Genomic DNA, 57,671 nt, shown 5'->3' with positions numbered 1-57,671 from the left:
GAGGGCGATGGCGACGGCGCAGGCCGCGATCACCCAGAACGGCGGCATGGTCGCCGACTCGTCGACAGCGCCGTACGAGATCAGGGCGAGAAAGATGATGCCCATGGTCTTCTGGGCGTCGTTCGTGCCGTGCGCCAGTGAGATCAGGGAGGCCGAGCCGATCTGTCCGTACCGGAAGGCGGCGATGGTGCGGTCCTTGGGCAGGCCGCGGATCAGCCGGTAGACCAGCCAACTGGCGATGCAGGCCACCAGACCTGCGATCAGTGGTGACAACACCGCGGGCACGATGACGGTCGAGACGACGCCGTGCCAGATCACGCCGTGGCCACCGACGGCGGCGATCATCGCGCCGACGATGCCGCCGATGAGGGCGTGCGACGAGCTGGACGGGATACCCATCAGCCAGGTGAGCAGGTTCCACAGGATGCTGCCGACGAGCCCGGCGAACACCAATTCCAGGGTGACCAGGTCCGCGTCGACAAGCCCCTTGGCGATCGTCGCGGCCACTGCGGTGGACAGAAATGCGCCGACCAGATTCAGCAGCGCCGACAGCGCCACGGCAGTGCGTGGTTTGAGTGCTCCGCTGGCGATCGACGTCGCCATCGCATTGCCGGTGTCGTGAAAACCGTTGGTGAAATCGAACATCAACGCGGTGAAGACGACAATGCACAGCAGGAGAAACTGTAACGACACGGTAAACAATTCTTGAACACAATCGCTACGGAAACCTAATTAACTGGCTGAGGTCTCCGTCACTTATCGGGTCTCTGGATAGGAGTACGAGAAGTGGTCGTGTGTGGTAGCCGCGCCAGTGTCAGCGCTTCGGGATATCGACGCCGAGCTCCTTGAGTGCGTCCATGATGTGCAGGTGGGCCTCGTCCATGGTGGCCTCGAACTTGCCCAGCCGCGCTTCGCTGTTCTCTGGGGTCAACACCACGCACTGATCGGCCATGCTCCGATAGCCGTCCAGGCCCTCCCGCAGCGAGGAGTTGACCTGGACGTCGGGCCCGGGCAGGACCTTGTTCCGGACCGAGTCGACATAGTTGCGCAGGTCGTTGCATGCACTGTGCAGGGCGCCGAAATCGGTCTGGTGATTGGCGGTCACCATCGCGTTGGCGATCGGACCCATCTGCGTGCCGAGACCGGCGACTGCGTCGGTGACGGCCTGCCGCCATTCTTCCGTCACCGGGGCCATGGTGGGCTTGCCCGCGACGGCACACCCCGCGAGCGCGGACGTGGTGGCCAGGACGGCAGCGAGGTACCTCATGTGCAGCGAGCTTATGGTGTGCGCCGCATGAGTGCGGTCCCTATGCGGGCCGTAAGAGGCCGTAAGAGTTTGCGCATAGATCGGCGCACCCACGTGTAAGCGCCGTCACACCGGTAACCTGATTAACGACTGACTAGGCAGATCGGGGGATCGGTATGGATCTCGTGCTCGGCCTCGCGATGACTTCGAGAGCCGTTCGGTGGGTGCTCGTCGAAGGCACCACGGGCGAGGGGCGTCCGGTCGATCGCGGCGCAATCTCGTTCGAGGATGCCGCCGGCTATGACCCCGACGGCCTGTTGCGGGGCTTGGTGGACGACTCCGAACTCGACGGCGGTCACCGCATCCATGCCATCGGCGTGACGTGGACGAATGATGCCGCGCCGCTGGCCGGTCGCATCATGCAGTCGCTGGACAACCGCGGCTACGGCAATGTCTTCGCGGTCTCGGAGATCGAGGCGGCAGGCATGCTGGCCAGTGGCATCGCCGAGATCACCGAGCATGACGACATCGCGGTGTGCATCGTCGAACCCGACGCGGCCGTCGTGGCGATCGTGACCCCTGACGACGTCAGCGCCGATCGCATCGAGCGGTCCGACACCTTCGTCACCGACATCACCGGGTTGCTGGCGCTCACCGGCAGACCGATCAGTGCCATGTTCATCCTGGGCTCCGACGCCCACGGCCCGGTGGTGGCCGAGCTGGCCGAGTCGCTGCCGGCTCAGGTGATCACCGCGGCCGAATCCGACCTGGCCTTCGCGCGCGGGGCCGGGCTCGCCGCGGCGCTCGCGGTGAATACCGTTGCGACACCGGCCAAGAAGGTGCACTGGACCAAGGTCGGTGCGTTGTCGTCCGTCGTCGGCGGAGCCCTGGTGACGCTGGTCGTGGCGAGCTCGGCCGCCATCGGGCTGCATCTGCACCCCGGAGCGGTGTCGGAAACCGCGCAGGTCGCGAGCATCAAGGAATCGGCGCCCGAGGCGGGGCCTGCCCCGAAACCGGTGCAGAAGCCGGTCGACAAGCCCGCCGCCAAACCTGCCCCCGCGGCTCCTCCGCCGTCTCCCGCCGCTCCGCCACCGGCTCGCGCGGTCGAGGCGGCCAATCCGCCGGCGCACCAGCCGCCCGCCCAGGTCCCGCCGGCCCCCGCGGCACCGGCCCCCGAACCTGCGCCCGCCTACGTTCCGCCCGCGCCGGCGCCGGCGTACACACCGCCGCCCGCGCCGGTCTATGCACCGCCGCCGTACGTTCCTCCGCCGGTGACCTACCCGCAGCCGCGGTTGCGGGACCGCATCATCGAGCGCATCCCGATCATCAACCGGTTCCACTGAATTTGGCGGTCAGCCCGGCCCGGGCCAGCCGGGCCTGCTCGGCCCGCACCACTTCGTCCTGATGTGGTGGGGCCTGGTCGGGATGTTGCGCCAGGCGACGGATCGGCTCGTCGACGGTGCCCCTGGCCAGCAGCCGGTACACCCGCACGGTGTGCAGTTCGCTGAGCCGCTGGGTGCGTCCGACCACCTGCCGCTCCGTGCGCGGCTGCCACTGGGGCTCGGCGATGATGAACACCACCGGGTCGTCCAGCCGGCGCAGATCCAGGGCGCCTGCACCGATGTGGGCCAGCAGGGTGGCCGGGCCACGGTCGGTCGCGAAGGCGTCGACGACGGCCTGCTGGTCGGGTACCGATGCGTCCACCGGGCCGAAGATGTTGCCCGGCAACGCCTTCCGGATCACGTCGAGTACTGCCGGAAAGTGTGAGAACACCACCACCCTGGCCCCGTTGATGTGGGCCTCGTTGGTGAGTTCGATGAGGCGGTCCAGCTTGGCGGCCGGTGTCGGTGCGCCCGACGGCCAAGCCCCCTGCCGGATCGCGCTGAAGTTTCCGCTGGAGACGGACTGTCGATAGCGCTCACGGTCGGCGCGGCTGAGCCGCACCCACTCCTCGGCGGCGATCCGCACCGGCAGTTCGTCGACCACGTCGCGGTAGTCCCGTCGCAGGTACACGCGGTCCACCGCGCGGCGGAAGGCGATCGATCCGCGGTCGCCCGCGTTGGGTGCCACCTTGCCTGCGACGTCGGGTTGCAGGAAGTCTGCGAGATGACGAAAACCGCCGATCCGCTGGTGCATCGGTACGCCGGAAAGGAACAGCACCCGGTTGTCGGAGGTCAGCACGTTGCGGACGGCCCGGGACCGGTCGGATTTCGGGTCCCGCAGCAGGTGTGCCTCGTCGACGATGACCAGCGTGGGGCGTTCGGGCAGTTTGATGCGCTGCAGGGTGTCGTAGGAGACGATGGCCACGCCGCCGGAGGCCTTCCAATTCTCAAGGCGCGCTTCGCGTTCACTGCCGCGGATCTCGACCGACCGCAGCGCGGTGTGTTTGGCTGTCTCTGCGGCCCAATGGATTCCGGTGTTGGGCTGGCACACCACCAGGGTGTGGCGCAGTTGCGCTGCGGCTGCCAGGTGCGCCGCGACTGCGAGGGCCTGCAGGGTTTTGCCCAGCCCCAGGTCGTCGCACAGCAGCACTCGCTCCCGGGCCAGCGCGTAGCGGGCACCGAATTCCTGATACCCGCGAAGCTCGGTGCGCAGCAGGGTGCGGTTCAGCGCGGTCTGCTCGACCAGCGCGGCCACCTCGGCTCCGACAAATCCCTGGGCCGCATCCACATCGGTTGTCCCGGAGGCGAATTCGCTCAGAAGTTGGTCAATGGGGCGGGGGTCGGCGCGGTAGTGTGCCCACACGTCGCCGTCGTGGTGGTGGGCGTCGTCGATGCGGTCGAGCAGCCCGCGTACCGATTCGCGCAGCTGGTCCGAGGCGGTGTGGCTGCGCAGCCGTGGCATCAGCCGGCGCAACTGCTTGACCGGTACTTCGGCCTCGGTCAGCGTCAGCAGCGAGGACAGCAGTTCGGTGTCCTCGCCGGACCGCAGCCGGGGCCGGGTGGTGGTGCGGATGTGGTCGGACATGGCCTGGGCGGCGGCCTGCACCGCTTGCGCGGCCTCGATGTCGACGCCGGGCACCTGGGTCAACAGCCGGGCCGGCACCGAGTGGACATCGGCGACCGTGCGGTAGTCGGAGTTCGCCAGCCCGCCGAGGCGGGCGCCGCGTGCCAGATAGGGGCGCAGGTGCTGCAGCGGCGCCGACCGCAGGGTCTGCGTCACCACCTCGTCGGTGCGGGCGCGGATACGGTCGGCGATCTCGGCACGGAGTTTGCCGACACCGGCAAGCGCGGAGTCGGCATGGCGGATCAGCTCAGTGGGATCGGCGCCGTCCATGACACATCATCATGGCACCTGATCGGGATTGCCGGATGCACGGATTGTCCGGAATTCATTCTCAGAACTTTGCTCGCGGTCGCGTTCGCCACTGCGTGGGACGTCGCCGGGAGGGCTGGGTGCGAGAATTTCCGGCGAGTGTCGAGTTGCCCGCCTGTCAGCGACTATTCAGCGACAAATGCCACATCAGCCACATGGTTATCGCCAAACCCGTTGTCGCTGTGCTTCATTGAAACTTCAGTACCAGTGGGCTCACTTACCTCATGCGTCCAGTGCCCGCCTACTAGCGACACTGTCGCTCATAGGCGGGCACTCCCAATTCCGTGACCCACGAGGCTCATGTGCATCGGAGTGACGCAAGTTCATTTCGCGCTTGTGGCATCTGGTGCTCACGGTACGAATGTGCCGATTGTCGCTGAGTTGTCGCTCACAGCCGGGCAACTCGGCACCCGCCCGCCGGCCGGGACACGCCGGCCGGGACACGCCGAAACGCGCCTCAGATCATGTCGTTCTTCGTGAGCCAGCGCATCACCGGCCAGCCGATGAACACCGGCAACCAGCAGGTCAGCACCCGGTAGAGCAGTACCGCGGGCACCCCGATTCCGGCCGGCACGCCGAACGCGGCCAGACCACCGATCAGGGCCGCCTCGACCGCGCCCACACCGCCCGGGGTGGGCGCCGCCGAGGCCAGGGTGCCGCCGACCATGGTGACGACGGTGACGGTGACGAAGGAGGTGGTTCCGCCGAATGCCTCGACGCTGGCCCACAGGGCCAGGGCCGCACCGAGGGTGGTGCCCGCGGCGCCCAGCACGATCAGCGCCAGCCGTTGCGGTTCGCGGGCCAGTTTGATCAGGTCGTCGCCGACCTCCTGAAGCTTGGGGCGCAGCGAGGAGGACAGCCAGCGCCGCAGCTTGGGCACGGCCAGAAACGCCCCGATCAGTCCGAGCGCGAGCCCGGCGATCAGGTACAGGATCGTGGAGCTCGGCACGAAGTGCGACAGGTCCGCGGAGGCCCCGGCCATGGTGCTGAACAGGATCAGCAGGATCACGTGCACGATCACCTGCACCGACTGCTGCAGGGCCACCGCTGCGGTGGCGCGCGCTGTGCTCAGCCCGCCCTTCTGCAGGAACCGGGTGCTCAGGGCCAGGCCGCCGACGCCGGCGGGTGTGGTGGTGGCGGCAAAGGTGTTGGCCACCTGCATGATCGAGAGGTTGCGGAAACTCACCAGCCCGTCGGCGCACGCCCACAGCGCGGCCGCCGCACCCACGTACGTCAGCGCCGAGACGGTCAGCCCGAGCAGCGCCCACGACCAGTCCACGGTGCGCAGCTCGGAGAAGAACGTCGGCACCGTGCTGATGAACGGGTAGGCCACATAGACCAGCGCCACCAGCAGCACCAGCTGGATCACCTGGGTGCGGGTGAACCGGGTGATGGTCTCGGCCTGGATCTGGTCGGCGCCGGTCTGGCGTTTGACCTCGTCGCGGGCGGCGGTCATCACTTCTTTGGCGTCGGGAATCTCCGCGCGCACCCGGGCCGGCACCGCGGCCTTGGTCAGCCGTCGTGACGCGGTGAGCACGGTGTCACGGCCGAACGCGTCGATGGCCGCGGTGACCGCCGACTTCGGGTCGTACAGCGCCGTGGTGGTGACGAGCAGTTGCGCGATATCGGACTGCAATTGCGCGTCGGTGGCGCCGTACTCAGCGCTGCCGAACCCACCGAACAGCACCGCGCCGTCGTCGACGGTGATCTCCTTGCTGCGCAGGTCACCGTGGGAGATCTGGTGGTCGTGCAGGGTGCGCAGCGCGTTCCACACGCGCCCGACGGTGGTTTCGTCGGTGCTCTGGTCCAGTGGGATGCCGCGTTTGCGGTTGTGCGCGTACAGCGTCCAGCCGCGGTCGAGGGCCGCTACCGACATGGTCGACGTACTCGCCAGACCGAGGTCGCCGATCGCGATCGCCATCAGGGCCCGGTGCTCGACGGCACGGCGCATCGAGGTCTGCAGGGGTGCGGTCTCGTTGGAGCGCAGCCGCAGTTTGCGCCATACCTGCCGCACCGCGCCGCCGCTCTGCTGGTTGGGGCCGTAGAGCTCGACGACAGCGCTGGAGTCGGGATCGGGTGACTGCGCGGTGAGCGTCAGCGGGCCGGCACCGGCCGGGCGGACCACGGTGAACGCCGACACGACGAACCCGCGCCGGGCGAGGGCGCGCACGGCGCCGTCGAGCGGGACTTCCAGGGCGGGGGTGCCGACCAGCCACACCACCAGGGCGCCGACGAACCAGCCCGCGGTCAGACCCAGCAGTGAGCGCGCCGGCACAACGGCGCTGACCACCAGGTGGATCGGCACGAACGCCAGCAGCAGCGTCCACCACCAGCGGCGCAGCCGGCGTGACAGCCACGGCCCGGAAACGGTGAGCACCGCGGCGAGCATGCCGATCCAGCGCGGGTCGTCGAGGAACTGCGAGAGCTGGGAGCTGAGCCGGTCCGAGAGATCGAAATGCCACTTCGGGGCGGCGATGCCGTTGGCGGTGATCGACAACGACAGCATGGTGATCAGCGCGGCAGCGGCGTAGGCGCCCAACAGTTTCCATTGCCGCCCGAGCACCAGGCTGACCAGGATCACGAACGGCAGCGCGAGGATCGCGATGCCGTACGCCAGGTACACCAGATTGGACTGGGTGGGCGTCAGCACACCGACGATCTCGGAGATCGAGCGCTCCAGCGCGACCCATTCGTAGCGGGTGATCAGCGAGCTGGTGATGACGGTGGCCAGGAAGATCGCGGCCAGGATCAGACGCAGGATGTCGTTGGTGCGCCGGGTCGGCGGTTGCAGGAGGCTGCCGGTGACGGTGATGTCCCGTCCGTCAACGCGCATGTTCCCCCTTCCTGGCCCGTTACCAAGACTCGCTATCCAAGCCCGCGACCAAGGTAGCGGGATCGGACCCCGATATCGGCATTTGGTGGCGATCTGGACCGTTACGAATTCACATCGGTCTCACGCGTCACCGCGAGCGACAATTTTTGCTCACCCGATGTGATCTAGACCGAACACATGCGGCAGACGTGATGTAACTTCGATCGACATGCCGACGCCGAATTGGCCGCTCCGGAGGAGTTGAACGGTGGATTCGACCCCATTCGGGCACTATCAGCTGCAGAAGCTGATCGGTCGGGGCGGGATGGGCGAGGTTTACCAGGCCTACGATTCCGACACCGACCGCATCGTCGCGCTCAAGGTGCTGCCTGCGCACATGGCCCAGGACGCGGCGTTCCAGGAGCGGTTCAGGCAGGAGTCGCACGCCGCGGCCGGAGTGAACGACCCGCACGTGGTGCCGATTCACGGGTACGGCGAGATCGACGGCCGGCTCTACCTGGACATGCGGTTGATCGAGGGCCGCAACCTCGGCGCGATGCTCGCCAACTCCGGGAAGCCGATGGATCCGGCGCGCGCGGTGAGCCTGGTCGAGCAGGTGGGCACGGCGCTGGACGCCGCCCATCGGGTGGGGCTGGTGCATCGCGACGTCAAACCGTCGAACATCCTGATCGCCGACAACGACTTCGTCTATCTCATCGATTTCGGGTTGGCGCGCTGCGCCGACGACGTGGGGATCACCACCGCGGGCAGCACGGTCGGCACGTTGGCGTACATGGCTCCTGAGCGGTTCGAGGGCGGGAAGGCCGATCCGCGTTCAGACATCTATGCGTTGGCATGCGTGCTCTACGAATGCCTCACCGGCGTGCGGCCCTACCCCGGGGACAGCCTGGAGCAGCAGATCGCCGGGCACATGGTGTCACCGGCGCCGAAAGCGTCCGACAAGGATCCGCGGCTCGCGGCCTTCGATGAGGTGATCGCCAAGGGCATGGCCAAGAAACCGGCCAAGCGGTATCAGTCGGGCGCGGCCCTGGCGGTTGCCGCGCGGGCGGCGCTCGCGGTGCCGGTCCGAGCCACCGGGCGGTCGGGCCGCCATTCGGCGCAACGCGTTTCGACCCGGCCGCGGGTGTCCAAGAAGGTGGCCGCGATCGTCGGGGCCACGGTTCTGGTGGCGGCACTGGGCGCGGTGGGGGTGTGGCAGCTGCGCGACGACGGTTCGGATCGGGTTGCCAACGCGGTCGGTTCGGCCGGGTCCGGTCCGGTGGAGGCGCCGACGGGTGCGGTGGACGCGATCGCCAAGACCGTGCCGTCCGACATCCGCGACTCCGGGCGACTGGTGATCGGGGTGAACGTGCCCTACGCGCCCAACGAGTTCAAGAATTCCAGCGGTCAGATCGTCGGGTTCGACATCGATCTGATGAAGGCTGTCACCCGGACCATGGGCCTGGTACCGGACTTCCGCGAGACCGGGTTCGAGGGGATCCTGCCCTCGGTGCAGGACGGCAACTTCCACGTCGGGATGTCCTCGATCACCGACACCGCCGAGCGTGAGCAGCACGCGGACTTCGTCACCTATTTCCAGGCGGGCACGCTGTGGGCCCGGCGGGCGGGAACGTCGGCCGATCCCGGATCTCCCTGCGGGCTGCGAGTGGGCGTGGCGTACAGCACGATTCAGGACACCACGGGAATCCCGGCCAAGTCCGACGCCTGCGTGGCGGCCGGGCTACCGCCCGTCGAGAAGGTGGTGCGCACCCATCAGGACGAGGTGACGGCCGCACTGATCGCCGGTGAGGTCGACGCCATGGCCGCCGATTCACCGGTCGCGGGATTCGCGATCAAGCTCAGCGGCCCGGTGTTGGAGCCGGCCGGTGAGGTGTTCGACTCCGCACCTTACGGCTGGCCGGTGGCCAAGGGCTCCGGTCTGGCCGAGTCGTTGCGGCTCGCTCTCGAGCACGTGATGGACACCGGGGAGTACCGCACGATCGCCACCATGTGGGGTGTGGAGAAGGGCATGATCACCCAGCCGGTGATCAATGGCGCTTTCCACTAACGGTTTTCGCGTCTCAGACCGAGTTGCGCCCGGCGATGGCCTTTGCCAGCCGCACCACCTGGCCGTCGGTCAGGTTGGTTCCGGTGATCCGCACATCGACGACGAGGTTGTCGACGGCGACGATCGCGCGGCGGCTGCCCTGTTGCGGGCTGGTCGGTGACTGCTCGTTGGTGACATCGATGTCGTCGACGACGCTCGGGTTGCCGAGTGCGAACGTGCTCGGTTGGCGATTGCTGTCGTACCTGATCGTGAGGTTGTCTCCGGCGCACTGTCGCCAGGTGTCCACCGTGCGAGTGACGAGAGTTCTTGCTGCCGTGGGGGTATCGAAAGCCGTGACGGCCTGGTCGACCTCGAGGTCGTCGCCCTCGTCGGCGAACAGGGACTCGCGGAACTGGCGGAATCCGCTGTCCCGGTAGACCTCGTCCATGGCATTGCCGATGACGGCCAGGCAGACCGGACGCGAGGCGTGTTCATCGGCGTCGAGCCTGGCGGGCTGGCGCAGTGCGGTCTTGGCGCGCAAACCTGTGGTGACCAGGATCGTGTTGAGTTCGGATTCGCTGGCCAGCATGCTGCCGAGGACGTCGATCTGCGGGCCGGCGTCATCGTCGGTTTGCTCGGTGCCGCACCCGCTCAGTGCAGTGCCCGCCAGCGCGATAGCCGCGATGGCGGGGATGGCCGCCCGTTGCCCGTACATGAAACCCCCTTGACCGTGTTTGCTGATCGTAATCGGTCTGAGGGGTCCAGCGCAGTGCTCGCGCAGGCCCGGGCATCTCTGATCACACCGGTCACAGCAGCACCGCGGGAGTGGGGGTTTCGCTGCCATCGGTGGCGCGCATTCGGTGTCCTACCTGGTGCTGTGGCGAGGATCCACCGCAGCACCTAGTCTGAAGGCACTCTCACCCAGGTGGCCCGGACTATGCCGCCGTACACAGACGGACCGGGAACACTGACTATCAGAGATATTGCTGCTTACGCGAAGTTGAGCCGCGCCGACGTCGACGCGATCGGAGCCGAGCTCGACACCATCCGCCGCGATGTCGAGGAATCACTCGGTGCGCGGGACGCTGCCTATATTCGACGCGTCATCGTGTTTCAGCGGGGGCTCGAGGTGGCGGCCCGGCTGCTGATCGCCGGTACCCGGTCGAAGCCCGGCCTGCTGGCCGGAACGGTTGCCCTGGCCTACGCGAAATCCGTTGAGAACATGGAAATCGCGCACAACGTGTCGCACGGCCAGTGGGACTGGATGAACGACCCTGAGATCCACTCCGCCACCTGGGAGTGGGACATGGTGGGACCGTCCGCGCAGTGGCGCTATTCGCACAACTACCACCATCACGTGTTCAGCAACGTGCTGGGCGTAGATGACGATCTCGGCTTCGGCATCCTCCGGATGAGCCGCGACCAGCAATGGGAACCTCAACATCTGGTGCAGCCTCTGCGAAATGTGCTGTTGGCCATGATCTTCGAGTGGGGGATCGCCCTACACGACTTCTACTCCGCCCGGGACCGAGCGGACACCGAAGACGGGAAGAAGGCCGTACGACAACTGTTGCGCGCCAAGATCGGCCGCCAGCTCACCAAGGACTTCGTCGTCTTGCCTGCGCTGAGCGGGCGGCGCTGGAAGCGAACCCTTGGCGCGAATCTGGGTGCCAATGTGCTGCGTAACGTGTGGGCGTACCTGGTGATCTTCTGCGGGCATTTCCCCGACGGGGCGGAGCGGTTCGGCCCGGAAACGCTGCGAGACGAGAGCCGCGGCGAGTGGTATCTACGACAGATGCTGGGGGCGGCAAACTTCAAAGCCGGTCGGGTGCTGGCATTTTCGAGTGGACACCTGTGCTATCAGATCGAGCACCACCTGTTCCCGGACCTGCCCAGCAACCGCTTGGCGGAGGTCGGTGTGCGAGTGCGCGGTGTGTGCGAGAAATACGATCTGCCCTACACCAGCGGTCCTCTCGCCCGCCAGTACCTGCAGACTCTGCGGACGATATTCAAACTGGCACTGCCCGACGCGGGCTGGCGTTCGCTGTTCGGAGCGGCGCCACCCACCTGACCGGGATCCTTAAAGGGAACACTGCTTCCAAGGTCCCCGTGCCGCAGCTGTGGTCGAACGGGGAGAAGCGGTCGATCAGCGGGTGGCGCGCCCTGACCTTCAGTACACGCCGATATGTCGGTTGTGTCAACGTTTCCGAGATGTTGCGGGTAATCAGTTGCAGCACAATGGTTTACACTGGCCGATCGTTGTCGGCTGTCACACCAGGTCCGTTCCGTCCGGCGACGGCGTCGCGATACCGCAGGCCGACGCGAACTGCACCGGGCTGAGGCCGTCGGCGGAATTCATGTCGCATCGGCCGAACGGTGGCGCGCCCTGCGGCAGGCCGGGACTGAAGCCGCGACCGTCGGTGTACTGATGGGCGACCTTGCCGGGATAGTCGGGGTTGCTGCCGTAGGCCGCGACGACGAGCCGGATCCCGTTGGGTTTGGTGCGCCACATGCCGTTCAGGTCGCCGACATTGCCGTAGCCGATGATGCGGGCGCGGCTACCGGCGTATTCGGCCAGGTTCCAGTACAGCCGGTTGATCCAGTCCGAACCGTCACCGCGGGGATTGCCGCCCTGCTCGACATCGAGCATGAGCGTAATGCGTGGGTGCAGGCCGCCGTTGGCGTCGATCATCGAGCACACGGTGTTGGCATTGGCCTGCCAATTGGGCCGGCAGTAGGTGTAGACGATGCCGAACACCAGCCGTCCGGAATCCAAGGCGCCGCGCATCCAGGCGTAATTGGTCGCGAAATTGCGGTCGCGGTAGGTGCCGTCGCTGACCCGGATCGAGAGCACCGGGTAGGGGTAGGTGTCGTCGACCGGGCGTTGCCATTCGGAGACATCGGCGAACAGGGTGTCGGTGATGACGGCGGCGCTGCGCACGATCCACCGGGAACGCAGGGTTTGTGGCCCTTGTGTCCTTCGGTTCACAGCGTGGCTCACCATGCTCACCCCTGAGACCAGGGTAAGCGGTCAGAGTGCGTTGCGGCCCGCGATGATCTTGGCCAGCTGGACCGTCTGACGGTCGGTGATGTCGTAGCCGCTGATCCGCAGGTCGATGACGTAGGTGTCGGCAGCCAGGATCGCGCGGTGGGTGACGCGATCGGTGACGTCCAGCGGTTCGTCGTGGGTGATGTCGACACCGTCGAGCACGGCCGGGACGGCCATGCGTCGGGCGTCCTTCGTCTTGCCGCCGTCATAGCTGAAGGTCAGGGTGTCGTCGCCGCAGCGCCGCCAGATGTCGAGGGTGCGCGCCACCATGGCCTCGGCCGCCTTCGGGTTGTCGAACCTGGCGATCGCCTGGTCGACCTCGACGTCGTCCTGGTCGTCGGCGAGCTGGGTCTCGCGGAATTCCCGGTAGCCGCTGTCGGCGTACACCCACTTCATCCCGTTGCCGATGACGACGATGCACTCCGGGCGGGAGAGCGGCTCATAGTTGGCGTTGGTCATCGGGCTGCGCAGCGCGGTTTTGGGCCTGACCTCGGCGTTCATCACGGTGTTGATCTCGGATTCGCTGGCCATCATGCTGCCAAGGACGTCGACGTGCGGGCCGTCGGAGCCGGGGAGGGTGGGGGTGCAGGCGGCGAGCAGGACCGCGCTCAGCGCGACGCCGGCCGCCTTGAGGTCGATGCCCATCGAGTCCCCCTTGGATCGGTTTGCTGATCCTAAACGGCGAGGTGGGGTGTGCCCGACGGCAATTTGGTGGCCAATGGGTGAAGTTCCCTCGCCGGCCTCTCCTTGCCGCCGGTTTCTACCCCACGGCTGCTCGTGTACGCGATCGACGACCCGTGGGTGGAAAACGACGAACTGCCCGGTCGGGCATTGGTGCCCGTTCCTACGCCTGGGTCGTGATGGTCGAGCTGCGGCGACCCAGGCGTGGAAAGCGGCGCAGCCGCAGCCCAGCGCCCGCCATAGACGGCGTCGTTCCTCCGATCGGGGGACACGGGATTCGTCCGGTGGATGGGCCGGTCGGTCGATACAGCCGCGGGCCGCGCCGTCGCATTCTTATTTCAACGCCGGAACACACCGGAGAAAACACCAAAAGCCTTATCCGACAAAGGAGTCGACATGACCACCATCACCCGCCGCATCGCCGCCGGACTCACCCTCGCTGCCGCCCCCGCGTTGATCGCCCTTGGCGCCGCCACCGCTCACGCCGACGCTTCCGTCGCCAACACCGGGCCGTCGGTCAGCGCGCACCAGGCCTTCCCGAACCAGCACAACATGCCGCAGCCCGGGTCCGCGACCCATCACCACCACCAGCGCAACCACGCCAAGTAGGCCAGGGGGAGGCGGGGCCCGGACGCAGCCAGCGTCCGGGCCTCCGACTGTGTGAGCTTCCGCCCCGCCGGGCCACGACGGCTCGTAGGGTGGAGGAATGGGGTTACCTCCGGGGCCTCGGTTGCCCCCTTCGGTGCAGGCCGCGTTGATGCTGCATTTCTGGCCACGATTCGTCTCGGCCTGCCGACGCCGCTACGGCGACGTGTTCACGCTGCGGGTCGCGGCGATGGGCACCATGGTGTATCTGGCGGATCCCGCCGACATCAAGGTGGTGTTCGCCGGAGATCCGACGATCTTCCATGCCGGAGAAGCGAACTCGGTGCTGAGTGCGCTCCTCGGCGAGAGCTCGGTGCTGGTGATCGACGAGGACGAACACCATCAGCGGCGGCGGCAGATGCTTCCGCCGTTCCACCGCGACGCGGTAGCCCGCCAGACCGAGATCATGACCGAGATCGCCGCCGCGAACATCGCGGGCTGGCCCGTGGGAACGACGTTCCCGGTCGCCCCGAAGATGGCCGAGATCACCCTTGAGGTCATTCTGCGGACCGTGATCGGCGCTTCGGATCCGGCCCGGCTCGCCGCGTTGCGATCGGTGATGCCGCGGCTGCTCAGCGTCGGGCCGTGGGAGACGTTGGCCCTGGCCGTTCCGGGGTTGCAGCGACGGCGCCCGTGGCGGGCCCTGCAGCGCAACATCGAGGAGGCCGACCGGCTGCTGTACGCCGAGATCGCTGATCGGCGGGCCGACCCGGAGCTCGCGACCCGCACCGATGTGCTGGCCATGCTGGTGCGGTCCGCGGACGAGGGCGGGCACACCATGACCGACCGGGAACTGCGCGATCAGCTGATGACCCTCCTCGCCGCCGGGCATGAGACGACCGCGACGGCACTGTCGTGGGCGCTGGAACGGCTGACCCGTCACCCCGCGGCGCTCGACAAGGCGGTGCGGGCCGCGCGCAACGGCGATGACGACTACCTCGACGCGGTGGCCAAGGAAACCCTGCGGATCCGGCCGGTGGTGTTCGACGTGGGCCGGGTGCTCAAGCAGCCGGTCGAGCTGGCCGGCCACCGGTTGCCTGCCGGGGTGATGGTGGCGCCGGGCATCGGCCTGGTGCACGCACGTGACGACGTGTATCCCGGCGCCGACCGGTTCGACCCGGACCGCATGCTCGGTGTGCCCCTCGGCCCGACCACCTGGTTCCCGTTCGGCGGCGGCAACCGTCGCTGCCTGGGCGCGACGTTCGCGATGGTCGAGCTGCGCGTGGTGCTGCGTGAAATCCTGCGTCGGGTAGACTTTTTCACGACGACGACTCCCGACGAACGTCAGCGCGTCAAGCACGTGACGTTGGTCCCGCGTCGCGGCGCGCGGATCTGTGTGCGGGCGGTCCGGGAGGTGGCCGAGGTCGCGCGTGAGCCGGAGGAGTCGGCCCGCCGCTAGTCGATCCGGTAGTCGGGCAGGTCGAGGTCGTCGCGCACACTGCCGGTGAACAGGCCCGCCACCGGGCGGCTCAGGTTCATCGCCCGCAGCGCCACGTTGCGGAACCACAAACCGAACTTCGTTCTGGTGGCGAAGAAGCCGAGCATCCGTTCGGCGCCGGCCTGCTTGCCCTCGATGAACGGCCGCAGGAGTGACTCGTAGCTCGCGAAGGCCCGGTAGTGGTTCCCGTCGGCGCGGGCGAGTTCCCCGGCCAGGGCGTACGCCTCGGTGATCGCCAGACCGGTGCCCTCACCGCCGAGCAGCGAGATGCAGCCCGCCGCGTCACCGATCAACAGCACCCGGCCATCGGACCAGCGATCCATCCGGATTTGGGAGACCACGTCGAAGAACAGGTCGTCGACGCCGTCCACCGCGGCCAGGATTTCGCGGCACTCCCAGCCGGCATCGTCGAACTGGTTGTGCAACTGCTCTTTTGGCGTCATGCCGTGGTCGTCATGGTTATCGCGGAACACGAACAGGAACATGGTGCGGCCGCCACGCAAGGTGAACTGCCCGACCTGGCGCCCGGGAACGCTGTAGGTGAGATAGGTATCGGAAGTCCCGCCGGAATAGCCGTCGACCATGCACGCGGCGACCTTGCAGCCCAGGTAGTGCTCGAACCGCTCCTCGGGGCCGAAGACCAGGCCGCGCACGTTGGAGTGCAGGCCGTCGGCGCCGATGACGAGGTCGAACTCGTCGGCCGGACCGTTCTCGAACGTCACCCGCACCCCGTCGGGGTGTTGGTCGATGCCGGTGATGCTGTTGCCGAACACGGTCGGCACGCTGTCCTCGATCGTGCGGTAGATCGCGGCGGCCAGGTCACCGCGCGGCAGGCTGGTGAAGTCGTTGCCGATCATGCGCCGGAACACGTCGACGCGGAGTTCGGCCCGGATGGTACCGGCGGGTCGCAGCGAGCGCACCGAATTCACGTCGTAGCCTGCCTCGCGGATAGCCGGCTCGATGCCCATCTGCCGGGCGGTCCGGTAGCCGATGCCCCAGAAGTCGATCATGTAGCCGCCGGTGCGAAACGCCGGTGCCCGCTCGATCAGCGTCGGGCTACGGCCAGAACGGTGTAGCCAGTGCGCGAGCGCTGTCCCGGCGACTCCGGCCCCACTGATGGCGATACGCATGGTGATTCGATGCTACGTGGCGTGTTGAGGTGCCGGTTGTGACGCTTTGTGCGTCGGTTTCCACGTCGGGGCTGCTCTTCGGCCCGGCGCGCCGCCCTGCGGTAGAAATCGACGCCACAAGCGCGCGTGCCGCGATCCGAGGCTGATTGTCAGGCAGCCGTGCCAAGCTGGGGTCATGGCTGCGAAGCGTTCCCCGCACCGGGCCGACCTCGTGCTCTCCGGCGGCGGCGTCAAGGGCATCGGCCTGGTGGGTGCTGTGGTCGCGCTCAAGGATGCGGGATATGCGATCGAGCGGATCTCCGGCACCTCGGCCGGCTCGCTGGTCGGCGCGGTGGTGGCCGCCGCGGTGCATCGCAATGAGTTGAGCAGCGATCAGCTGCGCGAGTTGGCACTCAGCGTGCCGTACCGCAAGTTCCGTGACAGTGGGCCGATCGAGAGCATCCCCGTGCTGGGCACGGCGTGGGGCCTGCTGCGCGAAACCGGTATCTATCGCGGCGACTTCGCGTATGACTGGATTCGCAGCGAGCTGAAGAACCTGGGTGTCAAGACCTTTGGCGATCTGGCCATCAAGGACGACAATCTGTTGCCCGAGCGGCGCTACCGGCTGACGGTCACGGTCACCGACGTGACCACCGGGCAACTCGTGCGTCTGCCATGGGATTACCGGCGGGTCTACGGCCTGGACCCTGACGAGCAACTGGTGGCCGACGCGGTGCGGGCCTCGATGGCGATCCCGTTCCTGTTCCACCCGGTGACGCTGAAAACCGCTGACGGGCAAGCCTGCACGCTGGTAGACGGTGGCGTGTTGTCGAACTTCCCGATCGACACCTTCGACCGTCCCGACGGCGCCGAGCCGCGTTGGCCGACGTTCGGGGTGACGGTGGTGCCGTATCTGCCCGCGCCCTCGGCCGAGCAGCTCATCCCCGGGTTGAGTCTGTTGAATTTCGGCCGTCCGAGCTTGCTGGAAAGCCTGCTCACCACGATGCTGGTCGGCCACGATCAGGCCTACCTCAGCCAGCCGTGGGTGAAGGTGCGTGCGATACAGGTGGATTCGACCGAGGTCGGAGTGCTGGACTTCGACATCTCCCGCGGCGAGGCTCAGGCTTTGTACGAGAAGGGCTACGCGGCGACGACGGAGTTCCTGTCCGGCTGGGACTGGCCCGGCTATCTGGACCGCTTCCGCCGGGCCCATCGGGTGGAACCGCGCCGGTGAGTATCAGATACTCCGCCCCGGGCCGGATCAATCTGATCGGCGAGCACACCGACTACAACGCGGGGTTCGCACTGCCGATCGCCTTGCCACAGCGCACCTTTGTCGAGTTCGAACCGGATTCGTCAGGTGTGCTGTCGGTGTCGAGTGCATTGGGCGACGCGGGTTTCGGTGTGGACACCGAGCCGGGAGAGGTGACGGGCTGGGCGGCGTATGTCGGCGGGGTGATGTGGGCGCTGCGCGCGGCGGGGGTTTTCGCGCCCGGCGGGGCCATGACGATAACCAGCGACGTCGAGATCGGTTCGGGGCTGTCGTCGTCGGCCGCGCTGGAATGCGCGGTGCTGGGTGCGCTGCTCACCGCGGCAGGCGTCGAGCTCGATCGCGTCGAGCAGGCCCGGATCGCTCAGCGCGCCGAGAACGAGTATGTCGGCGCGCCAACGGGTTTGCTCGATCAGTTGGCATCTCTGTTCGGTGCCCCGGGGACGGCGATGCTGATCGACTTCCGCGAAGTCACGGTGCAGCCGGTGCGCTTCGATGCCGAGGCAGCCGGAGTCGCACTGCTCCTGATCGACTCACGGGCCCGGCACGCGCACGCCGGCGGCGAGTACGCGGCCCGGCGGGCATCGTGTGAGCAGGCCGCCGGCGATATCGGGGTGGCCACGCTCCGGGAGGCCGAACCGTCTGCGCTCGGGAAGGTCATAGATCCCGTCGATGCCCGACGGGCGCGCCATGTGCTGACCGAGAACCGGCGCGTGCTCGATTGTGTTGCGGCGATGGACTCTTCGGATTTCGTCGCGGCTGGTGAGCTGTGGACCGCCTCGCACGCCTCGATGCGTGACGACTTCGAGATCACCACACCGCACCTCGATTTGATCGCCGCGACCGCAGTGCACGCCGGTGCCCTTGGGGCACGGATGACCGGTGGCGGGTTCGGGGGCTGCGTCATCGCACTGGTGCCCTTCGACCGCGAGCAGGCGGTCAGCGAGGCGGTGTCCCGAGCGGTGCGGGACGCCGGGCATCCGGTGCCTGCCATCACCAGGACGCATGCCGGTGGTGGCGCGGGGCAGTAGGCCTGCTGGACTGCACCGGGTTCCGGTCCTACCTAGTCTGTCCGGATGCTCACCGAACTCGTCGCACTTGATGGCGGCACCTACCGCATGGGATCGCAGAACTTCTATCCCGAGGAATCGCCGGTGCACGAGGCGTCAGTTGCGCCGTTCAGCATCGAGCGGCATCCGGTCACCAACGCTCAGTTCGCCGAGTTCGTCTCCGCCACCGGGTATGTCACCGTCGCCGAGCAGCGACTGGATCCTGCGGCGTTTCCAGGAGTGCCCGCCGAGGAGCTCGTCCCGGGGGCGCTGGTTTTCCGCCCGACGGACGGACCGGTGAACCTGCGCGATTGGCGTCAGTGGTGGACGTGGGTTCCGGGGGCCTGCTGGAAGCATCCGCGAGGGCCGGAATCCTCCATCGAGGACCGGCCCGATCATCCCGTGGTCCAGGTCGCCTATCCCGACGCCGCGGCATACGCGACCTGGGCCGGGCGGCGACTGCCCACCGAAAAAGAATGGGAGTACGCGGCAGGCGCCGGCGCGACGACCGTCTACGCCTGGGGCGACGATGTCCGGCCGGGCGGACAGCTGATGGCCAACACGTGGCAGGGCCGGTTTCCGTACCGCAACGACGGTGCGCTGGGCTGGGTCGGGACCTCACCGGTTGGCACGTTCCCGCCGAACGCTCATGGCCTGGTCGACATGATCGGCAACGTGTGGGAGTGGACCGCCACCCGCTTCACCGCCCGTCATCGAGAGAGTGCCGAGTCGTCCGGATGCTGTCCGGCACCTGCCGGTGATCCGTCGGTGATGCAGACACTCAAAGGCGGGTCTCACCTGTGCGCGCCCGAGTACTGCCACCGCTACCGGCCGGCGGCCCGGTCCTCGCAATCGCAGGACAGCGCCACCACTCACATCGGTTTCCGCTGTGTCGCCACCTAGTCCGTGGTGGCGGAAGCCGCGCGTAAACGCCGCCCCATACCCGCTGGCCTAGGGCTTTACGAAGTAACAGGTGGCGTAACACGCGCCGTATCGCCACCCGGTGTCCACGGTGGCACAGTGAGGTCATGACCCGCCGTCCGCACATCCCGCCGAAGGACTTTCCCCGTCCGGCGACCAGGGAGTACGCCGGCACCCGGGCCGACGCGGCGCGCTGGGCGCGCGATGTCCTGCGCGGCCAGATCCTCGACGGTGTGTACGGCGGACTGGCGGCGGCACGCCCGATGTTGCCGCCGGAGAACGAGCTCGCCGCCGAGTTCGGGGTCAGCCGCAACGCCATCCGCGAAGCGCTCGAGCTGCTCCGCGGCGAGGGGCTGATCACCCGGGTTCAGGGCGCCGGAACCTTCGTCACCGGCGCCAAGCTGAGTCAACGCATCGATCGTCTCGAGGGTCTGGCCGAGTCGCTGGCCGGCCACCAACTGCCCGTCGAGAACACGGTGCTCTCCGTGCGCGAGTCGGTCGCTTCGCCCTTCGTCGCCGCCAAGCTCCAATTGCCCGAGAACGCGCCGATTCTCTTCATCGAACGGCTGCGGTCTGTCGGCGGGGTGCCGCTGTCGCTCGACACCACGTCGTTGCGGATCGGGGCGATACCCGTGGACGCCAACCTCGATCGCCAAGATGTGTTCGCGTTGATCGAGCGCGAACTCGGCATGCGGCTGGGCTGGGCCGAGATGACCGTGGAGTCGGTCTCGGCCGATGCGAATACCGCTGAACTGCTGCAAATCCGTTCCGGTGCACCGCTGTTGCTGCTGCATCGGTTGACTCATCTGGAGGACGGCACCCCGTTCGACTTCGAGACCGTGCGCTATCGCGGGGATCGGTGCTCGTTGATGACGATCGCCGCGCGGTCGCCTGACCATCCGTCGCCGCCGCCAACGTAGCCGGCGCTTCTTCACCTCACCCTCACCGGATTTCACCCTATCGACAGAGAGGTAGCTCAACCATGCCCAAAAAACCCAACATCGTGTATTTCCACGTCGACAACCTAGGAATGGGTGAGCTCGGCTGCTACGGCGGCGGCATTCTTCGCGGCGCTGACACCGCTCGGATGGACGCCTTCGCGGCCGAGTCGTTGAAGCTGTCGCACTTCGTCGTCGAACCGCAGTGCACGCCCACCCGCTCCGCGCTGATGACCGGGCGCTACCCGATCCGATCCGGCAACCACACCATCGCCCTCGGCGGAAACGGCGGCGGCATCGTGGCCTGGGAGCGCACCATGGGCGACATTCTGTCCGAAGCTGGCTACGCCACAGCATGTTTCGGCAAGTGGCACATCGGCGCCGAGGACGGCCGCTGGCCCACGGATCACGGGTTCGACGAATGGTACGGCCCGGCCCGCACGTACGACGAATGCCTGTGGCCCGACGATCCCTGGTACAACGGCGACCGCGACGGCTACTCCTACATGTATGACGGCACCAAGGCCGACGGTGTCCAGGCCACCGACCAGCAGCTGACCGTCAAGCTCAAAGGTGAGGTCGACGGCGAATACGACCGCCGGGCCAAGGCGTTCATGAAGCGCAGCGTCGAGGCGGACAAGCCGTTCTACCTGTACCACAACCACTCACTGATGCACTTCCCGATGGAGGTCCGCGAGCAGTTCAAGGGCAAGAGCACCAATGGGGCGTGGGGTGATTCGCTGCTCATGCTCGATCATGACTTCGGCAGCATCCTCGACTACCTGACCGAACTGGGTATCGAGGACAACACCATCGTCATCATGGCGGGGGACAACGGTGCCGAGGACCATCTGGCCGGACGTGGCACCGCAGGATTCTTCGACGGGTCCTACTTCAGTTCCGCTGAGGGCGGCATCCGCACCCCGTGCCTGATCCGCTATCCGGGACACGTGGCGGTGCGCGAGAGCAACGAGATGGTGCACGTCACCGACATGTTCCCGACCTTGCTGCGGTGGGCGGGCTGCGAGATTCCCGAGGACCGGATCATCGACGGTATCGACCAGCGCGAATTCTTCGGCGGGGCAGAGGAATCCAGTCGCGAGGGCTGCATGGTGTGGCTCAACGAGGAACTGCACGCGGTGAAGTGGTCTCAGTTCAAGATCAACTTCAAACGGCAGCAGCACTTCCACGACCCGGAGATCCCGCTGGGCTTCGCGCGCATCACCAACCTGCTGGAGGACCCGAAGGAACGCGAGGCCGTCAATCAGACCTGGGTGCGGTGGTGGGTGATGCAGCATGCCTACCGCTTCATTCAGGAGTTCGACGCCAGCGTCGAGACCGAACAGCTGATTCCGGCCGGCGCGCCAATCGATTTCGTCCCAGCTCGCAACCAGTAGTCCCGAAGGGAACCCACCGTGTCCACCACCTATGACGCCGCGTCGATCACGATCCTCGAAGGGCTCGACGTCGTCCGCAAACGGCCCGGTATGTACATCGGGTCGACCAGTGAACGCGGCCTGCACCACATGGTGTGGGAGGTGGTCGACAACGGGGTGGACGAGGCGATGGCCGGTCATGCCACCCGGGTCGATGTCGTACTTCTCGCCGATGGGGGAGTGGAGGTGAGCGACGACGGCCGCGGCATCCCGGTCGCCATGCACGAGACGGGAGTTCCCACGGTCGACGTCGTGATGACCCAGCTGCACGCGGGCGGAAAATTCGACGGCGAGTCCTACCAGGTTTCGGGTGGTCTGCACGGCGTCGGCGTATCGGTGGTCAACGCCTTGTCCACCCGGCTGGAGGTGTCTATCCACCGGGACGGCTACGAGTGGTTTCAGCACTACGACCACTCGGTACCCGCCACCCTGAGCCAGGGCACCCCGTCGGAGCGCACCGGTACCACGGTCCGGTTCTGGTCGGACCCAGAGGTTTTCGAGACCACCGATTACAACGCAGAGACCATCGCGCGGCGCCTGCAAGAAATGGCGTTCCTCAACAAGGGCCTGATTCTGACCCTCTCAGATCTGCGTAACCCGGACACCGAGACCCGCACCTACCATCACCCCGGCGGTCTGACCGACTTTGTCGGCCACCTCAACCGCGTGAAGGAGCCCATTCAGCCGTCCATCATCGCGTTCGGCGGTGCCGGCGCCGGCCATGAGGTCGAGATCGCGATGCAGTGGAACGTCGGGTATTCCGAGTCGGTGCATACCTTCGCCAACACGATCAACACCCACGAGGGCGGCACCCACGAAGAGGGGTTCCGCTCGGCGCTGACCACGGTGGTGAACAAGTACGCCAAGGACAAGAAGCTCCTGAAGGACAAGGATCCGAACCTCACCGGCGACGATATCCGCGAGGGATTGGCGGCGGTCATCTCGGTGAAGGTCGCCGAGCCGCAGTTCGAGGGTCAGACCAAGACCAAGCTCGGCAATGCCGCGGTGCGGTCGTTCGTGCAGAAGGTCTGCAACGAGGAGCTGACCCACTGGTTCGAGGCGAACCCGGCCGAGGCCAAGGTGATCATCACGAAGATCGCATCGTCGGCGCAGGCGCGGGTCGCCGCCCGGCGGGCGCGGGAATTGGTGCGGCGCAAGAGCGCGACCGAGATTGGCGGCTTGCCGGGCAAGCTGGCCGATTGCCGCTCGACCGACCCGCGCAAGTCCGAACTGTATGTGGTGGAGGGCGATTCGGCCGGCGGCTCGGCCAAGAGCGGCCGCGACTCGATGTTCCAGGCGATCCTGCCGTTGCGCGGCAAGATCATCAACGTCGAAAAGGCCCGCATCGACCGCGTTCTGAAGAACACCGAAGTCCAGGCCATCATCACCGCCCTGGGCACCGGTATCCACGACGAGTTCGACATCTCCAAGCTGCGGTATCACAAGATCGTGCTGATGGCCGACGCCGACGTCGACGGCCAGCACATCTCCACCCTGCTGCTGACCCTGCTGTTCCGCTTCATGAAACCGCTGATCGGCAACGGCCACGTGTACCTCGCGCAGCCGCCGCTCTACAAGCTCAAATGGCAGCGTCAGGACCCCGAGTTCGCCTACTCCGACCGCGAGCGCGACGCGCTGCTGGAGGCCGGCAGGGCCGTGGGCAAGCGCATCAACGTCGACGACGGTATCCAGCGTTACAAGGGTCTCGGCGAGATGGATGCCAAGGAACTGTGGGAAACCACCATGGACCCGACGGTGCGTGTGCTGCGGCAGGTGACGCTTGACGACGCGGCCGCCGCCGACGAGTTGTTCTCGATACTCATGGGCGACGACGTGGAAGCGCGGCGGAGCTTCATCACCCGCAATGCCAAGGACATTCGTTTCCTCGACGTTTGATCGGCCGGGTTCCTATATCCCGTTCGGAACACTGTGACGAGCGTGCAGCTTTTCCAGCCAGAACTGCGAAATCGTCGGCAAATCCTGCACGCTCGTCACAGTGTCCCCGCACCTGTGCATAACCCGCGACAGAGCCCGAGAATTGTCGGTTCGCCCGCCGATGCTGGCCTCATGAACACGCAGTTCTCTGGAGCGCTTCCCGGCCGACGGCCCGGCCCGTTTCTGGACAGAGAGGCGATCAGGGCCGGGCTGCTCACCAAGCACGAACTCGAGACCAAGTACCGAGCCGTCTACCGCAACGTCTACCTGGACAACGAGGTGACCTTGACCCCGCTGCTGCGCGCCCAGGCGGCTTGGCTGTTCGCCGGTCCGGATGCGGTGGTCAGCGGACTGTCTGCGGCGGCGGTCTACGGCACCGAATGGCTGGACGCAGATGCACCGGCGGAGATCGTGCGGGCCAATCGTCATGCACCGGCCGGGCTACGGGCGTACTCGTATGCCCTTGAGCCGGACGAGGTTTGCGAGTGGGAGGGGATGCGGGTAACCACCGTCGCGCGGACGGCGTTCGACCTGGGCCGGTTGTTGCCGCATGACCAGGCGGTACCGATCTTGGACGCGCTGCTGAACAAGACGGGGCTTGACCCCGAGGACGTGTGGTCGCTGTACGAGGTGAATCGAGGAATGCGGGGCGTCGAGCAGCTGCGGATGGCGCTGGTGGAGGCCGACGGCGGCGCTGAAACACCGCTCGAGACGCGAACTCGACTGGTGTTGCGCTACATCGGCATACCGGGATTTGAAACCCAGATTCCGTTCTTCGACACCTGGGGCATGGTGTGCAACCGCGTGGCGATGGGTTGGCGCCGTTGGAAGGTCGCCATCGAGTGCGACGAAGAACGGGACGGTGCGGACTATCGACGGTGGATGCATGCGCAGACGGCGGAACTCGAGTCGTTCGGTTGGTCGGTGGTGTGGGTGACCCAGTCGATGGTGTCCGACCGACCGGGTCTTGTGTCGCGGGTGCGGCAGAAGCTGTTGCGTGCGCAGCGTCAGGCGGGCACCGCCAGGTAGGTCACCACAAGGGCACCTTCGATGATGACGGCTGCGCCGACGACAGGCACATATCGGCGACCCGACGCGGCGCAATGCCGCGGGCGCGCCAGTAGCTGCCGACGACGGTGTGCCCCGAGGGTGTAGACCGCGGCGGCCAATGTGGCCGCGGCACCGACGACGGCCAAGCGCACGGGGTTACCGAGGAGGTGGCCGTCACGCACCAGCACCAGCACGCCGGCTGCGGCGATCGCCAGCGCGGTGCGAGTCCAGGCCAGCGCGGTCCGCTCGGCCTGCAGCCCGCGGTCCTGCTCCAGCGCCTGGCGCGTCATCGAACCGTCGCCACGAGAGCAAGACTCACCGTGACCAGACCCATCATCGCCAGGCCGGCGGTCAGATAGGTCGGCGCCGCGGCGCGGGGCAGCGGCTGGTCATGGCGCATCGCGCGATCGACCTGGGCCCACCGGCGCAGACCCGCGACGGCCGTCAGGATCGCCATGGCGCCGACTGCCACCCCCAGTATGTGCCGAAGACCAGGAACTGTCAGTTCGGGCATGAACTGCACCACCGCGACGGCTGCCGCGAGCAGTCCGAGAGAGGTGCGCTGCCACGCCAGAAACGTGCGCTCGTTGGCGAGTGTGAACCGGTAGTCGGGTTCGATCGGAACATCCACGGCTGCAAGCCTTTCCGAAACCCACACCCGTTACCAGGGCGGTACTGGTGGCGTAACCTCGGCGTTCATTGCGTGCAGATGGCGTAACTGCTGCGCAACCTCACATGACAGTGAGGTAACAGAAGCCGTCGACTCTTGTCGGTATGGACGACGTGCAACATCATCCTCGGGGCCGGTGGCGGGCCCGGTCGGCTGCTCTGCTGGCCGCAGTCACGGTGAGCGGCGCCCAGCTGCTCACCGGCTGCGGTCTGCTCACCGAGCCGACCGTCGTCGTCAACGTCGGCTACCAATCCAAGACCATCAACACCGTCAACGCCGGCACCTTGCTGCGCGACCGCGGTGACTTCGAGAACGCACTCAAGGAACTGGGCGCGGCCACCGGCACCAAGTACCGGGTGGTGTGGCAGGACTTCGCGTCCGGCGCCCCGCTGACCGCGCAGATGATCGCCACCCACGTCGACATCGGCTCGATGGGTGACTACCCGTTGCTCACCAACGGCTCCAAGACCCGCAAGTACGACGACGCGGTCACCGAGATGGTCGCGACCACCGGCTACAACCTGCGTGGCTCATTGAACCAGGTTGTAGTGCCGTCGGATTCGCCTGCCGAAAAGCTCGGCGACCTGACCGGCAAGAAAGTGTCGACGAGTCTCGGGTCGGCTGGAGACGGCATGTTCTCGTCGGCGGTACGCAACAGCGGCATGGACAAGGCCGCGGTGCACATCGTCAACCAGGATCCGTCGGTGGGTGCTTCGGCCATCGACGGAGGACAGGTCGACGGCCTGGCGCAGTTCGTGCCGTGGCCGCAGCTGGTGATCTACCGCAACCAGGGCCGGCTGCTGTACGACGGCGGCGACAACAATGTGCCGACCTTCCATGGCGTGGTGGTGCGCAAGCAGTTCGCTGAGGGCAATCCCGAGGTGATGGCGGCGTTCCTGCGGGCGATGAAATCGACCACCGACGACATCGTCGCTCATCCGCTCGCGGCGGCGAAGCGGGTCGGCGAGTTGACCGGCATCGAACCCGAGGTGATCTACCTCTACAACGGTCCCAACGGGTTGGTCAGCTTCGACATGACCCTCAAGGAGCAGTTCCTCACCGCGTTCGCGTCGGTGAAGGAGTATCTGGTCGGGCGTGGCTCGGTGACAAAGGATTTCGACGTTGCCGGCTTCGTCAACGACAGCTATCTGCGGCAGTTGTTCGGAGACCAGTACCCGCAGCGCCAGGCCAGCGTGGCCAACCCGATGATGCTCACCGGATTCGACGACGTGTGCAGGCTGCCGGTGAACGACCCGGCCCAGGCGTCCGAGGTGTGGGCGTCAGGATCGGAGACCACCGAGGTTGCCGCGACCCCGACATGCCTGCTGCGCCGGGTCGGCGCGACTCCTGAGGTGCGGGCCGCCTATGTGCCCGACACCCTGACCGGGCTGCGGATCTTCGCCGATCACGCCGTCTGGCTGGACGATCCGACGGCACCACCCACTCAGCGCTACAAGCCGTTCGCCACCGGCGCCGCTGCCGACACCTACCGGACCAGCCATCCGCAGGCCGTGCCCGTCGCCTATCCGGCTGCCGTGGGGCAGTCCCGCACCGCCGGCTAAACCCCTCCCAGAAAGGAAACCGCATGACCGAGCTCATGACCCGGCCCACGATCACCGCACCGCGGTTGTGGTCCCCGGCCAACCGGGGCGAGAAGTCGCCGCGGCGCAGCCTGGCAGATCTGCTGCCGGTCTCCGTCGCCCGACGGGTTCCCGCACTGCTGCTGCCGTTGATCCCGATCACCGCGTTCCTGGTGGCCTGGCACCTGTTGACCACCAACAATGTGGTGGCCTGGCTGCGGTTCAACCGAATGCCTGCGCCGGAGGCGGTGCTGCAGGCGTTGGTGGCGCGGATCGGCTCGGGCAGCTACTACGACGACCTGCTCGCCAGCCTGCAGCGCATCCTGCTCGGCTTCGGGTTGGCGGCGGTGGTCGGCATCGGGTTGGGTGTGCTGGTCGGGCGTTCTGAGATCGCGCGGATGGCGTTGCGGCCCTTCATCGAATTGATCCGCCCGATCCCGGCGATCGCCTTGGTGCCGCTGACCATCCTGCTGTTCCCGTCCAGCGAGCAGGGGATCGTGTTCATCACGTTCTTCGCGGCGTTCTTCCCCGTCGTGGTCAGCACCATCCATGCCATGGACTCGATGCCGAAGGTGTGGGAGGAGGCCGCCCAGACCATGGGTGCGGGTCGAATGTCGTTGCTGTTCCACGTGATCATCCCGGGCGCGCTGCCGGGCATCTTCGCCGGGCTCTCGGTGGCGATGGGCGTGGCGTGGATCTGTGTGGTGAGTGCCGAGATGATCTCGGGGCAATTCGGCATCGGGTACTACACCTGGCAGGCCTACGGTCTGCTCGACTACGCCGGCGTCGTGGTCGGCATGATCTCCATCGGCGCGCTGGGGTTGGGCACCGCCTGGTCTGTCGAGCGGGTCGGACGGCGGGTCAACCGCTGGCTGCCGAGGGCCGCCCGATGAGCGCCGGCGCCGTCAATCTCCAGCAGCTGCAACTCGGCTTCAACGGAGTTGTCGCGGCCAACATCACCCTCACGATCGAGCCCGGCGAGGTGGTGGTGTTCCTCGGGCCGTCCGGTTGCGGCAAGTCGACCATCCTGCGGGCCTTGGCCGGGCTGCTGAAACCGATGGGCGGCACCGCGACTGTCGATGGTGCACCCGTCACCGGCAATGTCGCCCAGTGCGCCATGGTGTTTCAGGAGGACGCGCTGTTCCCGTGGCGGTCCGCACTGAAGAACGTGCAGTTCCCGTTGAAACTCCGTGGGGTGCGCGGGAAGGAGCTCAAGGAGAAGGCCGCCACCCGGCTGGAACAGGTCGGGCTCGGTGACTACCTGGATCACCTGCCCAGTCAGCTTTCGGGTGGCATGCGTCAGCGGGTGCAATTGGCCCGCACGTTGGCCTGTGAGCCGCGAGTGATGTTGATGGACGAGCCGTTCGGTGCTCTGGATGCGCAGACGCGGCTTGAGATGCAGCAGCTGCTGACGTCGGTGTGGGAGACCCAGAAGATGACGCTGCTGTTCGTCACCCACGATGTCGACGAGGCCCTGCTGCTGGCCGACCGGATCGTGCTGTTGAGCCATCGGCCCGCGACCGTCGCCGACGTCATCACGATCGAGAAGCCCCGCACGCCCGAGGCGCAGTTCGAGGAGTCCTACCAGCGGCGCCGTCGCGCCATCCTGGACTTCCTGGGCCACCGCCCGGCGGCATAACTTATCTGGCTTTCCGCCAAGGAGATTCGATGAGCATCACCATCCCTGGATTTCGCGCGCCTTCAGACAGCGTCGATCGGCCGTTACTGTGGTCACCGGCCGTGCTGCGCACCGAGGTGCTGGCCGGGCTGGTCGTCGCGCTGGCCTTGATCCCCGAGGCCATCGCGTTCTCGGTGATCGCCGGCGTCGACCCCCGAGTGGGCCTGTTCTCGACGGTGACGATGGCGAGCACCATCGCCTTCACCGGCGGACGGCCCGCGATGATCACGGCCGCCACCGCGGCGGTCGCACTCGTCGTCGCCCCGGTGGCACGGGAATTCGGGGTGGGATACCTCGTCGCCACGATTCTCCTGGCGGGCGTGATCCAGATGCTGTTGGCGGCCTTCGGGGTTGCCAAGCTCATGCGGTTCATCCCGCGCAGTGTGATGGTCGGTTTCGTCAACGCGCTGGCCATCCTGGTGCTGGTATCGCAGCTGCCGCATCTGGTCGACGTACCGTGGCTGGTGTATCCGCTGACTGTCGTGGGCGTGGTGCTGATGTTCGTGCTGCCCAAGCTGACAACGGCGGTGCCCGCGCCGCTGGTGGTGGTGCTGGTGCTGACCGCCGTCGTCGTGTTCTTCGGCTGGGACGTGCCCGACGTGGGAGATCAAGGGGCACTGCCTGATTCGTTGCCTGTTCCCGGGCTGCCGCACGTTCCGTTGACCCTGCACACGCTGCAGGTGATCGCGCCCTATGCGTTGGGGGCGGCGCTCGTCGGCCTGCTGGAGTCGCTGATGACGGCCAAGCTCGTCGACGACATCACCGATACCCCGTCCAACAAGACCCGTGAAGCGTGCGGGCAGGGGATCGCCAATGTGGTCACCGCGATCTTCGGTGGCATGGGCGGCTGCGCGGTGATCGGGCAGACCATGATGAACGTCAAGGTGGCCGGGGCCCGAACCCGACTGTCCACCTTGCTGACCGGCGTGTTCGTCTTGATCCTGGTGGTGTCCCTTGGGGATCTCGTCGGACGCATCCCGATGGCCGCGCTGGTGGCGGTGATGATCGTGGTGTCGTTCGCGACCTTCGACTGGCACAGCGTGACGCCGCGCACCCTGAAGATGCTGCCGCGCAGTGAGACTCTGATCATGATCGTCACCGTTGTCGCGACTGTCGTCACCGGGAATCTCGCTGTTGGGGTGTCCCTCGGGGTGCTCACGGCGATGGTGGCGTTCGCCCGCCGCGTCGCACACTTCACCTCGGTGACGGCCGTGACCGGGCCGGACGGTGTGCGGACCTATCGGGTTCGCGGCGACCTGTTCTTCGTGTCCAGCAATGACCTGGTGCACCAGTTCGACTACGCCGACGATCCCGCCGAGGTGGTGATCGACATGTCCGGTGTGTCGGTGTGGGATGCGTCGTCTGTCGCGAGTCTCGATGCGATACGACTCAAGTACTCGTCGCGTGGGAAGACCGTGTCGTTCACCGGACTCGACGGGGAGAGCCTGGACCGGCTGAACCGGCTATCGGGGCGGTTGGGCGTGTGAGGATCAGCGCAGCTTGACCATGCGCGTCGTCGAGCTCTCGTCCAGTTCGACGACTTTGGACCGCGACCGCAGGAAATCGCTGAACGATTTGAAGCCCAACGACTTCTCACTGAACGACGGGTCCATCCGCTTCATCTGCGCCTTGACCGCGGAGTTGTGCAGCCACTCGACATCGTCCTTCTCCAGGCCGATCTGCAGGGCGCGGGTGAGCAGCGCGGTGGCCTCGGCCTGCGGGTCGGGTTCTTCCTTCTTGCGGGTGCGCTTCTGCGGCTTGGGTTCCGGCTCAGGGACGGGGGTGGGGATACCGGGCAGCGAGTCGTAGACGACGAACTCGTCGCACGCGGCGGCCAGCACCCGGCTCGACGATCCGGCGACTCCGATGCCGACGACATAGCGGCCCAGGCGTTTACAGCGCTGGGCCAGGGGAATGTAGTCGGAGTCGCCGGCCACGATCACCACATGGGTGAGGTCGGGGAGCCGGAACATGTCCTCGACCGCGTCGACGGCCAGCCGGATGTCGGCGCCGTTCTTGCCGTATGCGGCCGCCGGGAACAGCTGCACCAGGTCGACGGCACGGCCGACGAGCTGCTCGCGGTACCCGGCGTTGAGGTCGGCTGACCAGTCCGCGTAGGCACGGGTGAGCACCAATGTGCCGAAGGAGGAGGCGAAGTCGAGGATCGCGCCGACGTCGACGGTGGCCTTGGTGAGCTTGTCGGGCTCCAGACCCTTGGCCTTGTCTTTTTGGAAAGAGTTGCGACCGTTGACCTGGTCGTAGCGGGAGATGACGATGTTGTCGAAGTCGAGGTAGACCGCGACGCGGCTGTCGAGTTCGGTCATCAGTCCTCGGCTTCGGATCGGCCGATGAGGTTCCGCGCTCCGGTGGGGCCGAGCAGTTCTCGGAACGCCTGGACGGTGTACCCGACGATGGTGGCGTCGGACTTGGCCCGGGCGGTCGCCGACCGGGGCAGGCTGAACAGCGGACCCATCTCGCCGAAGTAGTCGCCGGGCCCGACGGTCTTGATGACTTCCTCACCGCCGCTGGCCAATTCGCGGGCCAGTTCGATCTCGCCGTCGGTGATGATGTAGATCAGGTCGCCCATCTCGCCCTGGGAGAACAGCACCTCGCCTGCCTCGATGGTCACGGTCTCGGGGCCCTGATGCTCGACGGCCACGTGTGGGACGAGCTCCACCACCTGATCGGCGAGCGGCAGGATGCGGGTGTCGTGGGTGGCGACGACAACGACGCGTTCGTCGCTGGCCAGTTCCCGGATGAGTCGCAGTACTTCCTCCACCTGGATGAAGTCGAGGTGGGCGGTCGGTTCGTCGGCCAGGATCAGTGGTGGGTCGAGCGCGATCGCGCGGGCCACCGCGACGCGTTGTTGTTGTCCGCCGCTGAGATTGCCGGGGCGGTGGTGCAATCGGTCTTTGAGCCCGACGCGGGTCAGCAGTTCCATGGCGCGCTCGCGGGCGCCGTAGCGGCTCATCCCGGCGGCGCGCAGCGGCACCATCACGTTCTCCATGGCTGTGAGGCTGGGCACCAGGTTGAACGCCTGGAACACGATCCCGACGGTGTCGCGCCGGTAGTTCGACAGCTCCTTCTTGTTCAGGGTGGTCACATCGACGTCGCCGAACTCGATGCGGCCCGCGGTCGGTTTGAGGATCCCGCCCAGACACGACAGCAGCGTTGTCTTGCCGCAACCGCTGGGGCCCAGCAGGATTGCCAGTGATCCGGCGGGCACTTCGAGGTCGAGGCCGTCGATCGGGCGCACCGCGTACCCGCCGCTGGAGTACTCCACGACGAGGTCTTTGACGAGTAGGTCGGCCATGTCACGGTCCTCGGAACGCCAGGGCAGGGTCGATGGTGACGGCGCGGCGCAGCCCGGCCACGCTGGCCAGCAGGCCGATCACGACGGCGACGATCGGCAGCGCCACGAACGCCAGAGTCGGGACGTCGCAGCGCATCGGGAACGGCGGCCCGAGCACGAGCGACAGCCCCGCACCCAACAGGGCGGCCAGTAGCGCGACGGCGACGGCCTGCATCGCCAGGCCGCCCATGATCGATCGGGTGGCGACGCCGACGGCCTTGAAGACCGCGAAGTCGCGGGTGCGTTCCAGGGCGGACAGGTAGATCACCGAGCCGACGATCAGCGCCGCGACCGCCCACAGCAGGCCGGCCATCAAACTCATCGCCTGGTTGGCGCCGCGCAGCGGTCGCACCATGTCGTCGATGGCGCCGGCCCGGTCGACGATGCGGAACTCCGGTGGCGCCGCGCCCGGATTGCCGACGATGCCGACCGACGAGATGAGCTTCTGCCCGGAGAACAGCAGTTGTTGGGCGCCCGGAACCGTCAGGTAGATGTTGTCCTGGGCGGCCAGCGCGGTGAGGTCATCGACCAATCCCACGACCCGCAGTTTCGACGCGCCCACCGCGACGTCGGCGCCGACCGGGCGGCCCATCGTCGTCGACACCGCGACCTCGTCGGGGGTGTGCGGGGCCCGGCCTTCCTTCAGGGTCGGAGCGCCTGGGCCCTGCTCCGGCACCCCGAACACGTTCACGTTGCGCGGGGTGCCGCCGGCGGGGATCGTCGACGAGCCGTACACCAGCGGGACCGCGGTGACGACACCCGGCAGCTTGGCGGCCCTTTGAACGTCGGTGAGTGGCAGCGGTGCTGAGCCGAGGAACGGTCCCGCCGCGCCTGACTTGATCATGAATGCGTCGAGGTGGAGCGCGTCGACGCTGCGTTCGGCTTCGACGCGGAAACCGTTCGCCAGGCCCGTCAACACCAGCGTCATGGCGAAGACCAACGCGGTGCCGACCGCTGCGATCATGAATCGCCGTCGGCGCCACTGCAGATCGCGTAACGCCGCAATCAACACGTCGGTGCCCCGCTCATTGCTGCTGACGTTACCGAGATGGGTGTGGCGGGTGGCGGTTATTGGGGCATTTGGTGTGGGGGTGCCGGCGGGCCGGTTGGGGCGGCATGTTCCTACGGAAGTCGTCAAAACTTTTGACGGTCCTGCCGGCTGATCTGAGGAACGGAAGCTCCTGATGGACTGACGGTCAGGCTGCCGGGGTCAGCTTGATGGCGACGAGATGCTCACGGTCGACGGCCTCGCTGAACTCCTCCAGCGTGGGGATGCGCTCATCGCGGAAGACCAACCCCATCATGCGCTGGGCGCGTTTGACGCCGTATGACTCGGCGCAGCGGTGGAACAGATCGGCGACCGTCGCGCGGTCTGTGATGAGCTCGCCCCGCATGGTCGCGGTCTTGCCGTTGTGGAGCACTTCGGCGGTGGCGCCATCGCGGAAGTTGTGCTTCCAACCGGCGTCGGTCATCGCGTAGAGCGTGTTGTCGATGAAGTGCGCGCTCAGCGGAATCGCATACTGCCGCCCGGTCTTTCGGCCGCGCACGGTCAGGACCATGAACTGCTGGCGTGCGGCACCGGCGAACGGTGTGCGCAGCATGAACCGCAGGGCCGGGTTGACGACGCGCAGCATCAGTTTCGGCGGATGAGCGACGGTGACCGCGGGTGACTGCTCTGTCATGACTTCACGCTAGGCCGATCGCTCAAGGTTGCCCAGCCTGTCGGCGGTCCTTGCTCGCCTGTGCCCCGCGCGGGAGCATGGCGCTATGGCCGGCTACGTGCACGTCCGGGCCTACGCCGAGCTCAACGACTTCTTGGACGCTGACTCGCGCAGCCAGACCCTGCGTCGCCCGTGCGGGGATCATCAGACTGTCAAGGACGTGCTGGAGGCCATGGGCATTCCACACACCGAGATCGACCTGATCCTGGTGAACGGGGACCCGGTGGGCTTCGAGCATCGTCCCGCCGTCGGCGACCGGATCGCGGCGTACCCGATGTTCGAGGCGCTCGACGTGGGGTCGACGGCCCGGCTCCGGCCCGAGCCGCTGCGGCATCCGCGGTTCGTGATCGACGTCAACCTCGGCCGACTGGCGCGGCTGCTGCGTCTGCTCGGGTTCGACGTCTGGTGGTCCAACGATGCCGACGATCAGGCCCTGGCGGATATCAGTGTCGAGCAGCAGCGGACCCTGCTCACCCGCGACCGCGGCCTGCTGAAGCGTCGCGCGATCACGCACGGCCTGTTCGTCCATTCCCAGCAGCCCGCGGAGCAGACACTGGAGGTGCTGCGGCGGCTGGATCTGCGGCGGCAGGCCAAGCCGTTCATCCGCTGCGTGCGATGCAACGGGCCGCTGGCCGCGGTGACGAAGGAAGAGGTGGCAGATCGCCTCGAGCCGTTGACCCGCCGCTACTACGACGAATTCAGTCAGTGCCCGGACTGCGGGCAGATTTATTGGGCCGGTGCGCATTTCGCGAAACTACGTGGCATCGTCGACGGGTTGCTCGACCAACTCTGATCTTTAGGACGACATCCCTGCGCCAATGGCGAGCGCGGCGAGATGGAGAATTCCGATGCTCAGCATCACCGCACCCGCGATGATGAACGCCGTCCCGCGCGACGGTTGAGGCGGCGGCCGATCGTCCACGGGCCCGGTACCTGCCGGGTGAAGCAGCCGGTCGTCGTCGTGGCGCACCCATCGGGTGTGCGCGATCCAGCGGCGAACGCCGACGGTCAGCAACAGCACGCCCGCAACCGGCCAGAGTATTGCGCTGATCGTGGAGCCGACCTGATATGCGGTTCCGCCGTCGGCAAGCAAGTTTTCAACCATGACGCCCCCTCCCGCCGCAACGTTAGCGCTACCGGGAGCAGCGAGCTCTCAGAAGGTCGCGCTGGGCAGCGGACTCGGGGCAGACAAACGCGGCTTTTCTTGTCCCCGCGCGTAATTCGGCGATGCGATCGATGACGTCGTCGTAGCTCAATCCGGATTCAGCGAGCAGGCATCCGATCACAGTGCCGGTCCGTCCCTTCCCGCCCCAGCAGTGCACGTAGACGTTGCGGCCGGCGTCCAACTCGGAGTGGATGCGCGCCAGGATCGCGTCGTAGCCGGCGTCGTCGATGACGCCGAAATCGGGAATGGGATGCGCGAAGTGCCGCACTGTGCGCCCGGATTTCTCGGCCTCCGCTCGCAGGAGCGCCAGATAGGGCGTCAGCCGGTCACCTTCTGTGGTGAGGTCGATGATGGTGTCGATTCCGGCGTCGAGGAGCACGCGGATCTTGGCTTCGGCTTTCTCTGCGGTGGTGGCACCCGGGTATTCACCGGCCAGCAGCCGGTTGGGCTCGACCCACCAAGCGTGAAGGATGTCGTCATGTGGCCAGGGTGTCGCTCGCAGTGGCGGACGGTCGGCGTCGGTTGCCCCGGAATGGTGATGCAGTGCTGCGATGATCGCGTTGAACTCGGGAAACACCTCTTCGATCGGGTCGTAGCCGCCGCCGTGACGATGGGCGCGGACGCACCAGAAGGCCCAGCCGCGCAGTAGGTCAACTCCTGCCCACTCGGGGACCTGGCGGGTGCTGCGAAATTCGTCCATGGCCGGACGGAGGACGTCTGCGAGGCGGGCTGGGTCCGCCGCCAGTCGTTGGTAGCCGTTGTACTGATGTGCCCACTCGATGAGCGTTGGCTCCCGTCGCTGCATGGTGCAGAGATTAGCGACCATCGGCCCGGCTGCGCAGGCGCCATCGATGCGACCCGTTCCGAGACGGGTGGACTCAATCGGATTGGCTGGGCGCGAAAGACTTTCGATCCGTTCCCACTCTCACTATACGGCCGGGGGTGGGGCTTGCGGCAAGGCCCCTGACGTGCTGCACAATCTTCCGGTCCGTGACGAGATGGGGGATGTTGTGACGAATACGCCGATACCGTTCGAGGTGCACGAGTCGGGTGCGCTGCTGCACGGCACCAAGGCCGACCTGGCGGTGGGGGACCGCCTGGTGCCCGGACGCGAGTCGAATTACCAAGCCGGCCGGATCATGAACCACGTGTACGTGACCCGCACCTTGGATGCCGCGGTGTGGGGTGCCGAGATGGCTGTCGGCGAGGGGCGCGGCCGCATTTACATCGTCGAACCCGAAGGGGCGATCGAGGACGACCCGAACGTGACCGACAAGAAGCTGCCCGGGAATCCGACTCGGTCCTACCGAACCCGTGAGCCGGTGAAGATCGTCGGCGAGATCACCGACTGGGTCGGGCATTCACCCGAGCAGCTGCAGAGCATGCGCGACGGCTTGGCCGACCTTCGGCGGCGCGGGTTGGACGTCATCTACGACTGACGTCACGGGCCCCAGCGCTTGGCCGCCGGTTCGCTCGATACGGGGATTTGTGCCCACCCGCCGTACCCTTCCATGGTGAACGCGATCGACCCTGACCAGCTCAGCACGTGCCTGCGGGTGCTGTCCGAGGTGCACAAGCTGCCTCCCGAGCACCCCGACGCCGTTGCTGTGCGCCAGGCCACCGCGAAGATGTTCAAGGAGTTGAAGAAGGTGCGCCGGGCCGCGGCGCGCGATCGGGTTGCGGCCGCGGATCGCGCCGTCATCGCTGCCACCGCCACCGGTGCGCCGGGACGGATCGACGACGAGACCCAGGGTCTGCCGCTGGTGTCCACCGCGGTCGGGGCCAGCGCGGGCACGCTGCTGCGCTCGCGGGCCTGCTACATCTGCAAGAACCACCACACCGTCGTCGACGCCTTCTACCACCAGCTTTGTCCGGACTGCGCCGCGATCAACCGGGCCAAGCGCGATGCCCGCACGGACCTGACCGGGCGCCGGGCCCTGCTCACCGGCGGGCGCGCCAAGATCGGCATGTACATCGCGCTGCGGCTGCTGCGCGACGGCGCGCACACCACGATCACCACCCGGTTCCCCAATGACGCGGTGCGCCGCTTCGCCGCGATGGAGGACAGTGCCGACTGGTTGCACCGGCTGCGGGTGGTGGGGATCGACCTGCGGGACCCGGCCCAGGTGGTGGCCCTGGCCGATGAGGTCGCCGCGCAGGGGCCGCTGGACATCCTGATCAACAACGCGGCGCAGACGGTGCGCCGCCCGCCCGGCTCGTATGCCGCGCTGGTGGAGGCCGAGCGCACCCCGCCGCCGGCTCTGGTGGACGTGGTCACCTTCGACCATGTCAGTGACGCGCATCCGCATGCCCTGGCCGGCAGCCTCGGCGAGCATCCGGCGCCACATGCGCTGACCGAGCTGGCGCTGACCGCGCGCAGCGCCTCGCCGGAGCGGATCTCCGCCGGGATCGCCATCGATGCGGGTGGGCTGTTGCCCGATACCGCGTCAGTGAACAGCTGGACCCAGCGCGTGCACGAGGTCGACGCGATGGAGCTGCTCGAAGTGCAGCTGTGCAACCAGACCGCGCCGTTCATTCTGGTGAGCCGGCTGCGCCCGGCGCTGGCCGCGTCACCGGCCCGGCGCAAGTACGTGGTGAACGTGTCGGCGATGGAGGGCCAGTTCAGCCGCGGCTACAAGGGGCCTGGGCATCCGCACACCAACATGGCCAAGGCCGCGCTGAACATGCTGACCCGCACCAGTTCCGGGGAGATGCTGGAGCAGGACGGCATTCTCATGACTGCCGTCGACACCGGGTGGATCACCGATGAGCGTCCGCACCCGACGAAGCTGCGGCTGGCCGAAGAAGGTTTCCACGCGCCGCTGGATCTGGTGGATGGTGCTGCGCGCGTGTATGACCCGATCGTGCGCGGGGAACTGGGCGAGGATCTGTATGGGTGCTTCTTGAAGGATTACGCGAAGGCCAGTTGGTAGGTTGCGGTAGCGGCCATTGGCAGCCAACGCTGCACTGTAAGGGGGGTGATGATTTCACCGCAGAGTCCGTCCATACAGTTGCATCCAACTCGGCACGTCGGCCCACATTGAGTCGGTCACCACGAAATCGCGGATGAGGTCCGCCTCCTCCGGGTGCAGCGTCCCGCCGAGGGCGCTGCGAGCAGCCCACGCGCCTACCCCTGCGACAAGGTCGGCCACTTGTACGCGGGCGTCAGTACGCGAATCCACCTGCTGAAGCGACGCTATCGGCGGCGGGATGCCCATGCCGGGAAATCTAACAGTCGATACCGCCAAGATGTCTTTGACCGCAGCGGGAGTCAACGCCGCGTGGCGATCATGAACGATCTCAATGGGGATGCGATGTACTTGATGCCAGTCTTTGGCCGTACTGACGATCGCGGGCACGATCGGTTCCAGCGTTCCCATGCTAGTTGCGGGGGCGTCCGGCCCGTATCCCGCTAGGTAATGCCTACCCTCCCACAGCCGTTGCATGATGGCGGTAACACTGCGGCGGTTGTTCCTAAGTCGGAGATCATCGATCGTCTGAAGCAACTCAGCCTCAGTCGTTTTCGCGCCTCCCCGCTGTTTGCGACGCACAAACGATACGAAGTCGCCGAGCAGCTTTTGCATACGCCTCTCGCCGAACGCGCGGGGCCCTTCCTGAATCAGCACCTGCGCCATCCGATAGGCCTCCCCGGTACCGTAGATGTCGATGCCCTTCGCGTAGGCATCCTCCTCGATCACCAGGTCGATTACCTTGGCCGCCGCCATGTACCACTTGTCGATCACCAGAAACTTCGCACGGCCCGAGAGGGGTCCGCCTGGCGTGAGCGTATTCAGTAGCGCGGCCCGTCGAGAGGCATTCTGTAGCAGCGTCGTTGATTTCAGTTCAAGGCCCTTGAATTTCACGGCCTCCCGAAGTTCATCGATTAGCTGAGATGCGGTACCTGGGTCGAGGTCTGTGCTGCCATGGGCGAAGATCCGTGAGCTGCCTTCGATCAGATTCTCGCCCTCAGAACCGGATTCGTCGCATGCGATCTGAATCGTTCGGGTGCCTGGCGTCCCGGCCAACGCGGTTGCTGGGGACGGCTTAGTCATTGGCGGCACGTTTCTTCACCGCTAGAACTCCAGATCAGCGAGCCGAATGCCCAGCGCGTTCGCGACGGACTTCAAAACAGGAGGAGATAGTGACTCTCGGTTCACGGGGATCGTAAGCGGTTGCTTTCCAATGAGTTTGAGTCGCACGTGCGATCCCTTGCCGCGGCCTGGGTCCACTTTCCACCCTTGATCTTCCAGATATCGGATGGCCTTTCTGCTGCTTATTGAGGGGAGTGCAGGAGTGAGGCCGATCCAGGGCAGGATCGGCGTCTGGCCTTTCGGAACAAGTACGTGGGTAATGGTTTGGCAGTTAAACAATCCGCGGGACATGTGCGGCGTCAGGTTCCACTCGATGGCCGCGCGCTTGGGTTCGGCCGCACCTTCCTGAACTTGGCTCATCAGAATTCGTTGCGCGTCGTCGAACGTTGGGTTGCGGAGATATCGGCACGCTTCGCGGTAGCTGGGCGGAAGGGTCCGGAACCACTCCGGCAGCATTGCCAGTGTGGCGTCCCGGACAATCTTCGGCACGCCTCGGCGGTAGAGCTGTTCAGTCTTGAAGCGGCGGTACATCTCCGCACACGCAAGTGCCTCTTCGAGTACGCCATCAGATCCTTGCTCGATGAGTGGGATGTAGACCGACTTCGAGTACGGGAGGTAGCGACGGGTGCGCTCCACAACCTCGAATCGGATCGCGAGCGATTCGATCTTGTGGTGGTACGCCTCGTGTAGGTAGAGCACCGACAGTGCTGCGCGCGAAGCCCCGTCGACGTTCTCGGGCACCTCGCGCTCAGGCCTCGGCAATCGATTGAGGATTGCGCCGGCGACGTCGAAGACGGCTGACTCACGAATGTAGATCGCCGAGCCAAGGCCGAAATAATGAATCGGTGTGTACCACGCTAAGGCGTCCAGCACGTCCGGGGGAGGAACCGTGAAACCCGCGCTTGCGCGCCGCTGGATTTCGTCATAGAAGGTCGACCGCCCGTGCCCCCAGTCAAGCGGCACGCCGATGTCGGAGTCGGCTGGGTGGACCTGCGTCCAGTCGGGTTCGTACACATCGGAGTCTTCTGGGTCGCCGGGCCATGGACCCTCGTTATCCAGGTCGACAAGGTCCATCTCAACAAGGGTGTCGACTACTTCAGGAAGTGAGAGAGTGTCAGCCACATGCGAATATTTCCACACTCGTCAAAATGCTCCTGCGGGGACGGTGTGGAAACCCGGACATGTGGTGGAGGCCCAACTACCGTGATGATCCGTGGGGGATCCATCCGCGCTAGAGGCTGACCATCTGTCGCCGGGACAACGGTCGACAATTCGTCGAGCCGTCCAAGGGGCGATCGACGAGCATGGCATCGAATGGGCCATGCGTAACACCTGCGCGCAGCTCGAAGCAAAGTACGGCATCTCCTACGACACCATCGAGTCCCTGGTCCACAACGATCTGCCAGCAGCACTGCCCGAGGATCTACTGACGTCAGGCCAGCGAAACAAGATCCGACGGGACTTCAGCGCTGCGACCTCGGCAGTCGATGCCAATCGCAGACAAAGTGCTGCAGCGCATGCCGTCAAACAATCCGCCGAACATTTCGGAGTGTCTGAGGAGACCATCCGCGCGGTCGTCGGTGCGAACAGCGATACTGATCGGCTCGCCCCACCTACCGGAGGATCACCTGTGTCTGTCGTTGCGCCGCCCTTGCCCGAACCCGGCCAGGTTGTAGAGGTCCGCGGCTCGACTTGGGCGGTCGCCAACGTCCAGGCGCAGGGTCTGCCGCTCAGCCCCGCTGACGATGCTGCCGCGAAGCTCAATCACGTTGTCGACCTGCAGTCGCTCGACGAAGATCGTCTTGGAGAGCAGCTGTCAGTGATTTGGGAGCTCGAGGTCGGTAAAACGGTCACGCCACCGCAGGGACTACCCGAGCACATCAACCCCGAAGGTTTCGACGATCCCGTCACCTTGGCCGGCTTCATCGACGCGATGCGATGGGGCGCGGTAACCTCGGCAGATCCGAACCGCTACCAGGCGCCCTTCTGGTCGGGGGTCACCGTGGAGGCCTACCAACTCGAACCACTGCGCCGCGCACTGACCAGCCCGCGGACAAACCTCCTGCTTGCCGACGACGTCGGCTTGGGCAAGACCATCGAGGCAGGCCTGGTCGTGCAGGAACTCTTTCTACGGCATCGTGCCCGTACCGCGGTGATCGTGTGCCCGCCGAGCTTGGCGCTGAAATGGCAAGACGAGATGCGGGACAAGTTTGGCCTGCAATTCGTCATCGTCAACAGCGAGCTGATGTCTGACGTTCGTCGCACCCACGGCCTGCATGCCAACCCCTTCCAGCTATACCCACGGGTGATCGTGTCCATGGCCTGGCTTCCGCAGGTGCGTTGCCAGCGTCTGCTGCGCGACGTCTACGCCCAGGCCAAAAACCCGAAGCTAGGAAAAAGGTTCGCCTTCGACATGCTCATCGTCGATGAGGCTCACCATGTCGCGCCGTCGAGCCCCTCGACCATCGCTGGCGGGCGCGGCTATTCAGTGGACACCCAGCGGACCGTCGCTGTTCGCCAGCTCGCCGAGACATGCGAGCACCGCCTGTTCTTGAGCGCGACGCCGCACAACGGCTACCCGGAATCGTTCACCGCGCTGATGGAGATGATCGACCCGCGCCGGTTCTCTCGCGGCGCGTTGCTAGACGCCACCGCACTCAAGGACGTGACGGTGCGCCGACTCAAGCGCGATCTCAAAGGCAAAGGATTCAAAGATCGCCAGGTAAACATCCTCGACTTCACGCCCGAGGACAGCGAACAGGAGATGTTCTCCCTGCTCGATGAGATCGTTACCCGCAGCGCCAAGCAGAATGGCACGAAACCGGGCGGCGACATCGTGACCATGCTGCTCAAGAAGCGGTTCCTGTCCAGCCCGTTCGCCTTCGGGATGACGATCAGCCACTACCGCGACACGCGAGCTGGGCGCGGCCTGCGCGACGACGAGTACGACGACATCTTCGGCGAAGGCCAGGCCGACGAGGAAGAAGGTCTGTGGGAGCACGATGAGGCCGAGCGGCTGCGGGAGTCTAAGGCGTCCGATCCGCTGAGCGCTGCCGAGCCCGGTCAGCTGCAGACGCTCGCCGACTGGGGCTTGAGCTACGAAGGCCGACCCGATTCACGACTGGAGCGGTTGCTCACTTTCCTGGATGCAGTGTGCCGGCCCGACGGCACCCACTGGTCCAACGAGCGGGTCGTGGTGTTCACCGAATACGCGCACACACTCGGCTGGCTACAGCGGGTGCTGGTACAGCGCGGCTACGCAGACCGCCTGGCTGTCATTGAAGGCGCGACACCCCCCGAGGACCGGGAATACATCCGATCGCAGTTCACGGCGGACCCGACGGAGGAACCGGTGCGGGTGCTGCTGGCCACCGATGCCGCAGGCGAAGGCATCGACCTACAAACCCACTGCCACCGGCTGGTGAACTTCGACATCCCGTTCAACCCGTCGCGGCTTGAACAGCGGATTGGCCGCATCGACCGCTACGGGCAGGCCGAAACGCCCGAAGTGTTTCATTTCGTGCCCGACGACAAGTCCTCCACTTACGCCGCCGACGCGAACTTCATGGCGCGCATCGCTAAGAAGATCGCCCAGGTCGAGGTGGACCTGGGATCAGCCAACCAGGTGATCGGTGACGAGATCCAAGAGCACTTCGCCCGCCGCGCACCGGCCAAGCGTAAAGCTAAGGGGATCGACGGCAACAAGGTGATCCAGGAAGCGCTGGCCGGCGGAATCGAACTCAACACGCGACTCACCGAGTTGGAGCGCGGATACGACTCGTCGCGCGCCGATCTGCATCTGGAACCGCAGAACCTGCGTCGCGTGGTTGACACAGCATTGCGGATCAACCATCAACTTCCGTTGGAGCCGGTCGGCGACGCCGACACCGACGCCGACGTGTTCGAGATGCCCCCGTTGAGTCCCGCATGGCAAGGCACCTTGAAAGGCTTGGCTACCCGACTGAAACCTGATGTGCTACGGCCAATTACGTTCGACCCGACTGCCGCTGAAGGACGGGCCGATCTGGTGTACGTGCACCTCGGACATCCGATCGTGCAGAAAGCGCAACGGCTACTGCGCCGCTCGCTGTGGAGTGTGGATTCCACCCTCAACCGTGTCACCGCAGCGGTGATCGACGATATGGCTGAGTCGTTCGTGGCTGCCGTGACCCGCATGGTGCTCGTCGGTCGGGGCGGGGTGCGGTTGCACGAGGAAGTGTTCCTCGTCGGTGTGCGGCTAAAGGGCCGGCGCGCTATGGCCGAGGAGAAAGCCGAACACGCCCTCGATCATGCCCTCGACGGCGACCATCTCGCCCTGGCCAGCCGCCGAGTACGCGACGACCTGTGTGATATCTGGAACGCCACGGATGCACCGTTAAGGGCGCGCTTGGAGGAGTCGATGCACGCTCGCGCCGACCGCCGGCACACCCGCGTACTGGAGCAACTAGACAAACGCCGGGCGTCCGATATTCAACGGGCCCGCGACATCTTCGCAGCGTTCCGGGCCAATCTGGGCGAATCGCTGGATCTATTGCGTAGCAAGGAAGCCGAAGCCCAAGCCATGCTCTGGGCCGACGACCAGCAGAAGCAGTGGCGCCGCGACATCGACTCGATGCAGCGCCGTCTCGATGAACTCGACGATGAGGAGGCCCGCGAGATCGCGGCCATCACCGACCGCTACGCCGACGTCAAACCCCACACCACTGCCGCTGCGGTGGTCTTCGCCCTCACACCCGAGGACGCGAAAGGAGGGCTGCGCTGATGGCACCCCGCACACCCCGGCAGCGTTCGACACCCAACGTTTCCGAGCTGCACCGCGCCTGGCTCGAACTCGTCGACACAGACGGCCCGTTCCTAGCGATCGCACCACTCAAGCGGGTATGGCCGCAGGGCATACCGGCCTTGGATGACACCCGCAAAGAAGCACTGCTGTACGCCCGCAAGGACTTCGAAGCCGCATGGGAGACAGCAGATCGCGCCGCCGGCGACGACGGCACGATCGATGACGCGTACCGCATCGCCCGCGACAAATGGGTCGAAACCGTACTGCGCGACGTCGTCGGCTGGGCCGAATCCCTGTCCTGGGGACCCGTCGCCGGCATCACGGCTCAGTCACCCAACCGCGCGGTCACCGTCGGCGCCGAGGCAGCCCTGCTGGACCCCGACGGCGCTATCGGTGCCCTGGTGTCGATGATCGAACCGGTCGATTCATTGCGCCAGGTCCCCAGTGACCTGTGGGCGGCCACCCCGATCGACCGGATGGAAGCGCTGCTGCGCGACAACGGCATCCCGATTGGCATCGTGACCGACGGTCGCTGGTGGGCGCTGGTGTGTGCACGCGCCGGCGCCATGACCGCCTCGGGTGTGGTGGACGCGCTGACCTGGGTGGAGGAGCCCCGTACCCGTGACGCATTCTTTGCGCTGATCTCACGTCAGCACATCATCGGCGGCAAGGCAGACGAGCGGCTCTCGGTACTTTTCGAGGAATCCGTTGCCGCCGCCGAAGAAATCACCGAAGCCCTCGGCGCGCAGGTTCGGCGGGCTGTCGAACTGCTCATCCAGTCGTTCTCTGAATCGGCACGCGATGCCCAACAACGCGGCGAACCCAACCCGCTGCCTGCTGACACTCACCAAAGCTACGAAGCCGCGGTGACGATCATGATGCGAATCGTCTTCTTGCTCTTCGCCGAAGAGCGCGGGCTACTGCCATCAGGAGAGCTGTTTGAGCAGGGCTACGGAATCTCTCGCGAACTAGACCGCTTGCAAGCCCGCGAGGCCGAGGAGAGTGAAGAAGCCCTCGACGCGACCTCGCTCACGTGGCATCGACTGCTCGCGACCAGCCAGGCGCTCTACGGTGGCGCTTCTTTCGAGAACATGCGGGTCCCCGCATACGGCGGCTCGCTGTTTGACCCAGAGCGCTTTCCATTCCTTACTGCACCCACCCCCCATGGGACCCTGGCCGTTGCCGTATCGGACCGGGTAATGTTGCACGCCTTGCGCTCGGTTCAGCAGGCCGTCCTCAAAAAGAACGAAGTACGGCGAATCTCATTCCGAGACATTGACGTCGAACAGATTGGTTACATCTACGAGGGCCTGCTCGGCTACACCGCCGTCACAGTGGATGAGACCTATCTCGGGTTGCAGGGTGCCCGCGGCGAGGAGCCTGAGATCTCGCTGGCCGAGCTGGAGCGGCTTGCGGCGGCTAACGCTGCGCCGAAGAAGCTGGCTGACGCAATTCGCGCACACATCGAAAGCGACCAACCGTCGGCGAAACCCCAATCAGCGGGAGCGATCGTAAAAGGCATCGACGCCAAGGCGGAGCTGGGCGTGATAAGCGGCTTGGTGCAAGCGGTGGGTGACGATCCTAAGCTGCGCGAACGCGTACTGCCCTGGCTTGGCGTCATCCGTCAAGATTTGCGGGGTCGCCCGTTTGTGGTGCTCGCCGGTGGGTTGATGGTCAAGGAGACGCCCTCGCGCAAGAACGCGGGCGCGCACTACACCCCGAAATCGCTGGCGCGTGAAGTCGTCCTGCATGCCTTGCAACCCCTGTGCTACGCACCGGGCCCGTATCAGACCGCTGACGAATCCCAGTGGAAACTGAAGTCGTCTGATGACCTGTTGAGCCTCAAGGTCGCCGACATTGCCTGCGGCTCAGGGGCTTTCCTCGTTTCGGCCGCCAGCTACTTGGCAGACCGCGTGGTTGAAGCATGGTCAGCCGAAGACTCCGACAACGCCCAACGCAGCGACCTGCACCGTCGGGCAATCCGTGAAGTCGTCGCAAACTGCCTCTATGGTGCCGACATCAACGACATGGCCGTTGAAATGTGCAAGCTCTCCCTGTGGCTGGTGTCCCTGGACCGTGACCTGCCGTTCTCGTTCGTCGACGATAAAATTTTTCTTGGTAACTCTCTGCTTGGAATTACCAGCCTGGAGCAACTCCGTAAGCTACATATCGATCCGAAACGTGTACCGCCGGGCGAGATGTTCGACATCTTCGACGTCGATATCGACACCATCCTTAGCAAAGCCGGTGATCTGCGCCGTCAACTGGCATCCGAAGTCATCGAGAACAATCCAGCCCGCAACAGCGCGGCCAAACGCCGGCAGCTCGCTCAATTGCGCTACGCGACGGCATCTTTACGCAAGATTGCCGACGGTGTGGTCGCCGCCGGATTGAGGGTAGGCGGGAAGCCGAGCAAGCCGCTCGACGAGGCTTACGAGACCTTGCGTATCGCTGTCAAAGCCGCCCACCCCGAATCCGGTGAACCAGATTCCACCATGCTCGAAGGCATTATTGACAGCGGTCTCACCCCGACAGTGCCGACTGATTACTCGCGCTGGCAGCCAAACCATTGGGTGATCGAAGCGCCTGACGTGATCCTAGAGCGTGGCGGGTTCGACGCCATAGTCGGGAATCCGCCATTTCTCGGAGGCCAAAAGCTGACCGGTGCAATGGGAACGAACATCCGTGACTGGTTCGTCAATGTACTCGCTGGCGGGGTCAAGGGCAGTGCCGACCAAGTGGCCTACTTCTTCTTGCGCACCCAGGACTTGCTCTCGCCTCACGGTAATCTTGGGTTGATCGCCACGAATACCATTGCCCAGGGTGACACCCGCATAGTCGGGCTCGACAGAATGGTCGACGCAGGTCTCACCATCACCCGTGCCATCCAAAGTAGGTCATGGCCCGTTGCCAGCGCCAACCTCGAATTCGCCGCCGTTTGGGGGACAGCAGGGAAGGTGAGTGATCACGTGGTTCGCATCTGCGACGACGAACCGGTCGGACGCATTACCACGTTGCTAGAGTCGGGTGGCCGCCTCGATGGACCACCTGTTCGACTTGCTGAGAATACGGACACCGCATTCCAAGGCTGCAACATTCTGGGCCTCGGTTTCCTTCTTGAACCCACGGAGGCGCGGGCGTGGATTGCGGCGGACTCGCGCAATTCCGAAGTGCTTTTTCCGTTTCTGAATGGTGAGGATCTAAACACCCGTCCGGATTGTTCGGCCTCCCGTTGGGTCATTGATTTCGATGGCCGCAGTTTAGAAGCCGCTGAGCCTTACCGTCTTCCGTTCGCCCGAGTGTTAGATGCGGTGAAACCTGACCGTCAAAGAAACAACGACCCCCGCGCACGAGAGTACTGGTGGCAGTTCATCCGGCCGCGGCCAGAGATGCGGCGAGCGATCGCCAATCTTGACGAGGTGTTGGTGATCGCGCTTGTCAGCAATACTCTGATGCCGATCCGCGTGCCGACTAACCAAGTTTTCGCAAATAAGCTAGGTGTATTTGCGACTAACTCGCGCTGCGACCAGGCGGTGCTCTCCTCGAGCATTCACCAACTTTGGGCAACGAAGTATGGATCAACAATGCGCGCGGACGTCAATTACTCATTATCCGATGTGTTCGAAACATTCCCTAGGCCAATCGATTCCAACCGGTTGCTGGAAGTCGGGGAATTGATGGACGCGGAACGACGCGGGATTATGGAAGGCCGGCACCTAGGCTTGACGCGTCTCTACAACTTCGTTAACTCTCCGCAGGTTACCGATGGCGCTGATCCCGAGATTGCACGGATGCGAGCTATCCAGGTGGAACTTGACTCCGCTGTTATGGATGCGTACGGGTGGTCGGATGTCCGGCTTGACCATGGTTTTCACAGTTATCGAAAGATTCAGCGCTGGACGGTGAGTCCCGCAGCGCGGGTGGAGATTCTTGACCGGCTGTTGGAGGAGAACCATCGCAGGGCCGCCGAGGAAGCAAAGCAGACACCGCAAACGAAAAGCAAAGGCCGTCGCGGTACGAGCGCACCAGACGAGCAGGGGACACTGCTGTAATGACCAGCGCCACTGAGAAAGCGAAGGAACCGGGCTCGACCTACGACTTGACCTTCGAGCCGGACGGCTCGTCGTTCACGGTTCGAGAGAACTTGGTTGACGTTCTGGAGCGCGAGCTGCTCGGCCCGATTCACGGTCCCGACGAGTTGTTGCCGTTCAGCCCGCGCTCGCAGTATCTGGTCGGGCATATCGCGCCGGTACGCCTCACTGGAGTCACAGCTGGTAGCGCAGACGCGGGTGTAGAGACCGAGCGCGGCGAGTTGGCTGAAGCTCAGGCCGACGAAAGCGCCGCGGCAGAGGGGCGGGGCATTCCGGCGTTCGCCGCCGACGAGGACGAGGCTGATGCCAGCGACGATGACGGTGAGGATCGGGCGCCCAAGCAGGGGTTGATGATTCCCTCGTCGATGGGTCTGCGGTTCCAGGTGCCGCCCGACTTGGAGGCGTTCACTGTTACGGCGTCGTGGGGCACTTACGAGTCGGTGCAGACCGATAAGGTCAGCAAGGCAGGCCGTCCGATCCGCCATTTCCAGCGCATCCCGGTGGAAGAACCCCGAACCGTCCGCCTCGCCGATCTCGATGCCGGCCAAACGGCGACCATCCAGTTGCGCGACACCATCTGTCTTCGGGTGGACCGTTACGACGACGCGACGTACGACCGGGTGCTCGTCGAAATCGCTTTGTGCAACGACCGCGAGACGCCGATGCCGATCCCGATTGGGATGTGGATGTTCCAGACCAAGCTTTACATCGATGCCGGGGGAGCGGAGGTCTTTCTTCCGGTGTGCGATGTCCTTGAACAAGACGTGCCGGAACACGACGCCGAGGTCCAACGCTTAAACCTGCAGTACCGCAACAGACTTGAGTACGCCATCGGTCGGACCTGCTCGGTGGACTGGACTGCCAAAAAGGAATCGCGACGGGCGGCTGCAGTGTGGACCACCTGGCTTCCCGTCGCTGAAACCCCGCAGACCCAGGCGCGCGACGTCGAGAACGCATTGCTATCCATGGATGCCTTGGCATCCGCGAACGCAAAACAAGTCGGCGCAGGACTGCAGCCCCTCATCGCCGGCTACGGAGAATGGCTCGAAAGTCAAGAAGAAGCGATCGCGCAGTTGCCGTCTCATCTTCGCGATACGGCCGACCTGGCACTGGTGGAAGCCCGACGGGCTCATAAGCGACTACAAGGCGGGCTCGACCACGTCGTGGCCGACGCTGAAGCGCTTCGCTGCTTTCAGTTCATGAATGCAGTGATGCGCGATCAGCGCATCGCCTCTCAGGTAGCTGCGTTGCGCGCTTCAGATCCCGTCTTATCGATCGCCGATGCACAGAGCATGGTGGCCGAGGCTGGTGCGAAGGCTGCTTCGTGGCGGCCCTTCCAGTTGGCGTTCATCCTGATGCAACTCGGAGCATTGACGAATCCGGAGACGCAGCTGCGCAGCGCGGAGCACTTGGCACAAGTGGAATTGCTGTTCTTCCCGACCGGTGGTGGAAAGACCGAGGCCTACCTTGGGTTGGCTGCCTACACGTTCGCGATCCGGCGTCGCCAGGGGCTCGTCGAATCGGCCGACGGACTGCTGGACGGCCGCGACGGCGTTGCGGTGCTGATGCGCTACACGCTGCGGCTGCTCACTGCCCAGCAGTTCCAACGCGCCACGGCATTGGTGTGCGCAGCCGAGCTGCTACGCCAAGGTGACCAAAACACATGGGGCAGTGAGCCGTTCCGTATTGGGCTATGGGTCGGTACCGATGTTAGCCCGAAACGCTTCGAGGAAGCGGACGAACAGCTGACGAAGGCCAACGAATACGGCTCGCATCGGCTAACCGTGCTCCAGGTCCAGCGCTGCCCATGGTGTGGCACACCGATCGCTGCCGCGCAGGTCAAAGCCGATGCGACTGCCCGACGCGTGTTTGTCTACTGCGGAGATGACCTCGCGCGTTGCCCGTTCGCTAAAGGCGGGCAGGCCAGTGAGGGCCTGCCGATTCTGACCGTGGACGAGGAGATCTACCGACTGACACCGGCTTTCGTCATCGCCACCGTCGATAAGTTCGCCCGCCTCGCCCGCGAAGGTGAAGCCGCGGCATTGTTCGGCTACGTCGGGCGGCGCTGCGGTCGCCACGGCTACGTCCACCCCGACTATGCGGCGTGCAACATCTCCACTGCGCATCCGGCTGTGGACGGGTATCCCGCGGCCACCGTCCATCCGGTGAACCGGCTGCGACCGCCAGACCTGATCATTCAGGACGAGCTCCACCTAATCACCGGGGCCCTAGGCACCGCCGTTGGCCTGTTCGAGGTCGCGGTGGAGACACTGGCCTCATGGGAGCAAGCCGACGGGAAGCCGGTGCGGCCGCTGATCGTCGCGTCCACCGCCACCGTCCGCAATGCCCAGGAACAGGTGCGCGGCCTCTACGGGCGGCGCCTGGAAATTTTCCCGCCGCAGGTGCTCGATGTCGCCGACACTTACTTCTCCCGCGAAATCCCAATCACCAAATCAACACCCGGCCGAAGGTATATCGGGGTGAGCGCGCAGGGAGTGCGCCTGGCCAGCGCTGAGATTCGCGTCTCCGAAGTATTGCTGTCTGCCGGGCAGCTGCTTTTGGACCGCAGCGGCATCGCTGCCGACCCCTACCTGACACTGGTCGGGTACTTCAATGCCACCCGCGAGCTTGCCGGCATGACCCGCTACATGGGCGATGATGTTCAGAATCGAATCAAGCGCCCCCGCAAAGACTCCGGATTTCCACCCCGCCACGGCGCCGCATTCGGACTGCTGAACACCGGCGAGCTCACCGCACGGATCGCCTCGTCGGAGATCGGCCGCACACTGGACCGGTTGGGATTGGAATTCGACCCTGACTATGACACCACCGAAGCCTTCCAGGCGCGAATGGCAGCACAGCGCGACGGCAAGAAGGTGCACACGCGCAAGGAAGCGCCCTTCGACGTGGTGTTGGCCACCTCGATGCTGCAGGTGGGTGTTGACGTGCAGAGGCTCGGCCTGATGCTCGTCGTCGGTCAGCCCAAGAACACCGCCGAGTACATCCAGGCCTCGTCTCGTGTCGGCCGCGATTCCAAACGCCCCGGTTTGGTTGTGACACTGGGTAACTGGGCACGTCCCCGGGACCTGGCGCATTACGAGCAGTTCCGCCATTACCACGAGACATTCTACTCCCAGGTGGAAGCGTTGTCGGTGACGCCGTACTCGCCGACGTCGCTCGATCGCGGACTTGATGGACTATTGGTCAGCGTGGCCCGCGTGCTGCAGGCGCCACTGGACGACGGACTCTCTGAAGAGCGCAGCGCCTGGAGAATCAAGGAACACCGGGAGGTTGTCGAGCGTGTCGCCGAACGACTGAAAGCGCGGATCTCGGCTGCGGCGCTAGATGAGGTGGCGGTGAAGTACGCCAGCGACCGCTTGGTGAATCGCATCGACCGGTGGGTCGACCGCGCCAGCCGCGCCAGCGACATGCACAGGACGCTGGTCTACGAACGCACGGGGGAAGGAGACAAGTACCTGCCGTTGTTGATGAGTCCCGAGAACGCCAAAGCCGGTGTCGGGTCGTCCAATCAGGCGCCGTTTGTCATTGCGAACTCGATGCGGGAAGTGCAGCCGGAGATCAACATCCTCGTCAGTCCCATCCCCGAGCGCCTGTTCGCGCACGTTCCCGATGGTGCACCACGGTGGACCCTGCCAGTGGGAGATGAGGACTGATGACCGACACCACGCCCGAAGAGGTGATGCTGCACGATCCGGGTGAGGCGCTGGACCCCCTTGCCGATGCCGAAGACGCGGTGGTCAAGAACCGCGCCAAGGTGGGCTCGTCACGGCCCTCGTCGCTGCTGTACACCTACGGTCCGGGCGCGATCATGGACTTGCCCGGCTTTTCGGTCATGCCCGCCGGCCTAGACGATTGGGAGCCCATCTGGAAACGGCGCGAGAAGATTCCGGCGGTCATCGAGCCTCGGCTGCTCAACGTGATTCGGATGCATCTTGGTCCGCAGGTGGACGCGCTGCGGCCCTATCCATGGCAGCCGAAACTGAACTCCTTCGCTAAAGAGGGTGCCGACTTGGGCATCCCGGCCCGCGTGTTCCCGCAGTGGCTACGATGCACCGGCTGCGACTACCTCGGCCCGTTACCTAGATTCAGCTACGTCAACACTCATCCCTTCCGCCCTGACCTGGCACAATTCACTCATAAGAGCTGTCCGGGCCGTGGCGCCCAGCGTGGTGGTGCCAAGACTGGGCGTCGGGAGAGCCCCGCGGTACCTGCGCAGCACCTGCTCACGTGCACCAACGGTCACGTCGACGAGTTTCCGTACGAACTGTGGGTGCATCGGGGCCGGCGGTGCGCCAAAGCAGAGCGGCCCGACCTGAAAATGCGCGACGCCAACCTTGGCAAGAGCGTCGGCTCAATGATCGCGTGCACACAATGTGGGGCTACCCGCGGCATGGCAGAGGCACAGGGCTCCGTAGGCCGCGACAAGCTGCCGCAGACCTGCCGCGGGCGTCACCCGCATTTGAACGCGTTCGACAAGGAATGTGATGCGCGGCCGGCGTTGATCATGATGGGTGCCTCCAATCTGTGGTTCGCCTCCACCCAATCGATCATTGTCATGCCCCGCACCGACGCCGAGAAAGCCGAAGCCCTAGGTGACCTGCTTCGGCTGGAGCTAGGTGCCGACACTCTGAAGCAGTTTGCAGGACAGCTCGACGTGATCCGTGCGATGGCAGACATGAAGAGCATCGATCTGGCTGGTGTCTCTGACGAAAGTCTTTCGACTGCAATCGCCGATGCGCTTACGCCGCCCGAGTCCGACGAGGAGCGCAAAAAGAAGCGAGACGACTGGGATCCGGTGGAACTCCTGATTCCTGAATGGCAGTACTTGCAGAAGCCCGCGCTGTTCCCATCCCAGAAGAACGCTACCGGCCTGATGGTGACCGACATGGCTCGCGGCTCCGCGCTTCCCCCGCAGATCAGTCGCGTGGTCGCCGTCAATCAGATGAAAAAGGTCAACGCCTTCATCGGATTCACGCGGCTCGACGAAATGGACCGGGTGAACGACCTGCCCGGACGGCTGGTCAAATTGACCCGCAATGGCAAACCAACGTGGGTGCCCGCGACCGAAGACCGCGGCGAAGGAATCTTCCTGCAGCTCAACCATGACGCCGTCGAAGCTTGGGAAAACATCGTGTACAAGACGCCGCTGTGGGCAGCGCACCAGGCGGCCAACCGGCGAAACTTCGCTCGGCGATTCTCCGAGACGGCCAAGGCGGTGGATCCCGACACCCGGCTACCTGCACCCCGATACTGGTTGCTGCACACCCTGTCTCACGTGCTGATCCGCGAGATGGCCATGTCATGTGGTTACGGCGCGGCGAGCCTGACCGAGCGGATCTACGGCTGGCCGGCCTCCGCAAACCGCGAAGGAGCTGCCGGCCTATTGATCTGTACCACTGCTTCCGACAGCGAGGGCACCCTCGGCGGACTGGTCGCGCTGTCCGAGCCGTCGCGATTGCAGGGTCTGGTTAGCTCGGCGCTCCGACGAGCGGCCCGGTGCTCGTCGGACCCGGTGTGTGCCATGCGCACTCCCAGCGACCCCGAAGATTTCCTGCATGGGGCGGCTTGCCACTGCTGCACCTTCGCATCGGAGACGTCGTGCGAAAGAGCCAACCGATTCCTCGATCGTCGCTTCCTGCTCACACTGCCCAGCGCGCATGGCAAAGCGGTGCCAGGGTTTTTCGGGAGCCCTGATGTCCGATGACCCTCTGAGACTGCTAGGGGAGTATCTCACCGCGACCGAGGCCGAAAGTCTGGCTGTGCTCATCGACGCCGGTGAGCACATCACTCATGCGCTCGCATCCGTAGGACCGTCTCGCCGCGACCGCGCCGCCGATCTATTGAAATCAAGTGGTATAGGCCATCATTCATCTCAACTGTCAGTAGCAGTGCTGCGTGCCATTGCTGGAGCGAAATCAGCTCACCGTGACGTGGTCCCGGTCTGGACTATGCCGGGAAACGAAGCCACTGTTGGACATCTGACTAACCAGTTCCATGATGTCGTTGCGGGCGCGCGTGTCGCGGTCACGTGTGCGACCTACAACTTCTCTTCAACGTCGCGCATGTGGGACGCGCTCAAAACGGCGTCAGAAGAACCCGACCTCACAGTGTGCATCTATGTCGACGGCGACAAGGGTGACTCGGCCGGTGTCAAAGCACGATTACCGCGCGCGGTTGTCTACCGGTCGGCCACTCTGACCAACGGCAAACCGATCGTCAGCCACACCAAGTTCATCATCGTCGACCACGAGGTCGTGCTGCTCACTAGCGCGAATTTTTCATACAGCGCAGAGAACAGCAATATCGAGTTCGGGTTGCTTATTCACGATGATGGGCTGGCCACATCGATTGAGAAGACGATGTCGAGCAAGCATGGGTCGCTGTACCAGCTCGCTTGACGTTGGTGTTGGGAGTCAGGTGACCTTGTCGGAGCCCGGGAACGTCGTTCTCAGTAGCTCTATAAGATCGCGAGCGATGGTGGCATCGATCTCTATGATTTGACTGGGTTTTGGCACTGACTTGCGCATATCAGAGCCAAGTGTTGCGAGCCGCAAGAGCTTGGTGCCGTCGTCAGCGTAAACAATGCCGTAGGTGCAGTCGACTGCTGTGCGAGGGGGACGGGCGGGTTCATCATCCCGCTTGAGTGATCGAATACGCGCCATAACGACAAACTACCGACTGAGGAACGCCATTCAGGCTCCCTCGGCCGGAAGAAGAGGCGTCAAGAATGAGCTCGGCGGGCCATGCCATGTCACGAGAAGCTCCTCGCGTGCGCGCGTGCAAGCGACGAAGAGCAAGCATCGCTCGCGCTCGACATCCTGATCGTGGGTGAGCGTGTCCTCCTCGGCGGTCGTAACCGCGTTGGCCAGCGGTACGTGTGATGCGCCGACTCCGGCAACCGTCACGCAGCGGAACTCAAGACCTTTCATCCGATGCATCGTGCCGATGCTGACGGCGTCGACATCGGTGCCCCTGGTTTTCGACAGATCGATAGTGGGGATGTCCTCGGCAGCCAGCTGGGTTTCGATCTTCGATGCCATCCACTTCGCGCGAGTAGCAATGCCGATCTCCGACGGCTCGATACCCTTTGCTAGCCAGCCTTTGATGTAGGCCGTGACGAAGCGTGCTTCATCGTCGGCGCTGCCGAGGCCGACAGCTCGGGGATCCATACCGTGTACATAGGATTTACAGCCGGCAATGGAGTCGAGGCCTCCGTCCATATCATCGATGGTCGCGCCACATAACAAGCCCAAGCTCCAGCTAAGGATTTCAGCCGTGGTGCGGTAGTTCAGGTTCAGCTTGCGTGAGCGTCCCGTCACGTTGACGCCAACATCGCGCAAGCTCACGCGGTGATCGTAAATGCGTTGATGAGTGTCGCCCGCAATGAATATGTCGTCCGACGACATAGGTGCGGCGGCGCGGAGGAAACGCCATTGGTCGGGGCTGAGATCCTGCGCCTCGTCAACCACAATGTGGCGGTAGGGTTTCTCGGATTGAGCTTCCAGGATTCGGGTTGCCTCCCGCTGAATGGTTTCGTGTGTCCAGGTGCCCTGTTCAGAAATTGTGTTCTCGAACTGTTGAATGGCCTGCCAGGCTTGGGTCCGCTGCCCTGGGCCTAACGGTCGGCCGCGACCAGTTCGTTTGGCGCCCAGATAACTGTCTGCGGTGTTGATGCGACGGGCTAGCACAACGTGGCGCCACTCCTCCGCCAGGAATGCGTCGGTGAAAGGAAGTCCCAGCTCCTGGATGATCTTCTGCCACAATGCTTTTTCTCGTGGCGCAGTCAGTATCTTGGGTGCACCGTGTTCGCGCCGGAAGATCCGGTACGCCAGCTTGTCTATGTGGCAAACCTCGATGGCACCGCCTCCACTACTGGTGGTCTCGAGCATGTCCACGCCCCACTGCAGCGTGTCGGACAGCGTAGATAGGAAAGTCGTCACCAGAACTTGACCGTCATTGCGCATGGCAAGGTTACGAGCTCGATGCAGGGCCACAACTGTCTTTCCTGTACCTGGGCCCCCCGTGACACGGGCGGGTCCAGTAAACGAAGCTTCGGTGATCGCCAATTGGGTCGGGTGGAGGTAGACCCGCCAAGTAGCGAACGGGTACTCGAAGGCGTTCATGAGGTCATCGGGTCCGTGGACTAGCAACACTCTGTCGCGGCTGCGGAGCACGGCCGCGTCCAGATCGGTTGTGTCCACAGGCTCGCGAAGTATGTCCGCGCCGAGATCGGCCCACACTTCGTCTGGTGTAAATCCGGCAGCTAGCCCGCACAAGACATCCCATTGGATATCTGGCAGGAGCGGTTTTGCTGCCTCGAGCTGTGTGGTCGTAGTTAGTGCGCGGGCGAATTCCAAGGTCTTGTCATCGATTCCAAGTCTGCGCAGATCGGAATCGCGAACTCGTTCGAAGAGGAGCGTTGTGGCAGTTCTGGCAGCCTCGGCGAGGTCGGGCAGTGTCTCCTCAATGCCCAATTCGTCTCGGATTTCGATACCGCCGGTGGCCTGATTGACCGAGATGTTGCTGCGTTGTGCCCACGCATACGCGTCATCGTGGCGCAAGACCTTAAGAAGCGTGAAGACGTCACCTTCCTGGGGTGCCAAGAGAATCCCTCGCCACGATTGATCGATGCGGATGGACCGAAACCGCGGGTTACGGGCTTTGTTGATCTTCTCTAGATGCAGGCCAGTGTGCGTTGCGGCTCCAAACTCGTCGAAAACTTCGGTGACGCGTCGAGCGACCGGCTTCTCCAGCTTGAGGAAGTCCGAGAGGAACCCTTTGTCCATAGCTAGCGACGGCATTGCTCTCTCATTCGTTGTGGTTTGACCGTTTTCTGGTTCCCCGCATGCAGGGCCGTTGAGATGCTAGAAGGTCAGCGTCCTCGAACTGCACGGCGACGTGCAAGCGGTCGATTGCCCGCTCCCAGAACTCTTTGGGCCATCTTGGTCCAGGCAGGTATATCGACTCCGTCGGCATCGTCCGTCCAGATCAAGATGCCGTTGGGGCCTTCCTTGATGTCCTCCAAGACCTTTCCCGCAGCGTCAAGAGCTGGCAGGATTCCGTTGGCCCGGTACCACTCAACTTTTTCTGCCCACCTTTTGGCGTACGAAGGCTGATTCATCATGCCGAGGTGCTCCCAGTACACGGGCGTGCCGGAGGGGCGGCTGATGGTGAAGTCGGGTCGGCGCTGCGAGCCGTCGTCTCCAGTCAATACCACCTCATACCGCCACTTGCCGGGGACGGCTTTGTCCAGAATGCCTGCGACGATCACTTCGTTCTTGCTTCGCACCATTACACCGCCGACAGCGACATGGATGAGGTTTTCGTCGAAAGGCTGTTCCACACCGTCGACTTCGATCACCCGGGGAATAGAAGCCACGAACAAATCGGTGAGCCGCCGTGCAGTCTCCGAGTACCGCGGGTGTGCGAGCTCCACCAGCTCGTCCACAGTCCCATCGTGGAGTATCACGACGCGATCCTGTTGCCGCGTCAATGCCGTGTAGAGGAGTTCCCGAGAAACCCGAACACGGTTCGGAAGTAACAGGATCGTCGTTCCGAACTCTGATCCCTGCGCCTTG

At 65.1% G+C, this 57,671-nt stretch carries 44 protein-coding genes (2 of these 44 cut by a window edge); 24 read left to right on the top strand and 20 right to left on the bottom strand.

Annotated elements, in window-relative coordinates; genetic code table 11:
- On the bottom strand, positions 1-693 hold the 5' portion of the coding sequence (locus G6N57_RS00475; protein ID WP_077742382.1) for an inorganic phosphate transporter. Its footprint begins 447 nt before the window's first position; 693 of the gene's 1,140 nt are visible here — the first part of the coding sequence; its start codon is at positions 691-693; the stop codon falls past the left edge of the window.
- Between the two features lie 121 nt (positions 694-814).
- Positions 815-1,267, bottom strand: a complete 453-nt coding sequence (locus G6N57_RS00470; protein WP_077742381.1) for a hypothetical protein — start codon at positions 1,265-1,267, stop codon at positions 815-817.
- Positions 1,268-1,422: 155 nt separating this feature from the next.
- On the opposite strand from G6N57_RS00470, the gene G6N57_RS00465 reads away from it, so the two are divergent.
- On the top strand, positions 1,423-2,589 hold the full coding sequence (locus G6N57_RS00465; RefSeq protein WP_163646570.1) for a DUF7159 family protein: 1,167 nt from the start codon (positions 1,423-1,425) through the stop codon (positions 2,587-2,589).
- Here the strand turns inward: G6N57_RS00465 and G6N57_RS00460 are convergent.
- Positions 2,573-4,522 carry an SNF2-related protein gene (locus G6N57_RS00460; RefSeq protein ID WP_077742379.1) on the bottom strand — a complete coding sequence of 650 codons (1,950 nt, stop codon included), beginning with the start codon at positions 4,520-4,522 and terminating at the stop codon, positions 2,573-2,575. The two genes, G6N57_RS00465 and G6N57_RS00460, sit on opposite strands and share 17 nt — an antisense overlap.
- A 496-nt stretch (positions 4,523-5,018) precedes the next feature.
- Positions 5,019-7,394: a lysylphosphatidylglycerol synthase transmembrane domain-containing protein gene (locus G6N57_RS00455; protein ID WP_077742378.1), complete on the bottom strand. Its 2,376-nt coding sequence runs from the start codon at positions 7,392-7,394 to the stop codon at positions 5,019-5,021.
- 247 nt (positions 7,395-7,641) lie between these two features.
- On the opposite strand from G6N57_RS00455, the gene stpK7 reads away from it, so the two are divergent.
- On the top strand, positions 7,642-9,441 hold the full coding sequence (gene stpK7 / locus G6N57_RS00450; RefSeq protein WP_097926239.1) for a serine/threonine protein kinase StpK7: 1,800 nt from the start codon (positions 7,642-7,644) through the stop codon (positions 9,439-9,441).
- Positions 9,442-9,454: 13 nt separating this feature from the next.
- Here stpK7 and G6N57_RS00445 read toward each other — a convergent pair whose 3' ends face one another.
- Positions 9,455-10,135, bottom strand: coding sequence for a sensor domain-containing protein (locus G6N57_RS00445; protein ID WP_077742377.1), 681 nt, complete (start codon positions 10,133-10,135; stop codon positions 9,455-9,457).
- Between the two features lie 252 nt (positions 10,136-10,387).
- Here G6N57_RS00445 and G6N57_RS00440 point away from each other — a divergent pair, with 252 nt between their 5' ends.
- The gene (locus tag G6N57_RS00440; protein ID WP_077742655.1) at positions 10,388-11,491 is read left to right on the top strand and encodes a fatty acid desaturase family protein; all 1,104 of its coding nucleotides are present in this window, start codon (positions 10,388-10,390) and stop codon (positions 11,489-11,491) included.
- Positions 11,492-11,689: 198 nt separating this feature from the next.
- On the opposite strand, the gene G6N57_RS00435 is transcribed toward G6N57_RS00440, so the two are convergent.
- Entirely contained in the window at positions 11,690-12,361 is a 672-nt protein-coding gene (locus G6N57_RS00435) for a glycoside hydrolase family 25 domain-containing protein (protein WP_407665958.1), read from the bottom strand.
- A 90-nt stretch (positions 12,362-12,451) separates the two neighbouring features.
- Complete coding sequence (locus tag G6N57_RS00430) at positions 12,452-13,114, bottom strand: sensor domain-containing protein (RefSeq protein WP_077742376.1); 663 nt, start codon at positions 13,112-13,114, stop codon at positions 12,452-12,454.
- A 432-nt stretch (positions 13,115-13,546) separates the two neighbouring features.
- Here G6N57_RS00430 and G6N57_RS00425 point away from each other — a divergent pair, with 432 nt between their 5' ends.
- Positions 13,547-13,759, top strand: a complete 213-nt coding sequence (locus G6N57_RS00425) for a hypothetical protein (protein WP_077742375.1) — start codon at positions 13,547-13,549, stop codon at positions 13,757-13,759.
- A 97-nt stretch (positions 13,760-13,856) separates the two neighbouring features.
- Positions 13,857-15,194 (top strand): cytochrome P450, encoded by a 1,338-nt coding sequence (locus G6N57_RS00420; protein ID WP_077742374.1) that lies wholly within the window; start codon positions 13,857-13,859, stop codon positions 15,192-15,194.
- Here the strand turns inward: G6N57_RS00420 and G6N57_RS00415 are convergent.
- Positions 15,191-16,363, bottom strand: a complete 1,173-nt coding sequence (locus G6N57_RS00415; RefSeq protein WP_077742373.1) for an FAD-binding domain — start codon at positions 16,361-16,363, stop codon at positions 15,191-15,193. The genes G6N57_RS00420 and G6N57_RS00415 overlap by 4 nt on opposite strands.
- A gap of 175 nt (positions 16,364-16,538) precedes the next feature.
- Here G6N57_RS00415 and G6N57_RS00410 point away from each other — a divergent pair, with 175 nt between their 5' ends.
- The 7 genes from G6N57_RS00410 to G6N57_RS00380 all read left to right on the top strand — a co-directional run bounded on the left by G6N57_RS00410 (position 16,539) and on the right by G6N57_RS00380 (position 24,920).
- On the top strand, positions 16,539-17,576 hold the full coding sequence (locus tag G6N57_RS00410) for a patatin-like phospholipase family protein (RefSeq protein WP_077742372.1): 1,038 nt from the start codon (positions 16,539-16,541) through the stop codon (positions 17,574-17,576).
- Complete coding sequence (locus G6N57_RS00405) at positions 17,573-18,643, top strand: galactokinase (RefSeq protein ID WP_077742371.1); 1,071 nt, start codon at positions 17,573-17,575, stop codon at positions 18,641-18,643. The genes G6N57_RS00410 and G6N57_RS00405 overlap by 4 nt, the downstream gene beginning before the upstream one ends.
- A gap of 45 nt (positions 18,644-18,688) precedes the next feature.
- Positions 18,689-19,564 (top strand): formylglycine-generating enzyme family protein, encoded by an 876-nt coding sequence (locus tag G6N57_RS00400; RefSeq protein ID WP_077742370.1) that lies wholly within the window; start codon positions 18,689-18,691, stop codon positions 19,562-19,564.
- A gap of 125 nt (positions 19,565-19,689) precedes the next feature.
- Positions 19,690-20,502: a GntR family transcriptional regulator gene (locus tag G6N57_RS00395; RefSeq protein WP_077742369.1), complete on the top strand. Its 813-nt coding sequence runs from the start codon at positions 19,690-19,692 to the stop codon at positions 20,500-20,502.
- A 62-nt stretch (positions 20,503-20,564) separates the two neighbouring features.
- Positions 20,565-21,917: an arylsulfatase gene (locus G6N57_RS00390; RefSeq protein ID WP_077742368.1), complete on the top strand. Its 1,353-nt coding sequence runs from the start codon at positions 20,565-20,567 to the stop codon at positions 21,915-21,917.
- Between the two features lie 18 nt (positions 21,918-21,935).
- On the top strand, positions 21,936-23,852 hold the full coding sequence (gyrB, locus tag G6N57_RS00385) for a DNA topoisomerase (ATP-hydrolyzing) subunit B (RefSeq protein WP_077742367.1): 1,917 nt from the start codon (positions 21,936-21,938) through the stop codon (positions 23,850-23,852).
- Positions 23,853-24,023: 171 nt separating this feature from the next.
- Positions 24,024-24,920, top strand: coding sequence for a hypothetical protein (locus tag G6N57_RS00380; protein ID WP_077742366.1), 897 nt, complete (start codon positions 24,024-24,026; stop codon positions 24,918-24,920).
- Here the strand turns inward: G6N57_RS00380 and G6N57_RS00375 are convergent.
- Both G6N57_RS00375 and G6N57_RS00370 read right to left on the bottom strand, forming a co-directional pair.
- Positions 24,899-25,231, bottom strand: a complete 333-nt coding sequence (locus G6N57_RS00375; RefSeq protein ID WP_077742365.1) for a DUF202 domain-containing protein — start codon at positions 25,229-25,231, stop codon at positions 24,899-24,901. The genes G6N57_RS00380 and G6N57_RS00375 overlap by 22 nt on opposite strands.
- Positions 25,228-25,572, bottom strand: coding sequence for a YidH family protein (locus G6N57_RS00370; protein ID WP_097926238.1), 345 nt, complete (start codon positions 25,570-25,572; stop codon positions 25,228-25,230). Before G6N57_RS00370 ends, G6N57_RS00375 begins: the two co-directional genes overlap by 4 nt.
- 143 nt (positions 25,573-25,715) lie before the next feature.
- On the opposite strand from G6N57_RS00370, the gene G6N57_RS00365 reads away from it, so the two are divergent.
- From G6N57_RS00365 to G6N57_RS00350, 4 genes are read left to right on the top strand one after another with little or no spacing between them, the layout of a single operon-like run.
- Entirely contained in the window at positions 25,716-27,173 is a 1,458-nt protein-coding gene (locus G6N57_RS00365) for an ABC transporter substrate-binding protein (protein WP_077742363.1), read from the top strand.
- Positions 27,174-27,196: 23 nt separating this feature from the next.
- Complete coding sequence (locus tag G6N57_RS00360; protein WP_077742362.1) at positions 27,197-28,084, top strand: ABC transporter permease; 888 nt, start codon at positions 27,197-27,199, stop codon at positions 28,082-28,084.
- Positions 28,081-28,830, top strand: coding sequence for an ABC transporter ATP-binding protein (locus G6N57_RS00355; RefSeq protein WP_077742361.1), 750 nt, complete (start codon positions 28,081-28,083; stop codon positions 28,828-28,830). The genes G6N57_RS00360 and G6N57_RS00355 overlap by 4 nt, the downstream gene beginning before the upstream one ends.
- Positions 28,831-28,859: 29 nt before the next feature.
- On the top strand, positions 28,860-30,356 hold the full coding sequence (locus G6N57_RS00350) for a SulP family inorganic anion transporter (RefSeq protein ID WP_077742360.1): 1,497 nt from the start codon (positions 28,860-28,862) through the stop codon (positions 30,354-30,356).
- A gap of 3 nt (positions 30,357-30,359) precedes the next feature.
- On the opposite strand, the gene G6N57_RS00345 is transcribed toward G6N57_RS00350, so the two are convergent.
- From G6N57_RS00345 to G6N57_RS00330, 4 genes are all read right to left on the bottom strand, one after another.
- Complete coding sequence (locus tag G6N57_RS00345; RefSeq protein ID WP_077742359.1) at positions 30,360-31,193, bottom strand: NYN domain-containing protein; 834 nt, start codon at positions 31,191-31,193, stop codon at positions 30,360-30,362.
- Positions 31,193-32,182 (bottom strand): ABC transporter ATP-binding protein, encoded by a 990-nt coding sequence (locus G6N57_RS00340; protein WP_077742358.1) that lies wholly within the window; start codon positions 32,180-32,182, stop codon positions 31,193-31,195. Before G6N57_RS00340 ends, G6N57_RS00345 begins: the two co-directional genes overlap by 1 nt.
- A 1-nt stretch (position 32,183) precedes the next feature.
- The gene (locus G6N57_RS00335) at positions 32,184-33,233 is read right to left on the bottom strand and encodes an ABC transporter permease (protein WP_077742357.1); all 1,050 of its coding nucleotides are present in this window, start codon (positions 33,231-33,233) and stop codon (positions 32,184-32,186) included.
- 184 nt (positions 33,234-33,417) lie between these two features.
- Complete coding sequence (locus G6N57_RS00330) at positions 33,418-33,903, bottom strand: hypothetical protein (protein WP_077742356.1); 486 nt, start codon at positions 33,901-33,903, stop codon at positions 33,418-33,420.
- A gap of 85 nt (positions 33,904-33,988) precedes the next feature.
- Here G6N57_RS00330 and G6N57_RS00325 point away from each other — a divergent pair, with 85 nt between their 5' ends.
- Entirely contained in the window at positions 33,989-34,735 is a 747-nt protein-coding gene (locus G6N57_RS00325) for a Mut7-C RNAse domain-containing protein (RefSeq protein ID WP_077742355.1), read from the top strand.
- Between the two features lie 3 nt (positions 34,736-34,738).
- Here the strand turns inward: G6N57_RS00325 and G6N57_RS00320 are convergent, their stop codons facing one another.
- Both G6N57_RS00320 and G6N57_RS31880 read right to left on the bottom strand, forming a co-directional pair.
- On the bottom strand, positions 34,739-35,047 hold the full coding sequence (locus G6N57_RS00320) for a hypothetical protein (protein WP_077742354.1): 309 nt from the start codon (positions 35,045-35,047) through the stop codon (positions 34,739-34,741).
- Positions 35,048-35,075: 28 nt separating this feature from the next.
- A complete protein-coding gene (locus G6N57_RS31880) occupies positions 35,076-35,912 on the bottom strand; it encodes a protein-tyrosine phosphatase family protein (protein WP_234815770.1) in 837 nt (278 codons plus the stop codon).
- Positions 35,913-36,105: 193 nt separating this feature from the next.
- Here G6N57_RS31880 and arr point away from each other — a divergent pair, with 193 nt between their 5' ends.
- Positions 36,106-36,546 (top strand): NAD(+)--rifampin ADP-ribosyltransferase, encoded by a 441-nt coding sequence (gene arr / locus G6N57_RS00310; protein ID WP_077742652.1) that lies wholly within the window; start codon positions 36,106-36,108, stop codon positions 36,544-36,546.
- Positions 36,547-36,621: 75 nt separating this feature from the next.
- Positions 36,622-38,040 (top strand): SDR family NAD(P)-dependent oxidoreductase, encoded by a 1,419-nt coding sequence (locus tag G6N57_RS00305; protein ID WP_077742651.1) that lies wholly within the window; start codon positions 36,622-36,624, stop codon positions 38,038-38,040.
- Between the two features lie 54 nt (positions 38,041-38,094).
- Here G6N57_RS00305 and G6N57_RS00300 read toward each other — a convergent pair whose 3' ends face one another.
- Both G6N57_RS00300 and G6N57_RS00295 read right to left on the bottom strand, forming a co-directional pair.
- The gene (locus G6N57_RS00300; RefSeq protein ID WP_133118357.1) at positions 38,095-39,159 is read right to left on the bottom strand and encodes a DUF3800 domain-containing protein; all 1,065 of its coding nucleotides are present in this window, start codon (positions 39,157-39,159) and stop codon (positions 38,095-38,097) included.
- A gap of 21 nt (positions 39,160-39,180) precedes the next feature.
- On the bottom strand, positions 39,181-40,272 hold the full coding sequence (locus tag G6N57_RS00295) for a type II toxin-antitoxin system HicA family toxin (protein WP_133118356.1): 1,092 nt from the start codon (positions 40,270-40,272) through the stop codon (positions 39,181-39,183).
- A gap of 556 nt (positions 40,273-40,828) precedes the next feature.
- On the opposite strand from G6N57_RS00295, the gene drmD reads away from it, so the two are divergent.
- The 5 genes from drmD to drmC are packed head-to-tail and all read left to right on the top strand — an operon-like array spanning position 40,829 to position 54,491.
- Positions 40,829-43,960 (top strand): DISARM system SNF2-like helicase DrmD, encoded by a 3,132-nt coding sequence (gene drmD / locus G6N57_RS00290; RefSeq protein ID WP_234815769.1) that lies wholly within the window; start codon positions 40,829-40,831, stop codon positions 43,958-43,960.
- Complete coding sequence (locus G6N57_RS00285) at positions 43,960-48,033, top strand: DNA methyltransferase (RefSeq protein WP_077742350.1); 4,074 nt, start codon at positions 43,960-43,962, stop codon at positions 48,031-48,033. Before drmD ends, G6N57_RS00285 begins: the two co-directional genes overlap by 1 nt.
- Positions 48,033-51,746 (top strand): DISARM system helicase DrmA, encoded by a 3,714-nt coding sequence (drmA, locus tag G6N57_RS00280; protein ID WP_077742349.1) that lies wholly within the window; start codon positions 48,033-48,035, stop codon positions 51,744-51,746. The genes G6N57_RS00285 and drmA overlap by 1 nt, the downstream gene beginning before the upstream one ends.
- On the top strand, positions 51,746-53,797 hold the full coding sequence (gene drmB / locus G6N57_RS00275; protein ID WP_077742348.1) for an MrfA Zn-binding domain-containing protein: 2,052 nt from the start codon (positions 51,746-51,748) through the stop codon (positions 53,795-53,797). Before drmA ends, drmB begins: the two co-directional genes overlap by 1 nt.
- Entirely contained in the window at positions 53,787-54,491 is a 705-nt protein-coding gene (drmC, locus tag G6N57_RS00270; protein ID WP_077742347.1) for a DISARM system phospholipase D-like protein DrmC, read from the top strand. The genes drmB and drmC overlap by 11 nt, the downstream gene beginning before the upstream one ends.
- A 294-nt stretch (positions 54,492-54,785) precedes the next feature.
- Here drmC and G6N57_RS00265 read toward each other — a convergent pair whose 3' ends face one another.
- Positions 54,786-56,894: a UvrD-helicase domain-containing protein gene (locus tag G6N57_RS00265; RefSeq protein ID WP_077742345.1), complete on the bottom strand. Its 2,109-nt coding sequence runs from the start codon at positions 56,892-56,894 to the stop codon at positions 54,786-54,788.
- Between the two features lie 71 nt (positions 56,895-56,965).
- Positions 56,966-57,671 carry the 3' end of an AAA family ATPase gene (locus G6N57_RS00260; RefSeq protein WP_097926237.1) on the bottom strand. 3,041 nt of this gene lie beyond the right edge of the window, so the window shows 706 of its 3,747 coding nt (coding positions 3,042-3,747); its start codon lies beyond the right edge, outside the window; it ends in the stop codon at positions 56,966-56,968.

Origin of the sequence: Mycolicibacterium boenickei (assembly GCF_010731295.1) — a bacterium.
Taxonomy (GTDB): domain Bacteria; phylum Actinomycetota; class Actinomycetes; order Mycobacteriales; family Mycobacteriaceae; genus Mycobacterium; species Mycobacterium boenickei.
The sequence above is the reverse complement of the archived record's forward strand: the minus strand, read 5'-3'. Positions and strand labels throughout refer to the sequence as shown.

Bases quoted from the DNA above. Each gene is read 5' to 3' on its own strand.
- G6N57_RS00330 (WP_077742356.1), bottom strand. From the start codon at position 33,903: ATGACAGAGCAGTCACCCGCGGTCACCGTCGCTCATCCGCCGAAACTG.
- G6N57_RS00355 (WP_077742361.1), top strand. From the start codon at position 28,081: ATGAGCGCCGGCGCCGTCAATCTCCAGCAGCTGCAACTCGGCTTCAAC.
- G6N57_RS00460 (WP_077742379.1), bottom strand. From the start codon at position 4,522: ATGGACGGCGCCGATCCCACTGAGCTGATCCGCCATGCCGACTCCGCG.
- G6N57_RS00265 (WP_077742345.1), bottom strand. From the start codon at position 56,894: ATGCCGTCGCTAGCTATGGACAAAGGGTTCCTCTCGGACTTCCTCAAG.
- G6N57_RS00455 (WP_077742378.1), bottom strand. From the start codon at position 7,394: ATGCGCGTTGACGGACGGGACATCACCGTCACCGGCAGCCTCCTGCAA.
- drmA (WP_077742349.1), top strand. From the start codon at position 48,033: ATGACCAGCGCCACTGAGAAAGCGAAGGAACCGGGCTCGACCTACGAC.
- G6N57_RS00365 (WP_077742363.1), top strand. From the start codon at position 25,716: ATGGACGACGTGCAACATCATCCTCGGGGCCGGTGGCGGGCCCGGTCG.
- G6N57_RS00295 (WP_133118356.1), bottom strand. From the start codon at position 40,272: ATGGACCTTGTCGACCTGGATAACGAGGGTCCATGGCCCGGCGACCCA.
- drmC (WP_077742347.1), top strand. From the start codon at position 53,787: ATGTCCGATGACCCTCTGAGACTGCTAGGGGAGTATCTCACCGCGACC.
- G6N57_RS00320 (WP_077742354.1), bottom strand. From the start codon at position 35,047: ATGGTTGAAAACTTGCTTGCCGACGGCGGAACCGCATATCAGGTCGGC.
- drmB (WP_077742348.1), top strand. From the start codon at position 51,746: ATGACCGACACCACGCCCGAAGAGGTGATGCTGCACGATCCGGGTGAG.
- arr (WP_077742652.1), top strand. From the start codon at position 36,106: ATGGGGGATGTTGTGACGAATACGCCGATACCGTTCGAGGTGCACGAG.
- G6N57_RS00325 (WP_077742355.1), top strand. From the start codon at position 33,989: ATGGCCGGCTACGTGCACGTCCGGGCCTACGCCGAGCTCAACGACTTC.
- G6N57_RS00445 (WP_077742377.1), bottom strand. From the start codon at position 10,135: ATGTACGGGCAACGGGCGGCCATCCCCGCCATCGCGGCTATCGCGCTG.
- G6N57_RS00345 (WP_077742359.1), bottom strand. From the start codon at position 31,193: ATGACCGAACTCGACAGCCGCGTCGCGGTCTACCTCGACTTCGACAAC.
- G6N57_RS00340 (WP_077742358.1), bottom strand. From the start codon at position 32,182: ATGGCCGACCTACTCGTCAAAGACCTCGTCGTGGAGTACTCCAGCGGC.
- G6N57_RS00400 (WP_077742370.1), top strand. From the start codon at position 18,689: ATGCTCACCGAACTCGTCGCACTTGATGGCGGCACCTACCGCATGGGA.
- G6N57_RS00300 (WP_133118357.1), bottom strand. From the start codon at position 39,159: ATGACTAAGCCGTCCCCAGCAACCGCGTTGGCCGGGACGCCAGGCACC.
- G6N57_RS00420 (WP_077742374.1), top strand. From the start codon at position 13,857: ATGGGGTTACCTCCGGGGCCTCGGTTGCCCCCTTCGGTGCAGGCCGCG.
- G6N57_RS00415 (WP_077742373.1), bottom strand. From the start codon at position 16,363: ATGCGTATCGCCATCAGTGGGGCCGGAGTCGCCGGGACAGCGCTCGCG.
- G6N57_RS31880 (WP_234815770.1), bottom strand. From the start codon at position 35,912: ATGCAGCGACGGGAGCCAACGCTCATCGAGTGGGCACATCAGTACAAC.
- G6N57_RS00465 (WP_163646570.1), top strand. From the start codon at position 1,423: ATGGATCTCGTGCTCGGCCTCGCGATGACTTCGAGAGCCGTTCGGTGG.
- G6N57_RS00380 (WP_077742366.1), top strand. From the start codon at position 24,024: ATGAACACGCAGTTCTCTGGAGCGCTTCCCGGCCGACGGCCCGGCCCG.
- G6N57_RS00395 (WP_077742369.1), top strand. From the start codon at position 19,690: ATGACCCGCCGTCCGCACATCCCGCCGAAGGACTTTCCCCGTCCGGCG.
- G6N57_RS00430 (WP_077742376.1), bottom strand. From the start codon at position 13,114: ATGGGCATCGACCTCAAGGCGGCCGGCGTCGCGCTGAGCGCGGTCCTG.
- G6N57_RS00375 (WP_077742365.1), bottom strand. From the start codon at position 25,231: ATGACGCGCCAGGCGCTGGAGCAGGACCGCGGGCTGCAGGCCGAGCGG.
- G6N57_RS00410 (WP_077742372.1), top strand. From the start codon at position 16,539: ATGGCTGCGAAGCGTTCCCCGCACCGGGCCGACCTCGTGCTCTCCGGC.
- G6N57_RS00360 (WP_077742362.1), top strand. From the start codon at position 27,197: ATGACCGAGCTCATGACCCGGCCCACGATCACCGCACCGCGGTTGTGG.
- G6N57_RS00425 (WP_077742375.1), top strand. From the start codon at position 13,547: ATGACCACCATCACCCGCCGCATCGCCGCCGGACTCACCCTCGCTGCC.
- G6N57_RS00285 (WP_077742350.1), top strand. From the start codon at position 43,960: ATGGCACCCCGCACACCCCGGCAGCGTTCGACACCCAACGTTTCCGAG.
- G6N57_RS00390 (WP_077742368.1), top strand. From the start codon at position 20,565: ATGCCCAAAAAACCCAACATCGTGTATTTCCACGTCGACAACCTAGGA.
- G6N57_RS00470 (WP_077742381.1), bottom strand. From the start codon at position 1,267: ATGAGGTACCTCGCTGCCGTCCTGGCCACCACGTCCGCGCTCGCGGGG.
- G6N57_RS00350 (WP_077742360.1), top strand. From the start codon at position 28,860: ATGAGCATCACCATCCCTGGATTTCGCGCGCCTTCAGACAGCGTCGAT.